This is a genomic window from Pseudomonas sp. MSSRFD41, assembly GCF_014230245.1.
Classification (GTDB): Bacteria; Pseudomonadota; Gammaproteobacteria; order Pseudomonadales; family Pseudomonadaceae; genus Aquipseudomonas; species Aquipseudomonas piscis.
In genome coordinates this window covers 1-55,281 of the sequence record NZ_JACKZK010000026.1, presented here as the reverse complement: position 1 = coordinate 55,281, position 55,281 = coordinate 1, and the positions used below count along the sequence as shown (strand labels likewise).

General features: G+C 64.2%; 54 protein-coding genes and 2 pseudogenes (1 of these 56 only partly in view). 34 read left to right on the top strand and 22 right to left on the bottom strand.

Features of this window, described 5'->3' with window-relative positions; all coding sequences use genetic code 11:
- From H7A76_RS27245 to H7A76_RS27220, 6 genes are all read left to right on the top strand, one after another.
- On the top strand, window positions 1–813 hold the 3' portion of the coding sequence (locus H7A76_RS27245) for a DUF72 domain-containing protein (protein WP_185701386.1). The gene continues 120 nt to the left of window position 1, outside the view; the window shows 813 of its 933 coding nt (coding positions 121–933); its start codon lies off the left edge, out of view; its stop codon occupies window positions 811–813.
- Between the two features lie 5 nt (window positions 814–818).
- Window positions 819–1,586 (top strand): endonuclease/exonuclease/phosphatase family protein, encoded by a 768-nt coding sequence (locus H7A76_RS27240; RefSeq protein ID WP_409519211.1) that lies wholly within the window; start codon window positions 819–821, stop codon window positions 1,584–1,586.
- Entirely contained in the window at window positions 1,583–2,791 is a 1,209-nt protein-coding gene (gene clsB / locus H7A76_RS27235; protein ID WP_185701384.1) for a cardiolipin synthase ClsB, read from the top strand. The genes H7A76_RS27240 and clsB overlap by 4 nt, the downstream gene beginning before the upstream one ends.
- Window positions 2,788–3,741 carry a lysylphosphatidylglycerol synthase domain-containing protein gene (locus tag H7A76_RS27230; RefSeq protein ID WP_185701383.1) on the top strand — a complete coding sequence of 318 codons (954 nt, stop codon included), beginning with the start codon at window positions 2,788–2,790 and terminating at the stop codon, window positions 3,739–3,741. Before clsB ends, H7A76_RS27230 begins: the two co-directional genes overlap by 4 nt.
- A gap of 280 nt (window positions 3,742–4,021) precedes the next feature.
- The gene (locus tag H7A76_RS27225; protein WP_185701382.1) at window positions 4,022–4,279 is read left to right on the top strand and encodes a DUF6555 family protein; all 258 of its coding nucleotides are present in this window, start codon (window positions 4,022–4,024) and stop codon (window positions 4,277–4,279) included.
- Window positions 4,276–4,542, top strand: a complete 267-nt coding sequence (locus tag H7A76_RS27220) for a hypothetical protein (RefSeq protein WP_185701381.1) — start codon at window positions 4,276–4,278, stop codon at window positions 4,540–4,542. Before H7A76_RS27225 ends, H7A76_RS27220 begins: the two co-directional genes overlap by 4 nt.
- Here the strand turns inward: H7A76_RS27220 and H7A76_RS27215 are convergent.
- From H7A76_RS27215 to H7A76_RS27205, 3 genes are read right to left on the bottom strand one after another with little or no spacing between them, the layout of a single operon-like run.
- On the bottom strand, window positions 4,526–5,281 hold the full coding sequence (locus H7A76_RS27215) for a S9 family peptidase (RefSeq protein ID WP_185701380.1): 756 nt from the start codon (window positions 5,279–5,281) through the stop codon (window positions 4,526–4,528). The two genes, H7A76_RS27220 and H7A76_RS27215, sit on opposite strands and share 17 nt — an antisense overlap.
- Window positions 5,271–6,368, bottom strand: a complete 1,098-nt coding sequence (locus H7A76_RS27210) for a DUF3182 family protein (protein WP_185701379.1) — start codon at window positions 6,366–6,368, stop codon at window positions 5,271–5,273. Before H7A76_RS27210 ends, H7A76_RS27215 begins: the two co-directional genes overlap by 11 nt.
- Before the next feature lie 26 nt (window positions 6,369–6,394).
- Window positions 6,395–6,571: a hypothetical protein gene (locus H7A76_RS27205; protein WP_185701428.1), complete on the bottom strand. Its 177-nt coding sequence runs from the start codon at window positions 6,569–6,571 to the stop codon at window positions 6,395–6,397.
- 341 nt (window positions 6,572–6,912) lie between these two features.
- Here H7A76_RS27205 and H7A76_RS27200 point away from each other — a divergent pair.
- Window positions 6,913–7,080: pseudogene (locus H7A76_RS27200) on the top strand (general stress protein); the annotation flags it as partial.
- Between the two features lie 45 nt (window positions 7,081–7,125).
- On the opposite strand, the gene H7A76_RS27195 reads toward H7A76_RS27200, so the two are convergent.
- The 4 genes from H7A76_RS27195 to H7A76_RS27180 all read right to left on the bottom strand — a co-directional run bounded on the left by H7A76_RS27195 (window position 7,126) and on the right by H7A76_RS27180 (window position 12,911).
- The gene (locus tag H7A76_RS27195; protein WP_185701378.1) at window positions 7,126–8,238 is read right to left on the bottom strand and encodes a sensor histidine kinase; all 1,113 of its coding nucleotides are present in this window, start codon (window positions 8,236–8,238) and stop codon (window positions 7,126–7,128) included.
- A 183-nt stretch (window positions 8,239–8,421) separates the two neighbouring features.
- Entirely contained in the window at window positions 8,422–10,899 is a 2,478-nt protein-coding gene (ligD, locus tag H7A76_RS27190; protein ID WP_185701377.1) for a DNA ligase D, read from the bottom strand.
- Window positions 10,900–11,042: 143 nt separating this feature from the next.
- Window positions 11,043–11,879, bottom strand: a complete 837-nt coding sequence (locus H7A76_RS27185) for a Ku protein (RefSeq protein ID WP_185701376.1) — start codon at window positions 11,877–11,879, stop codon at window positions 11,043–11,045.
- A gap of 117 nt (window positions 11,880–11,996) precedes the next feature.
- Window positions 11,997–12,911 (bottom strand): DMT family transporter, encoded by a 915-nt coding sequence (locus H7A76_RS27180; protein ID WP_185701375.1) that lies wholly within the window; start codon window positions 12,909–12,911, stop codon window positions 11,997–11,999.
- A 102-nt stretch (window positions 12,912–13,013) separates the two neighbouring features.
- On the opposite strand from H7A76_RS27180, the gene H7A76_RS27175 reads away from it, so the two are divergent.
- A complete protein-coding gene (locus tag H7A76_RS27175; protein WP_185701374.1) occupies window positions 13,014–13,922 on the top strand; it encodes a LysR substrate-binding domain-containing protein in 909 nt (302 codons plus the stop codon).
- Between the two features lie 80 nt (window positions 13,923–14,002).
- Here the strand turns inward: H7A76_RS27175 and H7A76_RS27170 are convergent, their stop codons facing one another.
- Window positions 14,003–14,806 carry a phytanoyl-CoA dioxygenase family protein gene (locus H7A76_RS27170; RefSeq protein ID WP_185701373.1) on the bottom strand — a complete coding sequence of 268 codons (804 nt, stop codon included), beginning with the start codon at window positions 14,804–14,806 and terminating at the stop codon, window positions 14,003–14,005.
- Window positions 14,807–15,059: 253 nt separating this feature from the next.
- On the opposite strand from H7A76_RS27170, the gene H7A76_RS27165 reads away from it, so the two are divergent.
- Window positions 15,060–16,475 carry an amino acid permease gene (locus H7A76_RS27165; RefSeq protein ID WP_185701372.1) on the top strand — a complete coding sequence of 472 codons (1,416 nt, stop codon included), beginning with the start codon at window positions 15,060–15,062 and terminating at the stop codon, window positions 16,473–16,475.
- Here the strand turns inward: H7A76_RS27165 and H7A76_RS27160 are convergent.
- Window positions 16,472–17,368, bottom strand: a complete 897-nt coding sequence (locus H7A76_RS27160) for a LysR substrate-binding domain-containing protein (protein ID WP_185701371.1) — start codon at window positions 17,366–17,368, stop codon at window positions 16,472–16,474. The two genes, H7A76_RS27165 and H7A76_RS27160, sit on opposite strands and share 4 nt — an antisense overlap.
- Before the next feature lie 277 nt (window positions 17,369–17,645).
- Between H7A76_RS27160 and dkgB the strand changes: the two genes are divergently transcribed.
- From dkgB to H7A76_RS27135, 5 genes are all read left to right on the top strand, one after another.
- Window positions 17,646–18,449 carry a 2,5-didehydrogluconate reductase DkgB gene (gene dkgB / locus H7A76_RS27155; RefSeq protein WP_185701370.1) on the top strand — a complete coding sequence of 268 codons (804 nt, stop codon included), beginning with the start codon at window positions 17,646–17,648 and terminating at the stop codon, window positions 18,447–18,449.
- 4 nt (window positions 18,450–18,453) lie between these two features.
- Window positions 18,454–19,419, top strand: coding sequence for a TIGR03571 family LLM class oxidoreductase (locus H7A76_RS27150; RefSeq protein ID WP_185701369.1), 966 nt, complete (start codon window positions 18,454–18,456; stop codon window positions 19,417–19,419).
- Window positions 19,416–19,760, top strand: coding sequence for a MoaF-related domain-containing protein (locus H7A76_RS27145; protein ID WP_185701368.1), 345 nt, complete (start codon window positions 19,416–19,418; stop codon window positions 19,758–19,760). The genes H7A76_RS27150 and H7A76_RS27145 overlap by 4 nt, the downstream gene beginning before the upstream one ends.
- Window positions 19,757–20,926, top strand: a complete 1,170-nt coding sequence (locus H7A76_RS27140) for an MFS transporter (protein ID WP_185701367.1) — start codon at window positions 19,757–19,759, stop codon at window positions 20,924–20,926. The genes H7A76_RS27145 and H7A76_RS27140 overlap by 4 nt, the downstream gene beginning before the upstream one ends.
- Window positions 20,927–21,123: 197 nt before the next feature.
- Window positions 21,124–22,011 (top strand): AraC family transcriptional regulator, encoded by an 888-nt coding sequence (locus tag H7A76_RS27135; RefSeq protein WP_185701366.1) that lies wholly within the window; start codon window positions 21,124–21,126, stop codon window positions 22,009–22,011.
- 104 nt (window positions 22,012–22,115) lie between these two features.
- On the opposite strand, the gene H7A76_RS27130 is transcribed toward H7A76_RS27135, so the two are convergent.
- Entirely contained in the window at window positions 22,116–25,289 is a 3,174-nt protein-coding gene (locus tag H7A76_RS27130) for an efflux RND transporter permease subunit (RefSeq protein ID WP_185701365.1), read from the bottom strand.
- Window positions 25,290–25,300: 11 nt separating this feature from the next.
- Window positions 25,301–26,446: an efflux RND transporter periplasmic adaptor subunit gene (locus H7A76_RS27125; RefSeq protein ID WP_260498096.1), complete on the bottom strand. Its 1,146-nt coding sequence runs from the start codon at window positions 26,444–26,446 to the stop codon at window positions 25,301–25,303.
- A 549-nt stretch (window positions 26,447–26,995) separates the two neighbouring features.
- On the opposite strand from H7A76_RS27125, the gene H7A76_RS27120 reads away from it, so the two are divergent.
- The 4 genes from H7A76_RS27120 (at window position 26,996) to H7A76_RS27105 (ending at window position 29,013) form a co-directional block, all read left to right on the top strand.
- Window positions 26,996–27,598: a TetR/AcrR family transcriptional regulator gene (locus tag H7A76_RS27120; protein ID WP_185701363.1), complete on the top strand. Its 603-nt coding sequence runs from the start codon at window positions 26,996–26,998 to the stop codon at window positions 27,596–27,598.
- Between the two features lie 109 nt (window positions 27,599–27,707).
- Window positions 27,708–28,370: a DUF3313 family protein gene (locus tag H7A76_RS27115; RefSeq protein WP_185701362.1), complete on the top strand. Its 663-nt coding sequence runs from the start codon at window positions 27,708–27,710 to the stop codon at window positions 28,368–28,370.
- Window positions 28,371–28,429: 59 nt separating this feature from the next.
- Complete coding sequence (locus H7A76_RS27110) at window positions 28,430–28,708, top strand: transporter suffix domain-containing protein (protein WP_185701361.1); 279 nt, start codon at window positions 28,430–28,432, stop codon at window positions 28,706–28,708.
- On the top strand, window positions 28,705–29,013 hold the full coding sequence (locus tag H7A76_RS27105; RefSeq protein WP_185701360.1) for a hypothetical protein: 309 nt from the start codon (window positions 28,705–28,707) through the stop codon (window positions 29,011–29,013). Before H7A76_RS27110 ends, H7A76_RS27105 begins: the two co-directional genes overlap by 4 nt.
- 39 nt (window positions 29,014–29,052) lie before the next feature.
- Here the strand turns inward: H7A76_RS27105 and H7A76_RS27100 are convergent, their stop codons facing one another.
- A complete protein-coding gene (locus tag H7A76_RS27100) occupies window positions 29,053–29,394 on the bottom strand; it encodes a hypothetical protein (RefSeq protein ID WP_185701359.1) in 342 nt (113 codons plus the stop codon).
- Window positions 29,395–29,632: 238 nt separating this feature from the next.
- Between H7A76_RS27100 and H7A76_RS27095 the strand changes: the two genes are divergently transcribed.
- Window positions 29,633–29,881: a hypothetical protein gene (locus tag H7A76_RS27095; protein ID WP_185701358.1), complete on the top strand. Its 249-nt coding sequence runs from the start codon at window positions 29,633–29,635 to the stop codon at window positions 29,879–29,881.
- 66 nt (window positions 29,882–29,947) lie between these two features.
- On the opposite strand, the gene H7A76_RS27090 is transcribed toward H7A76_RS27095, so the two are convergent.
- Together H7A76_RS27090 and H7A76_RS27085 are read right to left on the bottom strand one after the other, a co-directional pair.
- On the bottom strand, window positions 29,948–30,382 hold the full coding sequence (locus H7A76_RS27090; RefSeq protein ID WP_185701357.1) for a nuclear transport factor 2 family protein: 435 nt from the start codon (window positions 30,380–30,382) through the stop codon (window positions 29,948–29,950).
- A 32-nt stretch (window positions 30,383–30,414) separates the two neighbouring features.
- Entirely contained in the window at window positions 30,415–30,576 is a 162-nt protein-coding gene (locus H7A76_RS27085) for a hypothetical protein (RefSeq protein ID WP_185701356.1), read from the bottom strand.
- A 167-nt stretch (window positions 30,577–30,743) separates the two neighbouring features.
- Here H7A76_RS27085 and H7A76_RS27080 point away from each other — a divergent pair, with 167 nt between their 5' ends.
- Together H7A76_RS27080 and H7A76_RS27075 are read left to right on the top strand one after the other, a co-directional pair.
- Window positions 30,744–31,367: a TetR/AcrR family transcriptional regulator gene (locus H7A76_RS27080; RefSeq protein ID WP_185701355.1), complete on the top strand. Its 624-nt coding sequence runs from the start codon at window positions 30,744–30,746 to the stop codon at window positions 31,365–31,367.
- Window positions 31,368–31,495: 128 nt separating this feature from the next.
- The gene (locus H7A76_RS27075; protein WP_185701354.1) at window positions 31,496–32,059 is read left to right on the top strand and encodes a TetR/AcrR family transcriptional regulator; all 564 of its coding nucleotides are present in this window, start codon (window positions 31,496–31,498) and stop codon (window positions 32,057–32,059) included.
- A gap of 343 nt (window positions 32,060–32,402) precedes the next feature.
- Here H7A76_RS27075 and H7A76_RS27070 read toward each other — a convergent pair whose 3' ends face one another.
- On the bottom strand, window positions 32,403–33,725 hold the full coding sequence (locus H7A76_RS27070; protein ID WP_185701353.1) for an MFS transporter: 1,323 nt from the start codon (window positions 33,723–33,725) through the stop codon (window positions 32,403–32,405).
- A gap of 26 nt (window positions 33,726–33,751) precedes the next feature.
- A complete protein-coding gene (locus H7A76_RS27065; protein WP_185701352.1) occupies window positions 33,752–34,927 on the bottom strand; it encodes a M20 aminoacylase family protein in 1,176 nt (391 codons plus the stop codon).
- Window positions 34,928–35,070: 143 nt separating this feature from the next.
- On the opposite strand from H7A76_RS27065, the gene H7A76_RS27060 reads away from it, so the two are divergent.
- From H7A76_RS27060 to H7A76_RS27050, 3 genes are all read left to right on the top strand, one after another.
- Complete coding sequence (locus H7A76_RS27060; protein ID WP_185701351.1) at window positions 35,071–36,021, top strand: LysR family transcriptional regulator; 951 nt, start codon at window positions 35,071–35,073, stop codon at window positions 36,019–36,021.
- 87 nt (window positions 36,022–36,108) lie between these two features.
- Window positions 36,109–36,489, top strand: a complete 381-nt coding sequence (locus H7A76_RS27055; protein WP_185701350.1) for a RidA family protein — start codon at window positions 36,109–36,111, stop codon at window positions 36,487–36,489.
- A 114-nt stretch (window positions 36,490–36,603) separates the two neighbouring features.
- The gene (locus H7A76_RS27050) at window positions 36,604–38,604 is read left to right on the top strand and encodes a peptidase U32 family protein (RefSeq protein ID WP_185701349.1); all 2,001 of its coding nucleotides are present in this window, start codon (window positions 36,604–36,606) and stop codon (window positions 38,602–38,604) included.
- 208 nt (window positions 38,605–38,812) lie between these two features.
- Here H7A76_RS27050 and H7A76_RS27045 read toward each other — a convergent pair whose 3' ends face one another.
- On the bottom strand, window positions 38,813–39,028 hold the full coding sequence (locus tag H7A76_RS27045; protein WP_185701348.1) for a PLD nuclease N-terminal domain-containing protein: 216 nt from the start codon (window positions 39,026–39,028) through the stop codon (window positions 38,813–38,815).
- 322 nt (window positions 39,029–39,350) lie between these two features.
- On the opposite strand from H7A76_RS27045, the gene H7A76_RS27040 reads away from it, so the two are divergent.
- From H7A76_RS27040 to H7A76_RS27030, 3 genes are all read left to right on the top strand, one after another.
- Window positions 39,351–40,046, top strand: coding sequence for a peptidoglycan DD-metalloendopeptidase family protein (locus tag H7A76_RS27040; protein ID WP_185701347.1), 696 nt, complete (start codon window positions 39,351–39,353; stop codon window positions 40,044–40,046).
- Between the two features lie 82 nt (window positions 40,047–40,128).
- Complete coding sequence (locus H7A76_RS27035) at window positions 40,129–40,599, top strand: YbaK/EbsC family protein (RefSeq protein WP_185701346.1); 471 nt, start codon at window positions 40,129–40,131, stop codon at window positions 40,597–40,599.
- A gap of 223 nt (window positions 40,600–40,822) precedes the next feature.
- The gene (locus H7A76_RS27030) at window positions 40,823–41,212 is read left to right on the top strand and encodes a hypothetical protein (protein ID WP_260498092.1); all 390 of its coding nucleotides are present in this window, start codon (window positions 40,823–40,825) and stop codon (window positions 41,210–41,212) included.
- Here the strand turns inward: H7A76_RS27030 and H7A76_RS27025 are convergent.
- Window positions 41,166–42,152, bottom strand: a complete 987-nt coding sequence (locus H7A76_RS27025; RefSeq protein WP_185701345.1) for a helix-turn-helix domain-containing protein — start codon at window positions 42,150–42,152, stop codon at window positions 41,166–41,168. The genes H7A76_RS27030 and H7A76_RS27025 overlap by 47 nt on opposite strands.
- Window positions 42,153–42,315: 163 nt before the next feature.
- Here H7A76_RS27025 and H7A76_RS27020 point away from each other — a divergent pair, with 163 nt between their 5' ends.
- Genes H7A76_RS27020 through H7A76_RS27010 form a run of 3 tightly spaced genes read left to right on the top strand, consistent with a single transcriptional unit; the run spans window position 42,316 to window position 46,121 of the window.
- Window positions 42,316–43,674, top strand: a complete 1,359-nt coding sequence (locus H7A76_RS27020; protein ID WP_185701344.1) for a glutamine synthetase family protein — start codon at window positions 42,316–42,318, stop codon at window positions 43,672–43,674.
- A gap of 48 nt (window positions 43,675–43,722) precedes the next feature.
- Complete coding sequence (locus H7A76_RS27015) at window positions 43,723–44,811, top strand: polyamine ABC transporter substrate-binding protein (protein ID WP_185701343.1); 1,089 nt, start codon at window positions 43,723–43,725, stop codon at window positions 44,809–44,811.
- Window positions 44,808–46,121 (top strand): FAD-binding oxidoreductase, encoded by a 1,314-nt coding sequence (locus H7A76_RS27010; protein WP_185701342.1) that lies wholly within the window; start codon window positions 44,808–44,810, stop codon window positions 46,119–46,121. Before H7A76_RS27015 ends, H7A76_RS27010 begins: the two co-directional genes overlap by 4 nt.
- Before the next feature lie 13 nt (window positions 46,122–46,134).
- Here H7A76_RS27010 and H7A76_RS27005 read toward each other — a convergent pair whose 3' ends face one another.
- Window positions 46,135–47,082, bottom strand: coding sequence for an alpha/beta fold hydrolase (locus H7A76_RS27005; protein ID WP_185701341.1), 948 nt, complete (start codon window positions 47,080–47,082; stop codon window positions 46,135–46,137).
- Window positions 47,083–47,283: 201 nt separating this feature from the next.
- Window positions 47,284–48,033 (bottom strand): TetR/AcrR family transcriptional regulator, encoded by a 750-nt coding sequence (locus H7A76_RS27000; RefSeq protein ID WP_185701340.1) that lies wholly within the window; start codon window positions 48,031–48,033, stop codon window positions 47,284–47,286.
- Window positions 48,034–48,412: 379 nt separating this feature from the next.
- Between H7A76_RS27000 and H7A76_RS26995 the strand changes: the two genes are divergently transcribed.
- Genes H7A76_RS26995 through H7A76_RS26980 form a run of 4 tightly spaced genes read left to right on the top strand, consistent with a single transcriptional unit; the run spans window position 48,413 to window position 53,057 of the window.
- Window positions 48,413–49,090, top strand: coding sequence for an ABC transporter ATP-binding protein (locus H7A76_RS26995; protein WP_185701423.1), 678 nt, complete (start codon window positions 48,413–48,415; stop codon window positions 49,088–49,090).
- Window positions 49,087–50,286, top strand: coding sequence for an ABC transporter permease (locus H7A76_RS26990; RefSeq protein ID WP_185701339.1), 1,200 nt, complete (start codon window positions 49,087–49,089; stop codon window positions 50,284–50,286). The genes H7A76_RS26995 and H7A76_RS26990 overlap by 4 nt, the downstream gene beginning before the upstream one ends.
- Complete coding sequence (locus H7A76_RS26985) at window positions 50,279–51,772, top strand: TolC family protein (RefSeq protein ID WP_185701338.1); 1,494 nt, start codon at window positions 50,279–50,281, stop codon at window positions 51,770–51,772. Before H7A76_RS26990 ends, H7A76_RS26985 begins: the two co-directional genes overlap by 8 nt.
- The gene (locus H7A76_RS26980) at window positions 51,762–53,057 is read left to right on the top strand and encodes an efflux RND transporter periplasmic adaptor subunit (protein ID WP_185701337.1); all 1,296 of its coding nucleotides are present in this window, start codon (window positions 51,762–51,764) and stop codon (window positions 53,055–53,057) included. Before H7A76_RS26985 ends, H7A76_RS26980 begins: the two co-directional genes overlap by 11 nt.
- A gap of 231 nt (window positions 53,058–53,288) precedes the next feature.
- Here H7A76_RS26980 and H7A76_RS26975 read toward each other — a convergent pair whose 3' ends face one another.
- Both H7A76_RS26975 and H7A76_RS26970 read right to left on the bottom strand, forming a co-directional pair.
- Entirely contained in the window at window positions 53,289–54,992 is a 1,704-nt protein-coding gene (locus H7A76_RS26975) for an AMP-binding protein (RefSeq protein ID WP_185701336.1), read from the bottom strand.
- Window positions 54,993–55,011: 19 nt separating this feature from the next.
- Window positions 55,012–55,281 (bottom strand): annotated as a pseudogene (locus H7A76_RS26970) (acetyl-CoA C-acyltransferase); the annotation flags it as partial.

Genomic DNA, 55,281 nt, shown 5'->3' with positions numbered 1-55,281 from the left:
AGCATCGAGATCAATGGCTCGTTCTACGCCCTGCAGACGCCCGAGCGCTATGCCGGCTGGGCCGCACAGGTGCCCGAGGAGTTCGTCTTCAGTGTCAAGGCGCCGCGCTTCATCACCCATGTCCGGCGCCTGCGGGGCATCCACGAGCCACTGGCGAACTTCTTCGCCTCGGGGCTGTTCCAGCTGGGCCGCAAGCTGGGGCCGATCCTCTGGCAGTTCCCGCCGAGCTTCCAGTTCGATCCGGCCCTGTTCGAGCAATTCCTCGCCCAACTGCCGCACCAAGGCCGTATGGCCCGGCAACTGGCCCGGGACTGCAACGAACGCCTGCGGCGCGAGGGCTACCTGGACATTCCCGCCGACGCAGCGCTGCGCCATTGCGTGGAGATCCGCAACGCCAGCTTCCTGGATCCGGCCTTCGTGGCGCTGCTGCGCCGGCATAACGTCGCCTTGGTGGTGGCCGACACCGCCGGCAAGTGGCCCTGGGTCGAGGAGTTGTGCGCCGACTTCGTCTATGTGCGCCTGCACGGCGACCAACAGCTCTACGCCAGCGGCTATAGCGACCAGGCCCTGGAACGCTGGGGCCAGCGCATCGAACTCTGGCGCCGGGGCCGGCAACCGGCCGATGCCCGGCGTATTCCCGGATTCCAGGACCTGGAGCGCGACCGAGGCGGCGCGCGGGACGTCTATTGCTACTTCGACAACGATATCAAGGTCCGCGCGCCCTACGACGCTCGCCAATTGCTGGAGCGCCTCGGCCTGGCCGATACCCTGGCCGTGCAGCCCGGGCACCTGCCCGAGGGCGACTGGCAATGAACGGCATGCTCCTGCCAAGGCCCGACGAAGCACCGGCAGTGGCTTCGCTCAAGGTCCTGACGGTGAACATCCACAAGGGCTTCACCTTTCTCAACCGACGCTTCATGCTGCCCGAACTGCGCGACGCGGTGCGCGCCACCGGCACCGACCTGGTGTTCCTGCAAGAGGTACTGGGCGACCACAGTCACCACGCCAAGCGCTTCGACAAATGGCCCCGCCAACCCCACCACGAATTCCTCGCCGACAGCATGTGGCACGAGTTCGCCTACGGGCGCAACGCGGTGTACCCCGAGGGCGAGCACGGCAACGCCCTGTTGTCGAAATACCCGATCTTGAGCCACCGCAACCTGGACGTTTCGCAACAGGGCGACGAACAGCGCGGGCTGTTGCATTCGGTGCTGGCCGTGCCGGGGCGCGAGGTGCACGCGATCTGCGTACACCTGGGCCTGCGCGAAGCTCATCGGCAGTTGCAACTGGGCCTGCTGTGCGAACTGGTAGCGGGCCTGCCGCCACGGGCCACGGTGATAGTCGCCGGCGACTTCAACGACTGGCGCCTGCGGGCCGATGCACTCTTGGCCGAACAGGGATTGCACGAAGCCTTCGTTCGCCATCGCGGGCGTGCGGCCCGCAGTTTTCCCGCACGCTGGCCCCTGCTGCGCCTGGACCGCATTTATGTACGCAACGGCCGCACCTGCGACCCCCGGGTGCTCTCCACCCGACCCTGGTCGCACCTGTCGGATCACGCGCCGCTGGCAGTGCAGGTCTGGCTATGAGCCCCGGCTGGCGCGCTGGCAACCGCATCGAGTTGCTGATCAACGGCGAGCAATTCTACCCCCGGGTACTGGCGGCCATCGCCGATGCCCGCCAAGAGGTGCTGCTGGAGACCTTCATCCTGTTCGAGGACAAGGTCGGCTGCGCGCTGCAGCAAGCCCTGATCGAAGCGGCCCGGCGCATTTCCCGGGTGGAGATCACCGTCGACGGTTATGGCAGCGCCGACCTGGGCGCGGACTTCGTCGCACAGATGGTCGACGCCGGGGTGCGGGTCCACCTGTTCGATCCGCATCCCCGCTTGTTCGGCTTGCGTACCCACCTGTTCCGCCGCCTGCATCGCAAGGTGCTGGTGATCGATGGCCAACGGGCGTTCATCGGCGGCTTGAACTTTTCTGCCGATCATCTGCGTGACTTCGGTCCGATGGCCAAGCAGGACTATGCCGTGGACGTACACGGGCCGGTGGTCGCCGATATCCGCGCCGCGGCCCTGGCCACCCTGGCCCAGGTCACTCCCGCCGGCCCCTCGCTGCCTGCGATGCCTCCTTGCGGCCCGACAAGCATCCGCCTGGCGATCCGCGACAACCAGCGACACCGCGACGATATCGAGACCCAGTACCTGCAGGCGATCCGCGCTGCCCGCCAGCGCCTGGTCCTGGCCAATGCCTATTTCTTTCCTGGCTACCGCTTGATCCGCGAGCTGCGCAATGCCGCACGCCGTGGCGTGCAGGTCAGCCTGATCCTCCAGGGCCAGCCAGACCTGCCCTGGGCTCGGGGGTTCTCACGGTTGCTGTACAACTATTTGATGCGCGATGGCGTGGCCATCCATGAATACGTCCGCCGACCACTGCACGGCAAGGTGGCCCTGGCCGACCACGACTGGGCCACGGTGGGCTCCAGCAACCTCGATCCCTTGAGCCTGTCGCTGAACCTGGAAGCCAACCTGATCATCCGCGACGTCGATTTCAACCAGCGCCTGCATCGCCACCTGGAGCGGCTGATGACTCGCGATTGTCGCCAGGTCACCCAGCAGCGCTTGCTGCGCGGCCACTGGTGGCGCGGGCCGGTGATTTTCCTGTACTTCCACTTGCTACGGCATTTCCCGGCCATCGCCGGCTGGCTGCCGGCCCACCGGCCGCGACTCGAATCGATACCGGGCCCGCCTGGACGTCGGTGCCAGCAGCCCCTGGAGCGGGAGCACAGTTCATGAACGGCGGGCGCCATGGCTGGCTGGTACGCGCCCGGCGCCTGCTCAACCTGCTGTTCCTGGTGCTGGTGCCGGTACTGCTCTGGCGACTGGCCAGGAACCTGCAATGGCACGAGGTCAGCCAGGCCGTTGGCGCCTATAGCGCCACTACCCTGCTGCTGGCGCTGGGGGCCACAGTCCTGAGCTTCGCCTTGTACAGCAGCTACGACCTGCTCGCCGGACACTACGTACGCCACTCGTTACCGGCCCGCCAGGTGCTGGCGCTAGGGTTCGTGGTCTACGCCTTCAACCTCAACCTCAGCGCCTGGGTCGGTGCTATCGCCCTGCGCTACCGACTGTATTCGCGCCTGGGCCTGGAGGTGGGCACGATCACGCGGATCCTGAGCTTCAGCCTGGCCACCAACTGGCTGGGCTACCTGCTGCTGGCCGGCGTGCTGTTCGCCCTGGGACTGGTGCGCTTGCCGGACCACTGGACCCTGGGCAGCAGCGGCCTGCGCATGGTGGGTGGCGCGCTGCTGGCGGTGGCCGCCGCCTACCTGCTGGCGTGCCGCTTCGCCAAGCGCCGAACCTGGCGCTGGCGCAACCAGTGCCTGGAACTGCCCGGCACGACCATGTCGCTCATCCAGGCCGCGTTGTCATCGCTCAATTGGATGCTGCCGGCGCTGGTGGTGTTCCTGCTGTTGCCCGTCGGCGCCAGCTATCCCCAGGTGCTGGGGATCATGCTGATCAGCAGCATCGCCGGAATCATCACCCACATCCCGGCCGGCCTGGGTGTACTGGAAGCGGTATTCATCACCCTGCTCCAGCATCAACTGGGCAAGGGAGCGGTCCTGGCGGCCCTGCTGGGCTACCGGGCAATCTACCTGCTGCTGCCACTGGCCCTGGCAAGCATGGTCTACCTGGTGCTGGAACGACGGGCCAAGGCCCTGCGTCAGCAACGCCAGCGCGCCTGAGTTGTCCAGGCACAGATATGAGCAACTATCAAGCGGGCCGCATCAATAAAACCACGACCAGGCAAGTTGTAACTTGCATGGCCATGCAACGCCTGCTCGTAGTGAGCAACTAGTTACCCAGCGCCATTAAAACGCCATAGTCGCTAAAAATTGAAAATAGTTTTTTGATAAAACATACGGCTCTGGCCGTTTGTACTAATTTGAATTGTCGAACAATCGATTTTACTTTGAATTCTTTACCCTGCATGGATATCGACTAGTTGTGTACAAGGAGATATTCATGAATCAGGAAACCATCTACAAAATCCACTATCTGCTACATGGCCAGCCAAGATTCTTCGTTATCAGGGCCAAGACCATGGATAACGCCAAGGCTTGGCACTGGGCCAGTTGTGATGCGGGCGTCGGGATCATTCCGAAGTCCGATCGCGACCCGGTAAAGAAGGTCTCCAGGCCAATGGCGGAAAAGTACGGGATAACCGACGTCAAGTGGTTCCATTCGGCCCCGCTTCGTTGGTCTGAGCAGGGACAGAAATGAAACGCCAAGCCACCAAGAAACCAAGCGCCCGGGACTGGGACGCGGAAATAGCTGAAAACACCCGACTGTTCTACGAGGCCGACCGGCTGGACGACCTGGCCTACCAGATCATCGGCCGAGGTGCCTGTGACAAGCAGGTCTGGGCCCGCTACTCCCAGGCCAAGAGCCGGGCGGACGGCAAGCGCCGTGAAGCCTTGGCCCAGTGGCTGAGCATCAGACGGGCCATGCAGCGCTGCGGAACCGCCCTCAGACCCTGGGGCTGATGCTCAGGCGTTCGCCGACCACCATTTCCGTGACCCAATCCACCAGGATCGTGGTGTAGGCCTCCTGTGAGGCCTCGCTGGAAAGCGCGTGGTCGGCATCGTCGATGATGCGATGGGTCAGCGAGTGACTGCGCTGGAAAGCCGCCCGATAACTCATGATGGTGGCATGGGGCACATGTTCGTCGTGCTCGGACTCGACCAGCAGCACGTCTCCCTGAAACCCGGCACAAGCCTTGAGTGCCCGGTTACCCTGTATATCGATGGGGCTGGCCCGATAGCGCTTGAGATCCTCGCGATCCAGGGCCCGCTTGGGCACCAGCCAGTCACGATCGCGATAGATGGCCGGAACCCGGAGCGCCAGCCAGCGTACTCGGCGCAGCTGGCTGAGAAGGGTGGCCAGGTAGCCGCCGTAGCTGGTACCGACCACCGCCACGGCCATCGGATCGACCGTCGGATGCGCCACCAGGTGGTCGTAGGCGGCGAGCACGTCCTGCAAGCCGTCTTCGCGCGATACCTGGGCCTGGCGCTGGTTGGCCGCACCGTGGCCACGCAGGTCGAAAGTCAGGCACAGGCAGCCCAGGCCGGCGATGCCCCGGGCCCGGTTGAGGTCGCGTTCCTGGCTCCCGCCCCAGCCGTGGACGAACAACACGCCGGGCACCCGGACCTTGGGGCTGAGCAGATTGCCCGCCAGTCGTTCCGCTTGGACATCGATCAGGACCTGTTCGCTGTTAACCGCCATGGGCCTGCACCTGCGCATACTTGAGTAGAAAGCCACCCGCCTCGTCAGGCCCGCGATACAACAGCACGGCGCCTGGAGGCAGCAATTGTTCCTGGCACGTCTCGCAGGTCTCGGCCCGCAGCCAATCCACCTGCGGCTGCTGGCGAAACACCTGCAGGGCCGCCAGTTCCGCTCCCGTGGCCCCGCCCACGCGCCACGACTGCTCCAGCACTCCGAGCCGGAACCGGCCATCGTGGCCCAGCCCGCCTATCACGTCGTAGTTGCGCCGCGAAGCGAAGAACCCCGGCAGGCAGGCCGTGGCCGCCGCGTCGTAGGCCCGTGCATGCTCCACCGCCTGGCGCACCTCGGGCTCCAGGTCATGCTGTAGCAACTGGGCATACCCCCCACGCGCCAACCACAGCTGGGAACCGGCGTACACCGGCTCGCCGCGCTGGTTGGGCTGCTGGGACTGGCGCCCGTGATAGCTGATCAGCAAGCCGTCGATCAAGACCTGGCCCACGCTATAGGTGCGGGTCTGGTGCAGGTTCTCCTCCAGTACCAGGCCCGCACGGCAGGTATCGGGGTCCAGTTGCCCCAGCCAATGCTCCAGGTCCTGGGCAGTGCGCAGCACCACCTGTCCCGTTCCGCCGCTGGCCTGGACCTGCTTGACCCGCAATTGGGCCGGGCCCAGGTACTGGCGGGCGATACGCCGGGCATCGGCGATATCGAACACTGTCAGTCCCGGCAGCACCACCTGGCGCACTTGACGGCAGAATTGCGGGTTCCAACCGACTGGGCGATAACCGGTGCGCCGGGGCAGCGGATGGGAAATGGCCTTGCTGGCCATGAACGCCTGCTGCACATGGCCTCCCAGCAGGTCCTGGACCCCGGTGATGCCCAATTCACGCCGCTGCTCGCCGATCAGAGTGCGCGTAGGTACCAGGTACATGCCAGTGCGCGGCATGGGGTCTTGCCAGGCACCGTCGAACGGCCAGCCAAGGATCTCGGCCAGCCAGCGGGCCAGGTTGAGGTTGGTCTGGCGCTCATGCAACGCAGCACCAGCGTGGCAGTGGGCCACGACCCTTCGGCTGATGGACCGCTCAGGCATCGTTCTGGCTCCCCCTTCGGGCGCTGCTATGGCTGGCCGCCGGCGTCGCGGTTTCCGTTGTCCCGGGATTCGGGCTCGCTCATCTGGACCGAGGCCTTGGAATGGTCCTTGTCCTGGTCCCCGCTATTTTCGAAGCAGCCCTGCAGGGCCAGCAGACAAGCGAGCAAGAGGGTTATCCGGGAGACGTTGATTAAGTTATTCATGGCACACCTGCGACAAAAAGGCTGGTAGTAAATCAGTAGAAAAACCTGTCTGGCACAAGTTCAAGATTCAATGTTCCGATAATGACCGAATATCGAATCACCCATATGGACAGCGTATGCATCCATATGGGTGTTTACTTATGCACGCCAGTTACTCAAATACCGCTTATTTATAAAAACCCATCAAGAAAAATAACTAGCCAATGGCCAGCCAATACCATTCATCGCCACAGCGGGGATATTTTTCGACCTTGGGAATTTTCCCGAACTCCCAGTTAATGCTCACTATGCAGTGAGCGCCGATATTTCATCACCAAGAGGAAATCATCATGACGACTAAAGGCAATAACAACCCGGGCAACTTCGCCAACGATCGCGAAAAAGCATCCGAAGCCGGGAAAAAAGGCGGTCACGCTTCCGGCGGCAATTTTGCCAATGACCGTGAAAAGGCCTCCGAGGCCGGCAAGAAGGGTGGTCAGCACAGTGGCGGTGGGCATGGCCGCAGCTGATACCTGAGGTGACTGCGCAAGGGCTGCGGCCCTTGCGCCCTTCATTCAGTCCAGCGTTGCCGGGATCCTGACCCGGAACGTCGTTCCTTGCTCTCGAGTAGATCGCACCTCGATGTGCCCATCGTGCCCCGCCACGATCTGCGCGGCGATGAACAGGCCCAGGCCCAGCCCTGAAGAAACACCGCGCTCGTAACCACTGCCACCGGCGTTGAACAGCAGCGGCAGCGCCTCGGCGGCGATGGGCTCGCCCTGATTGTGCACCTCAACGCAGATCGCAGACGCATCACGCTCCAAGCGCACCTCGATGGGCTGGCAGCTATCGCCGTGCTGCACGGCATTGCCCAGCAGGTTGGCCAAGACCTGGCCCATGCGCCCGGGATCGAACAATCCGTTGAGCGGCTGGCATTGCTCGAACCGGATGCACACCTCGGGATAGCAAGCGCGCACCTCATCGATGATCTGGGCACAGAGCGCCGTCAACTCGATGCGCTCCTTGCGGATCCGAATACCCTCCCCCAGGTTGCTCCGCGCCAGGTCCAGCAGGTCGTCGACGATCCGGTTGGCCCGGCGCACGCTGGCGCCGATCTGCAGCGCCAGGTGCTGCTGGCGGCCTTCGGCCACCGATCGCGCCAGCAGGTCGGCGCCCATCAGCACCGCTCCCAAGGGGGTTCGCAAGTCATGGCCGAGAATGCCCAGGAACAGCTTGCGGGTCTGCTCCAGGGCCGCCTCGAAGGAAGCGATGGACTGGGTGAGCGCCTGGTCGACGGCCTCGTTGAAACGCAGCATGTCGTCGGTACGGGTGGCTTTGGCTTCCAACTCGTCGCACAGCCACAAGCGCAACACGCTGGCCCGCAAGGCCCGGTACTCGGCAACCATCTGGTTCAAGGTGAAGCCCGCCGACCAGCGCGCCTGGGCGTGATTCTGCGCTGCCGTATCAGCCTGGACGACCGGGCCACGGCCCTGGGACTTCTCGAACTGCTGCGCATCGTTCTGCGGGGTGAGCATGTCGTGGGCGATGCCCCTGAGAATATCCGCCGCCTGGTTTCTCAGGCCGCGGGCATCCTGGGTCGGATAAGGGGTTTCGATGGATCTGGCGAACCTCTCCCATTCCAGCAAGATCGATTCCATGTGGATGAGAATGAAATTGGCGAGTCGCATGGAGGCTCCTTGCTGGATCCCGTGGCCATCCTGGTCCGCTGCAACTGTCCCGGCGGTGTCCTCGATGACCACGGGTGACGATGTGGATCGATACTGGCTGGCCCCTTCAGGTCGCACCAGCGCCGTAAAAGCATAGAAGCAATGACCACCCTCGGTGTATACGGTTCCAGGATCCCGGCGGACTCAAGCTGGCGGCTCGTCCATTCCAAGCTTTCGCCGCATCGCCAGGGTGATCGATTGGCGGGTGGCGGCATAGCCGGCCCAGGGGTCGGTGGTTTCATCCAGGCGTCGCGCCAGGTCGGCCAGGGTCCACTGCCCCGCTCCACGCAGCTGCTGCAATTCGTCACGGTGCACCGGCACCGAGACCGGCAGGCCTTCCCGGGCCCGCAGGGAATAGGCGCAGACCGTGGTCGCTCCCCGCCCGTTGCGCAGGTAATCGATGAAGATCCTGCCCACCCGGTTGCGCGGCCCGGACACCGCCGACAAGCGCTCGGGAAACAACCCCGCCAGGTGCTGGACCATTGCCTGGCTGAAGGCCTTGACCTCGTCCCAACCGGCCCGCCGCGCTAACGGCACCAGCAGATGCAGGCCCTTGCCCCCGCTGGTCTTGATAAAGGCTCGCAAGTCCAGCTCGTCAAGCAGCGCCAGGGTCAGCTGGCAGGCCTCGACCATGCTCTTCCAGGGCAACGTCGGGTCCGGATCGAGGTCGAGCACCAGGCGATCAGGCCGGTCGAAGTCCTTGCTGGTGGCGTTCCAGGTATGCAGTTCCAGGGTGTTCATCTGCACCGCGCCCAGCAGCGCTGGCAGCCCCTCGATGACCATGGCCGCCTGGCCTGCCTGGGCCTTGGTAAAGGTCCGCAAGCCGGGAATCGCCAGTTGCGCGGCGTGCTTCTGGAAGAACAGCTCTCCCGCCAGGCCTTGGGGAGCACGCACCAGCGCCACCGGGCGCTGCTGCAGGTGGGGCAGGATCCACTGCGCCACCCGGGCATAGTATTCGGCCACCTTAAGCTTGGTGGCACCGCTTACGGTATCGACCACACGCTCGCCATGGGTCATGCGCAAGCCATCGGCTGCTGGGCTGGCCGCTGGGGCTGGTGCCGCTCGCTCCAGGACCACGCCAGTGGCCGGCTTGTCATCGCGCAGGCCATGGAAGACACCGTGGCGTACCACCCCTTCACGGGTCATCTGGCTATAAGAGACTTGCGCCAGCAAGCGCGGCTGCACCCAGTGCACGGTGGCCGCAGGCACCCCCGCGGGCGCTTTATCCAACACCGGCCGGGATGTTTCCAACGGTCGCAACCGCTGGAGCAAGTGCTGGAGGGAAGCGCTGCTGAAGCCGGTGCCGACCTTGCCGGCGTAACGCAAGCCGCCCCGGTCCGGGTCGTGCAGCCCCAGCAACAGCGCGCCCAGGGCACTGCGGCTGCCCTTGGGATCGGTGTAGCCGAGGATCACGAATTCCTGGCGTTGCTGGCACTTGAGCTTGATCCAGTCGCCGCTGCGCCGACTGACATAGGGGCTGTCGGGGCGCTTGCCGATCAGGCCCTCCAGGTGCATCTGGCAGGCGCCGGCCAACAGCTGCTGCACAGGCTGGTCGAAAGTCTCGGAATAGCGCAGCGCCGCCGCGCGGTTGTTGGCCAGCAGTGCCTTGAGCGCAGCGCGGCGCTCGTGCAGCGGTCGCTGGCGCAGGTCCACGCCATTGAGAAAGGGCACATCGAACAGGTAGTAGAGGATGTCCTGGTCGGCCCCGGCATCGAAGGCGTTCTGCAAGGCCTGGAAGTCGGCCACACCGTCGGCATCCAACACCACCATCTCGCCGTCCAGCCATGCCGATTCCAGTCCCAGCTCGGCCAGGGCCCGGGCCTGGTTGGGCATCCTGGCCGTCCAGTCCAGGCCGCTGCGGGTCAGCAGTTGCACTTGCGTTCCTTCGATACGGGCCAGCATGCGGTAGCCGTCGAACTTGATTTCATAGAGCCAGTCGCCCGCCGGCGGCGTGTCCACCAAAGTGGCCAACTGCGGCTTGAGCGAGCCCGGTAACTCCTGGTACGTGGAGCGTGCCCTGCTCCCAGACCTGGGCCGGGAAGTGGACGCCGATGCCTGGCGCGGCGCCAGGGTGCGCGCGCTGAGCACGCTGTGCGGCTGCGCCTGGAGGATGTCGTACTCCGCTTCGGCACGGGCCTGGTCATCGGCGGACTTGACCAGCAGCCATTGTTCCTTCTTGCCTGCCAGGCGGGTACGAAACAGGTTCCACCAGCCTCCGAGCTTCTCGCCTTGCAAGCGAAAGCGCAGCTTGCCCCGGGCATAACCCTCGTGGGGGTCGCCCTCGGGAAACCAGCTGCCGCGGTCCCAGACAATCACCTCGCCCGCGCCATAGTGGCCTTCGGGGATATGCCCTTCGAAGCTGGCGTAGTCCAGGGGATGGTCCTCGACATGCACGGCCAGGCGGCGCACCCCGGGGTCCAGCGAAGGTCCCTTGGGAATGGCCCAGCTTTTCAGGGTGCCGTCCAGTTCCAGGCGAAAGTCGTAGTGCAGGTGGCTGGCATCGTGTTTTTGCACGCAGAACTGCAGGGCCTGCGCCGGCCTGCCACGGGGCCGACGGCCCACTGGCTCGGGGGTGGCCTGGAAGTCACGTTTATTGCGGTATTGCGATAGCGGTCTGGCCATGGCGCTGCTCCACGTGTGGCGTGCCCGATGGCCGACAAGGCCAGGGACCTGTAACGGTGGAGACGGTGCCCTGGGAGAAGTTCAAGGCACTTGCCGGCCAGGCCTACCGACGGTTGTCTGCTGCCTGGCCAGACCTGCCTGGACTAGGACGCCCGCCGTCGGGTGCGCTTGACCGGCCTGTCCGGCTTGGCCTTGCCACCACCGAGGCTGCGCTTGAGCAGTTCGGTAAGGTCGAGGATATCGGCACTCTTGTCCTGCGCCGCCTGCCCCATGGGCACTGTGGCGATCCGGCCCTTGCGGGCCTTCTCCTGCACCAGGGCCATGATGCTGTCCGTGAAATCATCGTGATATAGCCCAGGCTCCCAGTGGCCGCTCAAGTCCTCCACCAGCCGCTTGGCCATCTGCAGCTCGCGCTTGTCGAGCTTGGGCCGGGTCACGCTGCTGTCCAACTCCAGCCCCGCAAGACTGCGTACTTCGTCGGGCCAACGCAGGGTGATCAACACCAGTGCATCCTCCAGCGCCCGCACCAGGGCCAGGTGTTGCCGGGTATGCAGCACCACCCGGGCCAGCGCGACCTTGTCCGTGGCCTTCAGGGTTTCGCGCAGCAAGGCATAGACCTTGCCGCCGCGCCGGTCGGGACTCAGGTAATAGGGCGTGTCGAATTGCTGCTGGGGAATCTCCGCGGCAGCGATGAAGGAGAAGATATCGATGGTTTGGGTGGCCGCGGGCCGGGCCTGGCGGATCTCGTCTTCGCCGAGCACCACGTAGCGCCCCTTCTGGTACTCGATACCCTTGACGATCTGCTGCGGCTGCAGTTCCTCGCCGCTGACCTTGTTGATCCGCCGATAGCCCACCGGCTCCAGGCTGCGCTTGTCCAGCCAGTCGAAATCCAGCCCACGGCTGGCGACCACGCTATTGAGGGACACCGGGATATGCACCAGCCCGAAGCTGATGGCGCCCTTCCAGATCGCTCGGGCCATGACGACCTCCTGCAAGGCAGTGACGGGAACATCCGCAGGACAACCTGCCCTGCGCATCTGGAAGATTCGACCGCAGGGGCAATACCCCGTTCCTAAGGATTCTCTGCGCGCCCTGCGCTAAGCGGGGCGCTTGAACAGGACGAATCCGGACATCAGGATCATGACAAGCCCGGTGACGATCCGGGCATTCAAGGACTCTTCGAACACCAGGACTCCCCAGAGAATGGCGAAGACCAGGTAGGTGTAGTCGAACGCGCCGATGATGCTGGGCTCGCCGATCTGGTAGGCCCTGGCGATACCGGTGCTGACCAGCACCATCAGCACCGCGAGCAAGACCATCAACGTCCAGTCGGCCAACTGCATGTACGACCAGTCGCCCAAGAGGAAACGCAATTGCCCCTGCTGCGGCTCCAGGGGCCCGGCCATGGCGATCAACAGGCTGCCGAGCAGGCCGCTGGCCAACAGCACCAGGTTCATCAACATGGCCAGCACCATGGCGTCCTCGTCCGCGCACTTGCCCTTGGTCACCACCGCTGCCAGGGCGTAGAGAATGGCCGCGAGGATCGGCAGCAAGGCATAGGAACTGAAGTCGTCCGCCGTAGGATTGAGGGTGACCAGCACCCCGGCGAACCCCAGGACGATGGAGAACCACTTGCGCGGGGTAATCCGCTCTTTCAGATAGATGGAGGAGAACAATGTGATGAACAGCGGTGTCGTATAGATGGCCAGCGCCGCCATGGTCAGGGTAATGAACGGCAAGGCGGCATAAAAAGCGATCCACATCAGGGCCAGCAGGAGCCCCCTGAGCGTCGCCCAGCCTGGGGACTGCGGCCATAGGCTGTCCTTGCCGTTGCGTAGCAGCACCAGCGCGGCCAGCATCACCACCGCCAGCAAGGAGCGGATGACATTGAGCTGCCATAACGAAATCTGCGCGCTTGCAGCCTTGATGATGGCATCCGAAACGGACAACAAGAAAACCGAACCGACCACTATGATGATGCTCTGACGGTTCTCCACGGACGAAACGTTCATGCTTGCGCTCCTGCTGTCTCCCTTCTGGATGTGCCGACAGATTCTGCTCACGCATCCAGCGCGGTTAAAGCGACTTGTGGTTAAGCAGGAGGAACCAAAGTTATGGACAATTTCAAACGCTCGCTCCCGCCCCTCTCCAGCCTCGTGCCCTTCGAGGCGGCCGCGCGCCTGCAGAGCTTCTCCAAGGCCTCGCAAGAGCTGAACCTGACGCAGGCAGCCATCAGCAAGCAGATCCGTGCCCTGGAGGAATACCTGGACGTCACCCTGTTCACCCGCAGAAATCGCGCGGTATTCCTGACCGCGACAGGCAGGGAATTTCGCGATGTAGTCAGATCCTCCCTGCTGGGGCTAGCCACCAAGACCGAGGAACTGCGCAAGAAACGGGACGCCCGGGAAGTCGCGCTGACGGTCCAGCTTTGCGAGGCCTTCTACTGGCTGACCCCCAAGCTGGCGCTGTTCCACCAGCGATTCCCCGAGATCGATACTCGCCTGAATGCCTCCACCGCCCCCATCACCGAGGTCACCGAGAAGTTCGATATCGCCATCCAATCCACCGGGCGCCCCTCGGGCGGCCATTCCCGGCTGTTCACCATCAGCGACGAGATCTTTCCGGTCTGCAGCCCGGGCTACTGGCAGCAGTTGCCTGCCGCGGCCCGGACCCTGGAGCACTTGGCCGAACTGCCACTGCTGCATCATTGGGTGGTTCCCCAGGACTGGATGACCTGGGCCCAGTGGCTGGCCCGCTACCGACTCGCGCTTCTGGACGAGACCCGGGGCAAGTTCTTCGACAGCTACCCGGTGATGATGCAGGCCTGTGTCGAAGGCTTCGGCTTCGCCCTGGGCTGGCGCCGCACCACCGAGAAAATGATCGATAACGGCGAGCTGATCCGCCCGTTCCAACAGTCGATCAAGATCGAGGAGGCGCTGGCGGTCTACCAGTGGCAGAACAGCCCTCTGCGCGCGCGCAGCCGCAGCTTGCTGCAATGGCTGCGCCCTGTCTGCCAGGACTAGTGGCGACACTGGCGGCCAACCCCACAGGCATGGAGATTAGCTAGGCGCTGCGCCATGCAGGCGCTGCGCTGGCCTTGCGATCACCCACGCCGCCAGACCACCGGGAACCAGTCTTCGCGCATGCGATCACCGTCGTTCAGGTCGATGCCGGGAAAGGGCGGCGAGGTACGCCCCGGGCGCTGGATGTAACGTACGTCGTCGCCCATGAACCGGGTGGAGAACGCCCGTCGACGGCCGCTCCCGGTGTTGCCGGCGGCGCCATGCACGGTGCGGAAGTCGAAGACGATGGCGTCCCCCGGTTGCAGCTCCGGGGAGAGTATCGGGTACTGGCCGTTGTCCACGTCCGGCATGTCCATGAACAGGCTCTCGCCGGTGTGGTCGTCGGTGGCGCCGTAGAAGTCCTGGTTGCTGGCCCAGCTCTTGGGCCGTACCGGCTTGGGCCAGCGATGCGAGCCCAGGACCACGCTCAGGGTGTTGCTGCGGGTCACCGGGTCCAGGGGAATCCAGTAGCTGGCCGTCTGCAAGCCGTCGACGCAGTAGTAAGGCAGGTCCTGGTGCCAGGGCGTGGGCTTGGAGGTGCCGGGCTCCTTGACCAGGATGTGGTCATGGAAGACCTGCACTTGTTGCGATGCCATCAACTGCCCGGCGATGGCCGCCGCCGGCGAGTTCAGCACGAAGTCCTGGAAGGCCGGGATACGCTGCCAGTTGCAGTAGTCCTCGAAGAAGCGCCCACCTTCGCCACTGCCGACGTTCTCGATGGCGAAGGCGCTGGGTTCGGCCAGGTTCTGCTCGAAACCTTCGCGCAAGCGCTCGATCCAGTCGCCAAAGACTCCACGCAGGACAATGGCGCCATCGCGCTGAAACTCTTCGATCTGCCGGTTCATCACATCAGCCTCTATTTGTTGTTTTAATGAAGCCCAGTATCGAGGCCCTGAACTTTTCCCGTAAACGACAGATTACTTATTCATCAATATAGGCACTTTATATAACCAACCGGTTGCCAGCCCCGGCGTTTGCCCAGTTAATAGCCCTGCCTGCCTCCCCCTCATCCATTGCCGGAACAGGAATACCGGCCCCTCGCGTTTCATCATCGGCAGTTGACACCCGAATAATAAGAACAATCAGGAGTGACTTGAGATGAACGATAAACAGCCCTCCATGCGGCGGGGCCTGAGCACCCGTCATATTCGTTTCATGGCCCTGGGTTCGGCCATCGGCACCGGGTTGTTCTACGGTTCCGCCGCGGCGATCCAATTGGCCGGTCCTTCGGTCCTGCTGGCCTACCTGATCGGTGGCGCGGCCATCTACATCATGATGCGCGCCCTGGGCGAAATGGCCGTGCGCGAACCGGTGTCGGGGTCCTTCGGGCACTACACCAGCCAGTACCTGGGACGCTTTCCCGGCTTTCTCACCGGCTGGAGCTATGCCTTCTCGATGCTGGTGGTGTGCCTGGCCGATGTCACCGCGTTCGGTATCTACATGGGTTTCTGGTTTCCCGATACGCCCCGCTGGATCTGGGTCCTGGGCATCGTGTGCGGCATCGCCGCGCTGAACCTGTGCAGCGTCAAGGTCTTCGGGGAAATGGAATTCTGGCTGTCGCTGCTCAAGGTCACCGCCATTGTCTCGATGATTGTCGGTGGCATCGCGATCCTGCTGCTGGGCATCCAGCCCGGCGGTTCGGCCCAGGTCCAGTCCGGCTTCAGCAACCTGTGGAGCCATGGCGGGTTCTTCGCCAATGGCATCGGCGGACTGGTCGCCTCGTTCACCGTGGTGATGTTCGCCTTTGGCGGCGTCGAGATGATCGGCGTCACCGCCGGCGAGGCCAGGGAACCGCAGCGGGCGATACCCAAGGCCGTCAACTCGGTACCGCTGCGGATCCTGCTGTTCTACGTGCTGACCCTATTCGTGCTGATGGCGATCTACCCATGGTCCAAGGTGGGTAGCGAAGGCAGTCCGTTCGTGCAGATCTTCAGTGCCCTGGGTATCGAGTCGGCGGCGGCCTTGCTGAACATCGTGGTGATCTCGGCGGCGATCTCGGCCATCAACAGCGATATCTTCGCCGCCGGACGCATGATGTACGGCATGGCCGAGAACGGCCAGGCGCCGACGAGCTTCGCCAGGTTGTCGCGTTTCGGGGTGCCCTGGATGACGGTCGCGATCATGTGCGTAGCCTTGCTGATCGGGGTCCTGCTCAACTACCTGGCACCTGAGAATCTGTTCCTGATCCTGGTGGCGGTGGTGACCTTCTCCATCGTCTGGGTCTGGCTGATGATCCTGCTGTCGCAAGTCATGATGCGCCGGCGCATGACGCCCGAGCAGGTCGCCGCCCTGGTCTTCCCGGTGCCACTCTGGCCGGTCGGGCCGGCCCTGGGCATCGCCTTCATGCTGTTCATCTTCGGCGTCCTGGCCTGGTTCCCCGATACCCGCACTTCGTTGTTCGTCGGGCTGGGCTGGCTGGTGCTGCTGTCCATCGGCTACTGGCTATGCATCGCCCGGGGCGGCAAGCAGCCGGGCGCCGCGAGCAAGCCGGTCCCGGCCGACCCCTCGCCCTAGCAGGCAAACTGCTGGCTGGCCCATTCCTGGAAGGCCTGGGCCACCGGCGACGGGCGCATGGCGCTGGACTGAGCCAGCACCACCGGCTGCGGACTGACGGCCTCCAGCAACGGCCGACAGGCCAGGGGCTGGCCGTCATAGCTGCGATCGCCCACCGGCCGCGTGCAGGACAGCGCCACGCCATACCCATGGGCCACCAGGCCGCGCTGCATCTCGAAGGTCTGGGTCAGTTGCAATGACGCCGGCTGCAGGTCGTGTGCCCAGAACAACGACAGGAAGTACTCGCGGGTACGGGCGATGTCCTCCAGGATCAGGCACTCGGCGGCCAGGTCCACCAGAGAAACCTGCTCCTGGGCGGCCAGGGGGTGACCCACTGGCAGCAGGGCGTAGGGCATCAGGCGCTCCAGCTCCCGGGCCTGGATGTTAGGGCTCAGGCCCATTCCATAGGTCAGGGCCAGCTCCGCCTGCCCTTCCAGCAAGCGTCGATTGACGCCCGCCAGGTCGCTCTCGAACAGGGTGATCGAGACGTCAGGGTGACGCTGGCGAAAGCCCGCCAGCAGGCGTGGGGTGAAATACGGTCCCAGGTCCTGGAAGCACACCAGGCTCAGGTTGCCGCGCAGCCCGGCCTGGTGATCCTCGACGCCGACCATGGCCCCCGCCCGGCCCAGGATGTCCCGTGCCTGTTCCAGGCGCTTGCGGCCCGCCGGAGTCAACTCCATGCCCCGGCTGACCTGGCGATGAAAGAGCTTTTCGCCAAGTGCCGTCTCCAGTTGCGCGATCGCCAGGGACACCGAGGGCTGGGAGATGTGCATGGCCCTGGCAGCGGCGCTGACGCTGCCCTGCTCCGCGGCCGCGACAAAGTATTCGAGCTGGCGAAAGGTGAACCCGATCATCGGCCTGGCTTCCTGATTATTGTTTGCAGCGATGATACAGCGGCCCCGGCATCTATCGGCAACGCGCCCTCCTCCCCGATCCATCCATGTCGAAAGTACACAGCGCTGGCGTTGATTCGTGACTTCAAGTCAAAGGACTTTGGTGCGCCGACGGCTTAATCCGCCACCGGGCGGTGGCCATACTACGCCGCATCCAAGCGATCGCTGAGCCGCGGGCCATAAGCTGCGGCAGCCAACGCACCGATCATCGTACGCAACAATCACTAGGAGCAAATCCATGAGTATTCCATCCTTTGGCCTCGGTACTTTCCGCCTGACCGGCCAGGCGGTCATCGATTCGGTGAAGTCGGCGTTGGCCCTGGGCTATCGCGCGATCGACACCGCGCAGATCTACGGTAACGAAGCCGATGTCGGCCAGGCGATCGCCGAAAGCGGCGTAGCCCGCGGCGAACTGTTCATCACCACCAAGATCTGGGTCGACAACTACGCCGCCGACAAGCTGGTTGCCAGCCTGCGCGACAGCCTGGGCAAGCTGCGCACCGACTATGTCGACCTGCTGCTGATCCATTGGCCGGCCCCGGGCAACGGCGTCGAGCTGGCCGAATACATGGAAGCCTTGCTGGAGGCCAAGAAACTGGGCCTGACCCGCCAGATCGGTGTTTCCAACTTCAACATCGAACTGACCAGGCAAGCCATCGCCGTGGTCGGCAAAGAGCAGATCGCCACCAACCAGATCGAGCTCAGCCCCTACCTGCAAGGCGGTAAGCTCACTGCGTTCCTCAAGGAACAAGGGATCAGCGTCACCTCCTACATGACCCTGGCCTACGGCAAGGTACTCAAGGACCCGGTATTGGCCGAGATCGCCGCCAAGCACCAGGCCACCGTGGCCCAAGTCGCCCTGGCCTGGGCGCTGCAACTGGGCTATGCGGTGATCCCGTCGTCCACCAAGCCAGAGAACCTGGCCAGCAACCTGCTCGCCCGCAGCCTGCGCCTGGACGAGCAAGACATGGCGCGTATCGCCACCCTTGAACGCAATGGCCGCGAAGTCAGCCCTGACGGCCTGGCGCCAATCTGGGACTGATGCCATGACCACGCCCCTCGAACGCCTGACCGCCGGTGGTTTCAGCATCGGCCTGGAAGCACCGCTGGACCATGACTGGACCCCATCCGGCGACCAGGCCCGGCGCCAAGCTGGCCGCCTGCCCGGCGAGCCCGACCTCAAGCAGCATGCCTACCTGGCGCAACTGGCCGACCGCCTGGGTTTTCGCGCCCTGTGGATCCGCGATGTGCCGCTGTATGACCCGGCGTTCGGCGATGCCGCCCAAGTGTTCGAGGTGTTCTCCTACCTCGGCTACCTGGCCGGGGTCACCCGCGACATCCTGCTGGGTACCGCTGCCGTGGTCTTGCCGATTCGCGAGCCGTTGCTGACCCTGAAGTCGGCCAACAGCCTGCAACGCCTGAGCGGCAATCGCCTGCTGCTGGGCGTGGCCAGCGGTGACCGGCCGGTGGAGTACCCACTGTTCGGGCGGGATTTCGAGGGGCGCGGCCATACCTTCCGCGAGCAGGTCGCCCTGCTCAAGGACGGCGCCAACGGCCACCTGCCCGAGGGCATGGCCGTGCTGCCAGCCAGTACCTCGCCCCTGCCCTTGCTGGTGGCGGGCCTGGCCCAGCAAAGCCCGGCCTGGATCGGCAGCCACATGGATGGCTGCCTGGCCTACCCCGGCCCCCCCGAGGACCACCAGCGACGCGTTGCCGCCTGGCGCTCGGTGGCGGGCAACAAGCCCTACAGCAGTTTCATCCACCTGGACCTGGCCGAACGTGCCGACGAACCCCTGCGCCGCTGGCGCTTCGGTTTCCATGGTGGCCGCAACGCGCTGATCGCCGAACTCAATGCCCTGCGCGCAGCCGGCGTCGACCATGTCGGCCTGCACCTGCGACGCAACGTACGACCACTGGATGAAACCCTGCGGGAGATCGCCGAGTACGTACTGCCACCATTCCATGCCACTGCTGCGACTGCATCCCACCCACAACCGGAGGCCATTTCATGAGCAGTTCCACCCTGGTGCCGGCCTTCGCCGGTCGTAGCTACCAGGTCGCCTACGACGGCCTGGTAGCCCATAACATCTATGCAAGCGATGGCCTGAGCATTCGCTACGCCATCGTCTCCGGCCCCTACGCCGGAGCCAGCGGCGAAGCCGCCTGCCAATGGCGACAAATCGCCGACGGCGTCTACGTGATCTCCTGGCAAGAAGCCGACGGCGCCACCGTGGTACATGTCGACGACTTCGCCCGTGGCCATTCCCAGGCCTTCTTCACCGCCAGCGACCTGAGTTTCTATCGCATGCAGGGCTCCTTGACCGCCCTCGCCAGCCAGGAGTGCGCACAATGAAACCCGGACGCGTTCTCTTCGCCCTGGCCATCGGCGCCTTCGGTATCGGCACCACCGAATTCACCCCCATGGGCCTGTTGCCAGTGATCGCCGAAGGCGTCGGCGCGAGCATTCCCAGCGCCGGCATGCTGGTCACCGCCTATGCCATCGGCGTGATGGTCGGCGCGCCGATCATGACCCTGTTGTTCAGCCGCTTCGGCAAGCGCGCGGCACTGATGATGCTGATGGGCATCTTCACCCTCGGCAACCTGCTCTCGGCCCTGGCGCCGGACTACTACACCCTGCTCGCCTCGCGCCTGGTCACCAGCCTCAACCATGGCGCCTTCTTCGGCCTCGGTGCGGTGGTGGCGGCCAGCGTGGTGCCCAAGGACAAGCAAGCCAGCGCCGTGGCCACCATGTTCATGGGCCTGACCATCGCCAACATCGGCGGTGTGCCGGCGGCCACCTGGCTCGGCCAGCAGGTCGGCTGGCGCATGGCTTTCGCCGGTACCGCGGTGCTGGGCCTGCTGGCCATCGCCGCACTATGGTACGCCCTGCCCAAGGGCGAGCGTGGCAGCGTGCCTCATGTCCGCCGTGAACTGGCGGTGATTGCCCGGCCCAACGTGCTGTTGGCCATGGCCACCACGGTGCTGGGCGCTGGCGCCATGTTCACTCTCTACACCTATGTCGCCCCGGTCCTGGCACAGTTGACCGGTGCCTCGGACAGCTTCGTCACTCTGGGCCTGGTGCTGATCGGGGTCGGCTTCACCCTGGGCAACAGCCTCGGCGGGCGCCTGGCCGATTGGTCGCTGGATGGCTCGGCACGGCTCTTCCTCGGCGTGCTGGCGGTGATCATGGTGTCGATGCCGCTGGTACTGGGCAATCATGTCACCGCCGCCCTGGCGCTGCTGGTCTGGGGCATGTTCACCTTCGCCGTGGTGCCGCCGCTGCAGATGCGGGTGATGATCGCCGCGGCCGAAGCGCCCGGCCTGGCCTCGTCGATCAACGTCGGCGCCTTCAACCTGGGCAATGCGGTGGGTGCCGCGCTCGGCGGTGCCGTCATCAGCCAGGGCCTGGGCTACGCCGCGGTCCCGGTGGCCGGCGGCCTGCTGGCGGCGGCGGGGCTGTTGCTGGTGTGGCTGGGCGGACGGCGCCAGGCCAGCGATGCCGCCGCCGACCTGGCCTGACGCCTGAGCCAGGAATCCCCGTTGAGCGCCGGGGATGCGATCCGGCTTGAGGCAAGAGTTCCCCCTTTCCTTGAGCCGGCCCAGGGACGGATTGCGCCAATTCTCCGAGAATTGTGCCTTATCCTGCAAACGAGCACAGGAATGGATCTCGCTACGGATAAGATTCGCAGATCACCTCTACCGATCAGTGATCAGCCATGAATACCAGCGCGCTCAAGGAAATCACCCAGCTCGTCGCTCGCCATGCCGTCGGCGAAGGAGTCCACTGCACGGCCAACCACAGCCTGGAAGTGGCCCGCCATAGCACGTGCCAGACGGCGCTGCGCTGCCCGCAGTCGCCGTCCTTTGGCATGGTGGTACAAGGCCGCATGAGCATCCAGTTGGGAGAAACGATCCGCCACTTCGCCCAAGGCGACTACCTGTTCGTGTCATTCGACGTTCCCGTGGCCTTCCACGTCGTCGAGGCCAGCGAAGACCAGCCCTGCCTCAGTCTTGGCATGGCGATCACCCCCGAGCGCCTGCACGAGGTGCTCGCCCGGATGGACATTCCGCCCCATCCTTCGACCACCCACGAGGCGTGCAGCGTGGTAGTCGATCGGCTGAACCCCGGACTGCTCGACGCGACACTGCGCCTGCTGCGTCTGCTGGATGCTCCTGGCGATATCCAGTCGCTGGCGCCCCTGATCGAGCAAGAAATCATCTATCGACTGTTATCCAGCCCCTATGGCCGCCGCCTGCTGCAACTGGCGGTGGTGGACAGTTCGACCAATGGCATCACCCGGGCGATCGACTGGCTGCGCAAACACTACATGCAACCCTTGCGCATACCGGAACTGGCCGGCCAAGTGGGGATGAGCGAGTCCTCGCTGCATCATCACTTCAAGGCCATCACCGGTCTCACCCCCATGCCGTATCAAAAGCAGTTCCGCCTGCACGAGGCACGTCGGCTGATCCAGATCGAACGCCATAACATCGGTAATGCGGGGTTCGCGGTCGGCTACCAGAGCCGCTCGCAGTTCACCCGCGAATACAGCCGGTTCTACGGCGTATCGCCATTGCAGCACCTGAGGGACAGCGAGGCTTGACCGGCACTTGCCTGCGATACGGCCCTAGCTCCGACGTGACGGCCAGGGCATTGCAAACCTCCAGGGCCGGTTGCGCGTACGCCGCGGCAACCGGCCTTGACAAGCTACAGGCCGTGGTCGGCTTGCCCCATGCTGCTCTGGCCATGCTGGACCAGTTTGCGCCCGGACAGCTTGCGCAGGCCGACATAGAACACCGGCGTCAGGAACAGGCCGAACAGCGTCACGCCGATCATCCCGGCAAGCACCGTCACCCCCGTGATGGAACGCACCTCCGCACCGGCACCCTGGGAGAACACCAAAGGAATGGTCCCGGCGATGAAGGCGATCGAGGTCATCACGATCGGGCGCAGGCGCAAGCGGCACGCCTCCAGGGCGGCCTCGACTATCCCCTGCCCCTGGAACTCCAGTTCCCGGGCGAACTCGACGATCAGGATCGCGTTCTTGCAGGCCAGCCCCATCAGCACCACCAGCCCCACCTGCACGAAGGTATTGTTGTCGCCGCCGAACAACTTCACTCCGAACAATGCCGAGAGCACGCACATCGGCACGATCAGTATGACCGCAAGCGGCAGCGTCCAGGATTCATACAGCGCAGCGAGTACCAGGAAAGCCAGGAGGATCGCCACCGGGAAGACCACTAGCGCAGCCTTGCCCTGGGTGGACTCCTGGAAGCTCATATCGCTCCATTCGAACTCGAAGCCGTTGGGCAATACCTGTTTGGCGACTTCGGCGATCTTGTCCATCGCCTGTGCCGAAGACAGTAGCGCCGGATCGGCTTCACCCGAGAAGTCCGCGGCCGGATAGCCGTTGTAGCGCAATACCGGATCAGGACCGTAGGTCTGGCTGAGCTTGATCATCGAGGCGATCGGTACCATCTCGCCCCGTTCGTTGCGTGCCTGCAGGTTGCCGATATCCTCGACACGCTTGCGGAAGTCGCCTTCGGCCTGGGCATATACCCGCCAGGTACGGCCAAACAGGTTGAAATCGTTGACATAGGCGGAGCCCAGATACACCTGCAGCGTCTGGAACAGGTCCGCCAGAGCCACGCCCTGGGCCTTGGCCTTGATGCGATCGACCTCGACATCCAGTTGCGGCACGTTGGACTGGTAGCCCGAGAACGGAAACCCCATGCCCGCCTCCTTCATCAACGCCCCCTGCAACGCGCCGGTGGCTTGCTGCAAGGCACCATAGCCGGCTCCGGCGCGGTCCTGGACGAACAAGGAATAACCGGCCCCGGAACCCAGGCCGAGGATCGGCGGAGGGTTTATCACGAAAGCCATGCCCTCCTGCATGCCATTCATCCTGGCCTGGATATCACCCATGATTTGCTTGGCGCTGCGCTGGCGCTCGTTGAAGGGCTTGAGAATCACGTAGGCCACCGCATAGTTCGGGGTGTTGGTCTGCTGGATCGGATTGAAACCAGCGAACGTCAGCACATGGGCAACGCCTTCGGTGGCCAGGGCACTCTTGCCCAGTTCGTTGACGACCGCATCCGCGCGACTGATGGAGCTGCCCTCGGGGAGCTTCACCACGCCCATCAGGAACAGCTTGTCCTGGGTCGGGATGAAACCCCGGGGCACCTTATCGAACAACAGGCCCGTAGCCGCCAGCAGTACGCCATAGACCACGAACGCAGCGCCGCGCCGCTTGAGGATGCGCGACACCGCTCCTTGGTAGTTGTGCGAGCTGGCCTCGAAAAACCGGTTGAATGGCGCGAACAACCAGCCGAAGGTACGGTCGATCCCCCTGGAGAGCGCATCCTTGGGTGCATCGTGGCCACGCAGGAGCATGGCCGCGAGTGCAGGCGACAGCGTCAGCGAATTGATCGCCGAGATCACCGTGGAAATGGCGATGGTCACGGCGAATTGCTTGTAGAAGGTACCGGTGACGCCGCTGAGAAAGGCCATGGGCACGAATACCGCGCACAGCACCAGGGCGATCGCGACTATCGGCCTGGACACCTCCTTCATCGCCTGATGCGCGGCGGCCAAGGGCGTGAGGCCCCCACCGATATTGCGCTCGACGTTCTCGACCACCACGATGGCATCGTCCACCACGATGCCGATCGCCAGCACCAGGCCGAACAAGGTCAAGGTGTTGATCGAAAAGCCCAGCACATGCAACACCGCGAACGTGCCGATCACCGACACCGGCACCGCTATCAGCGGAATGATCGAGGCGCGCCAGGTCTGCAGGAACAGGATCACCACCAACACCACCAGTACGATCGCCTCGGCCAGTGTCTTGACCACCGCGTCGATGGCTTCGCGCACGAAAATGGTCGCATCGTAGTCCGACCGGTAGTCCATGCCGGGAGGAAAGCTTTTCTTCAGCTCGTTCATCTTGGCGATCACGTCGCTGCGCACCTCCAGCAAGTTGGCGCCTGGAGCCTGGAATACACCGATGATCGGAGCTTCCTGGCCTTCGAGCCGGGTACGCAACGTGTAGTCGCTGGCCCCCAATTCGATACGCGCGACATCGGACAGGCGCACCACTTCACCGTTCGGACCAGTCTTGAGCACAATGGCACCGAACTCGGCGGACGTGCGCAGGCGGCCCTGGGCATTGATCGCGATCAGAAAATCGCTGCCGCCCCGGACGGGCTCGGCACCGAGCTGGCCAGCCGAAACCTGCAGGTTCTGATCCTGTATCGCACGTACCACATCGCCCGCGGTCAGGCCACGCGAGGCGACCTTGCCCGGATCGAGCCAGACACGCATCGCATAATCGCCGCTACCGAAGAAACGCACCTGGCCGACGCCCGGGATACGGGAAAGCTGGTCCTTGATCTTGATGTTGGCGTAGTTGCGCAAGTACAGACCGTCGTAGCGTCCGTCCGGGGAGACCGGGGTGATCATCAAGGCGAAGCTCGGTGACTGCTTCTGCGTCGTCACGCCCAGCGCGACCACCGCCGCAGGCAAGCGCGACTGAGCCTGGGCCACGCGGTTCTGTACATCCACCTGGGCCTTGTTGGGATCGGTGCCGGGTTCGAAGGTGATCGTCATCATCATGACGCCATCGGAGCCGGCCACCGACTTCATGTACATCATGCCCTCGACGCCATTGATCTGCTCTTCCAACGGTGCCGCGACGGTCTCGGCGATCACCTTGGGGTTGGCGCCGGGATAGGTAGCGGTGACGACGACTGTCGGCGGTACTACCTCGGGGTATTCACTGACCGGCAACAGGGGTATGGCGATCAGGCCCACCAGGGAAATGACCACCGATAGCACCGCAGCGAAGATCGGGCGCTCGATGAAGAATCTGGAGAAATTCATTGGCAGCCTTCTCACTTCGTCGTGATCGAACTGGCTGCGCCCATGGTCACCGTGCTGGCGTCCACCGGCGCACCGGGGAACAGGATCTTCTGCAAGCCGGCGACGATGACCTTGTCCTCTGGCGCGAGCCCGTCCTGCACGATGCGCAGGTCGTCTGCGAAACCGCCAAGCGTGACGTCTTTGCGCAATGCCTCGTTCTTCGCCCCCACCACATAGACGTACTTGCGATCCTGATCGGTGAGGATGGCCTTGTCATCGATCAGCATGGCGTTGAATTCGCCGCTTCCCTGGAGCCGTACCCGGGCATACAAGCCTGGAAACAACAAGCGCTGCTGATTGGCGAGCACCGCGCGCAACGTGATGGTGCCAGTGGCGGAATCCACCTGGTTGTTGACGAAATCAACCACCCCGGCATGGGGAAAACTGCTGTCGCTGGCCAGGCCAATGCGCACCGGATTGGCCGAGGCGCTTCGCTGGCCACTGCGGGCCAGCGCCATGTAGCGCAGGTAGCTCTGTTCGTCCGGCTGGAAGTAGACATAGAGCGGGTCCTGGGAGATCACGCTGGTCAATACGCTCTGGTCGGCCTGGACCAGGTTGCCGACGGTCAGCATGGCCCGGCCGACTCGCCCGGCGATAGGTGAACGGACCTCGGTGAAGCCCAGGTCGAGCTGGGCGCTGGCCAGCGCCGCTTCTGCTGCACGCACATCGGCGGCGCCTTGGGCCGCGGCGGCGCGGCGGGTATCGAATACCTCGCGCGAAATCGCATTGACCGCCACCAGCACCTGCGCCCGCTGTTCTTGTACCCGCGCCAGCTCTGCGGTTGCTCGCGCTCGGGCGAGTTGCGCCAGGGCGTTGTCATAGGAGGCCTTGTACGGCCGCGGGTCGATCCCATACAGCAGGTCGCCGGGCTTGACCTCGTCACCCTCCTTGAAGGCGATGCGCTCTATGTAGCCGCTGACCCGCGCCCGTACCTCGACCGCATCGGTGGCGGCTATGCGCCCACTGAACTCGTCCCACTGGCGCACCGGCTTGACCACCACCTGGGCCGCGCTGACCTGGGCCGCCGGAGGGGCTCCCGCTTGGCCGCCGTCGTCGCTGCATGCCGTCAGCGCCACGGCGATCGAGGCGATGACGACCAGGGAAGTCCCCGGTCCCAATGAAGTCCAATATCGCTTTAGGTCAGGCACAACCATCTCCTTTGAGTGATTTCGGAGCGCGCCAGGCCCTGCGCCGGCATCAGTAGATGCAACGTTGCTGCGAGACACGGGCGGGGTCGAAATCGAAAGAGGGAATGAAATAAAAGTTGCGCAGGACGCAACTTGCACAATTGGAAAGCCTGGCTGCTGGCTTCAGCTGGCCTGCTTTGGCTTTCGGCATGTGCACGATGCCATTGGGGTCTTTGCGAGGGTTACATCGATTCCACGAAAGCCGTGCCTGATCCTGCAAGCGGATGCAGGAACGCCCCTACTGCCTGGCTTGACCGCAGGCGTATAGACGCCCTGCGAGGATGGGCCCAGGACGAGTCCGGACACGGCTGCCCGGATTCGCTTGCGGGCCGCTCAGGGCCCGGGCGTCCTGGCAGGCGCGGCTCCCAGCCCGGAGATGTAGTCGGCCAGGGCCTGACATGGCCGATCACCGACCATTGACGGCGCGAATGGGCTGCCAACATAATGCGACTATTCAGTCCGATTATTAAGCACTTTCCCATGGCCCGTACCCGCAACGAACAACTGCATGAACAGCGCCGCGAACAGATCCTGTTGGCGGCCGCTCGTGTCTTCAAGGAAAAGGGCTTCCATGGCGCTCGCACCGAGGACATCTGCCAGCGGGCGGGCATGAGTGCCGGGGCGGTGTTCCGTTATTTCCGTGACAAGCGCGAGATCATCGATGCGATCGTCGAGATCGAGACCGAGCGCTACGCCAGCCAGATCCGGCAGTTGCTCAGCAAGGAAGGCCTGCATGCGCTGGCCAGGATCAGTGCCGAGGAACTGCTGGCCGAACTGCATTCGGGAGAACTGGACCTCAGCCTGGACAGCTGGCTGGAAGTGACCCGTGGCAACCAGCACAGCCGGATGATCGATATGGATCAGCGGATGCGTAACGAACTGGGCGAACTCCTGGCCAGCGGTCAGCGTGAAGGCTGGATTCGCCCCGAGCTGTCACCCCAGGGCGCAGCGGGCCTGGTGTTTTCCCTGTTCAGCGGCCTGTGGCTGGAACTGAGCCTGGGCCTGGCCATCGATGCCAATCAGGCTGCAACAGCCATGGGCGACTTCGTCCGGACCTATTTGTTGACTCCTCAATCCCAATGACACCCAGGATCGCCACACTATGTTGAACCCTCGCAAGCGCCTCTCCCCCGCCCGTGCCCGGGGAGGCCAGGACACTGTCGAAAAACGCCCCTCGCCGATGGGCTTTTTTTTGCCAAATAACGAGACGAAGTACTCCGTTTATTTATCACCAGCCCAGCTCAAGATCCACCATTGGCTGCTGATCGCACTGGCCGTCCTCCTGCTCAGCGCCTGCACGACTCCCCAAGTCACGCGCTCGGGCCAGGCCAGGAGCTACCAGGGCCTGCAGAAGATCGGTGAACACGGCATGGGTATCATTCCCCAGGCCGCTCGCGGCGGACACTATGCCCAGGTCCTGGTGGCACCGCTGCAAGTAGCATCGGCAGTCGCCCTGCAGGTCACTCCCGAGGTAGCGCTGGACGTCGAACGCACCCTGCGCCAATCCCTGGAAGCCGAGTTGAGCCGTAGCTTCATGCTCACACCGCGCAACTCCAGCGCCGACACCCTGATAGTCAAGGCCCGCATCACCCGGGTCGCTGAAGCCTCGCCGCTCATCAATGCCATGACCACCCCGCTGCTGGGCCCGGTGAAGAACGGTGGACTGTCCGTGGAGTTCGAGGCGATCGATGGCCGCAGCGGGCAACAACAGGCCTTACTGCTATTGGCCGACGATGCCGGGTTCACGGACCTCCTCGACAGCTACCAACGCGCCGCCCATGCCCAGGCCCTGGCGCGAAAGTTCGCCGCTGAAGCGGCAGGCTTTTTCTCTCCACTCGGGCGTGCTGCCCGCTAAGACGAATCGGTGCAAGGAGCGGCGCTGGTTCGCCGCGGCCTGGCAACAAGAGGTTGGACATGAAAGAAAAAACCACGGGGTTGCGCAAGAAACTTGGCTTGTCGCTGTTGGCGCTGGTGTTGCTTTACTGGATCGCACTGCCTATCTTGCCGTTCCTCGAAATACCCCATAAGGCCCTGGTCATTCCCACCCTGGCGCTGTTCGGCGAGCTGCTGACCCTGGCGGTCATGGTCATCCTCGGCAAGGAATACTGGGGACAGCTCAAGCATGGGGCCCGGCAATTGTTGCGCCGCCCCGGAAAACAACCGCCAACCACGGACGACAAGCAAACACCATGAACCAGTCCCCTGCCCTCGACGCCCGCATGGTTTGCCAACGCCTGCGCGAAGCCGCCCTGGGCACCCATCGGCTACAGGTGCTGGGCCGGCAATGCGAGACTGATCCGCTCAGGGTGGATATCGAGGGTTGGCGCCTGGTGCTGGAACTGGACGGCGGGCGCTTGCTGCACTGCCAGAGCTGCCAGGCCCCCGGAGGGCGGCAATGGCAGCTCGAGACCCGGCAACGCTTCGGTACCGACCCGGTCAGCCTGCTCAGCACCTGGGAACTGGCCCGGATCGAACACCTGCTCGAAACGGCGGGGTGAATCCGCCCCGGGCATACCGGGGCGACTCATTTCAGCCGGTTACAGGCAATCCTGGGCGGCCCGGGAAAAGTTCGAGGGCGTAAAGCTCGACGCCAGCAAATGGCGCTCGTACAGGAATACCTTGCCGCCATTGGGCGCCTTGTACGCCTCCAGCACGTTATTGGCCGCCACTTTGCTGGGCACTACGATCCGGTAGCTGCGCTGGGTCTGGGAAACCGTGGGGGCCAACGCCTGCTCACGCAACTTGGGTACTACACAATCAGCATATTGGGCAGGAGTCTTGTTCGTCTGCATGACCAGGGTCGGGTCGTTCGGGGCCGTGGCGCAGGCGCTCAGCAGCAGGGAACCTAGGGTCAAGGCGACAACGGGGGCAACACGCATCGGTGAAATCCTGGAAAAGTCTGGTTCGTTGCGCAGCGGTTCAGCGTCACGGCGCTGCCGCTGCGTTCATCAATGGACTCCAGACGCCGGGGGGTGGCGTCTGTGACGGCGGCGATTTTCCCTGATTGGCGGGCGCAGCAGAATAGGTGTTTCTTGATTGTCACTATTACTTGAACCGATAGTTACGCCACATGCAGACTGCCTGACAGCCCGAATACAACTAGAAAAGGAAATCCCCGTGCGAACTTTTGACCTGATTCGTGATGCCGTCCTGCCGGAATTCCGTGAGCGAGTGGCCGATTATCTCGTCGACTACGAAACCGCCCTGGGCGATAGCGCTACCGACCCGCAAGCGCGACGCGCCGTTGCCTACCAGTTGCGTGGCTACCTGCGCGGCTTGAACACCACCCGGGTCCTGGGCATGGCCGACTGGGAAGAACTCGACCGGCGAGTGGTGGCGTCCTGGCTGAGCCAGCCGCCAGCCTGAAGTCCCTTGCCCCGCCAGACGCGTTCGGCGGCAGCCCGTCACAGGCCGCCGCCGGGTGCGCAAACCCTAGGCTCCGGACTTGCTGGCGGCCAGGTAGGCCCCCAGGCGCCGCCCCATCTCCTCGCCCAAGGCCTGCAAACCGCTCATGGGCCGAACCATGACCTCGAACTCGACGATCTTGCCGTGCTCATCGAAGCGGATCATGTCGATCCCCTTGAGCTGCCGGTCGCCGACCCGTGCGCTGAACTCCAGCACCACGCTCAAGCCGTCGGCCGTGGCCAATTGCCGGTGGTAGGCAAAATCCTCGAAGACTTGCAGCACCGTGCGCAAGATGCTCGCCACCACGGGAGCCCCGGGATAGGCAGTGTGGGCCATGGGCGAGCGGAACAGCACATTGGCTTCGAGGATCTCGGGCAGGCCGCCGAGATCCTCGCGCTCGACCATGGCGTGCCAGCGCTTCAGGGAAGCGTCGGCCTGGGGATGCAGTTTCAATTCGAACATCGGATTCTCCTATCCAGCTTCAAGGGTACGGCTCAGGAAGCCTCGGCCCCGGTCGGTCCGGGAGCGAGGGCATTGCAGACGCCCACCGACGCGGCAACGCGTTGGCGCAGCGAGGTCGCGGGCAGCTCGGCCCAGATCCGGTAGGCCGGCGCCCCGGGATGAAAATCGTCAGCGGCCAGCAGGCTGGCATCCATACGGCCCCTGGACCAGCAGCAGCCTGGACAGGTTCTCGATCATGAATCATGCATCCGATGGCGGCCGTAGCACGCAGGCTACGGCGCGATCTTAACAGCGTCAAGATTCTTCATCATGCTAAGATTCGCCGCGCTCCAGCCCTGCGTCCGACCTTTTCGAGCCCTGTATGACCAAGAATTCCCCGCGCTCCCGCGACTCCTACCACGTGGGCAACCTGGCGCCACAGCTGCTGGACGCCGCCCGGACATTGCTCGAGGAAGTCGGCCCGACCCGGTTGTCGCTGCGGGCGGTGTCCGAGCGGGTCGGCGTCAGCTCCACCGCCGTCTATCATCACTACGCCAACCGCACGCAACTGATCGGCAGCCTGGCGGCCCAGGGGTTTCGCGAACTGGCGGCGGTGCTGGTACACAAGGACCGCGATAGCGGCGGCGGGCAACGATTGCGCAGCGCCTGCCTGAGCTATTTCAGCTTCGCCCGGGGCAATCCCGCGCTATACCAGCTGATGTTCGGCCCGGAGTTCGCCGGCGGCGACATGCCGCCGGAGCTCGGCAGCGCCCGCGAGCAGGCCTTCGGTGAACTGCGGCGGATCATCGCCGGCCTGCTGGAGCAGGACGTGCAGAGCGCCGAGGTACGCCGTGCCGCCCTTGCCGGTTGGTCCTACACCCATGGTCTGGCCTCCCTGGTGATCCATGGGGTGCTGGACTTTCCCGAGGGCACCAGCGACGAGCGCTTCGTCGACAGCACCCTGCAAGGCCTGCAACAGCTGTTTCGCGCCAGCAGCCCGGGCTGAGCCCCAGGCGATCAGGGGCAAAATCCCCCTGGAGCGATATTTTCCCGGCCGAAGCGGTCATTTCCGTTGAAGCCAACGACTATTTCTGCACAATGCGTGCAACTGAAAACTGAACTAGAGGCCCACTGATGCTCTTGACCCCTCAAGACGAACGACTCATCAAGGCGCTGGCGCAGGCCATCGTCGACCGTCCGCGGGCGACCCTCAAGGAGCTGGCGGAACTCGCCGGAGTGAGCAAGGCCACCCTGCACCGCTTCTGCGGCACGCGCGACAAGCTGCTGCAGATGATGGAAGACCATGGGCAAGGCGTGCTCAAGCGCATCATCGACGGCACCGACCTGCAACATGACGAACCCGTGGCGGCCCTGCGCGCGTTGGTCAGCGAACACCTGGCCCATCGCGAGATGCTGGTGTTCCTGCTGTTCCAGTACCGTCCCGACACCATGCTCAACGATGGCGAGGACGAACGCTGGCAGTTCTATACCGATGCCCTGGATGCGTTCTTCCTGCGAGGCCAACAGCTGGGGGTGTTTCGTATCGACATCACCGCCCAGGTGTTCACCGAGCTGTTCCTGACCCTGATCTTCGGCATCGTCGATGCCGAGCGCCGTGGCCGCGCGGCCAGCGCCAACTCGGCCAATGTGGTGGAGCAGATGTTCCTCCACGGCGCCATCGCCACCAAGCCAGCCTGAGCCCCCGCCCCTCGCTCCGCTGCCTGGTTGGAGCATAAAAAAGCCCCGCGGCCCTAGGGCCAACGGGGCAAAACTGGCTGGTTGCGGCCAACCAAAGGAGCTGGACCGGCAAATCCATCCGTACCATGGCCCCTGGCAGAGCGACGCGGCCATGGCACTTCGTGCTGTTGGAGCCCGAGGGACGGTGTCAGCGCCTTCCCTGCACACACGGATTGCCGATGAAACGCCCGGAGCGGTTCCGGACTGGAGCGAAGATACTTTCATGGCGCCAGTGAGTCAATATTGACTCACATGAATCATAAAAATACCCGCCGCGCCTGTCCCCTGAATACCACCTCGCTGCTCAGTCCAGCTCCTTGCCAGCCGTTTCAGGCGCCAGCTTCAACCCCGCCAGGCACAGCATGATCGCCGCGAACATGTACCAGGCCGGAGCATTGGGGCTGCCCGTAAGGCTCACCAGGCCAGTGGCGAACAGCTGGGTAAAGCCGCCGAATACCGCCACTCCGAGGCAATAGCAGATGGACATGCCGCTGGCCCGTATGCGCGCCGGGAACAGCTCCGGCAGCAGCGCCATGTTGGGCACTATGGTGTAGGTCAACGGGATACTGAGCAGCGTCACCAGCGCCAGCAGCACACCGATATGCGGGTGCTGGTTGATCAGCAGGAACGCCGGGTAGATCGCCAGCAGCAGGATAGGCAATGGCCAGAAGATCGACTTGCGCCGGCCAATGCGATCGCTCAGGCGACCGGCATGGGCCGACAGCAGCAAGGGCGGCAGGCAAGCGAAGATAGCGGCCCAGGTGGCGATTCCCAGGGGCATGTGCAACACACTGATGGCATGGTTAGCCAGGTAGAACTGGATGGTGTAGATCGGCACCGTGGCTCCGATCACCAGCAGTACTCCCGCCGCCAGTTGCCGGGGATGACCCAGCAGCAGCTTGAAGGAATGGGCGGCGGTCTCGCCGTGGCGCTCCCGTTGACGGTGCACCGGGGTCTCCGGCAAACGGTGGCGGATGTATTCGCTTATCGGAATGGCCAGGATGCCGATGGCGAACACCAGCCTCCAGCCCCAGCTGTCCATGGCCTCGGCGCTCAGCAGGTTGCTCAGGCTCATCACCAGTACACCGCCAAAGACGATGCCCAGGCTCTGGCTGAAGGTTTGCCAACTGCAGTAGTAGCCCCGTGAATGCTTGTCCGCATACTCCATCAGCAAGGTGGTGGAACTGCCGATCTGCCCACCCACGGCGAAGCCCTGGATCAGCCGCGCGATGATGATCAGCGCCGGCCCGAACAGGCCGGCCTGGGCATAGGTCGGTGCCACGGTGAACAACAGCGAGCCCGTGGCCATCAACCACAGCGTCAGGCGCAACGCCGCCTTGCGTCCGGCGTGGTCGGCATACAGGCCGATGACCAGGCCACCCAGCGGGCGCATGACGAAGCCGGTGCCGAACACGGCCAGCGACAGCATCAATGGGATCAGCGAATCATCGCCGAAGGGAAAGAACAGCCGCGCCATCAGGGTCGCCAGCATGCTGTAGACCAGGAAGTCGTAGAACTCCAGGGCGTTGCCCAGGCAGATGGCGGCAATCGCTCGAGGGTTCCTCACCAAGGGTGGAGCATGGCCGGTATCGGTGATGGGGTTGATGGTTGTTTTTGTTGTTGTCATCGATGGTTCCTCTCAGGGTGTTCGGTTCAGGTCAGGAAACGCTGGGCCAGGCGCACCCAGAAACTGGCCCCCAAGGGCAAGGCCTGATCGTTGAAGTCGTATCCGGGGTGGTGTACCTCGCAACTGCCGGCGCCATCGCCGTTGCCGATCAGCAGATAGCAGCCGGGCACGCGCTCCAGCCAGAAGGCGAAATCGTCGCTGGCGCAGATCGGCCGCATGTCCGGCACCAGGCCCTCCTCGCCCAGCCAGTCGCGGATCACCTGGGCGGCCAGTGCGCTGGCGCCCGGGTCGTTGACCAGCACCGGATAACCCTCGCCGAAGATCACCTCGGCCCTGGCGCCGAAACCGCTGGCATGCAGCTCGGCCAGGCTCTTGATCCGCTGCCTGAGCATCTGCCGGACCGCAGGTTGCAGGGCCCTGACGCTCAAGCGCAGTTCCGCGCGTTGCGGTATGACGTTGGCCGCGTCGCCAGCCAGGAAGGCCCCGACGGTGACGATGGCGGTCTCGCTGGGCGGCGCGTTGCGCGAGACCAGGCTCTGCAGGGCCATGACCAGCGAGGCGCCGATCACTACCGGATCCTGGGTCTTGTCCGGCATCGCACCGTGGCCGCCGGCCCCGTGGATCAGGATCACGATGTTATCGGTGCTGGCCATGCATGGCCCGGCCAGCACCCCGAACTTGCCCAGGGGCATGCCCGGCGAATTATGCAGGGCGAAGATGGCGTCGCAGGGAAATCGCTCGAAAACCTGCTCTTGCAGCATGTGCCTGGCCCCGGAACCGCCATGGCCCTCCTCGGCAGGCTGGAAGAACAGCTGCAGGGTGCCGCGCCATGAGCGGTTGCGGGCCAGCTCCCAGGCCGCGGCCAGGAGCATCGCGATGTGCCCGTCATGCCCGCAGGCGTGCATCTTGCCGGGGATGCGGCTGCGCCAGGGGCGCTCGCCCTGCTCCTGGATCGGCAGCGCATCGAGTTCGGCACGCAGCCCCAGGCGTGGGCCCTGGCCATTGCGCAGGGTGGCCACAACCGCGGTGCCGGCCATGGCCGGGTGGATCTGGTAGCCCCACTCTTGCAGGCACTGGGCCACGCGCTCGCGGGTGAGGAACTCTTCGTGGCCCAGCTCTGGCAGGGCATGGATCGCCCGGCGCAACTCGACCATGGCCGGGGCGATTTCGGCGATGCCGGGGGTTATCCAGCGTTCATGCATGAGGAATGTCCTGAGTGACAAGGAAAGCCTGCAATGGCGATTGGACCGGTCTGGGCCCAGTGGCTAACCTAGCGCCGGAAAAAGCCCGGCATAAGCCGCAAATACGTTGTCGTGACAACCTTTGGTATTCAGGGGAAAGCGCCGTGAAGCTACATCAACTGCAAGCCTTGCTGGCCGTTGCCGAAGGCGGCGGGATTCGCGCCGCCGCGCGTATCCTGGGGTTGTCCCAGGCGGCGGTGACCCGAGCCTTGCGCGAACTGGAGGAAGAACAAGGCCTGGCCTTGCTGGTGCGCCATACCGGGGGCGCCAGGCTGACGCCGGCAGGCAAGGTCCTGCTGCCCCACGCGAGCCAGATCGCCAGCCAATTGCAGCGCGCCCAGCACGAACTGGCGCAGTTGCGCGGCGCAACCCCCACGCGACTGTGCGTAGGCGTCACCCCTTGGCTGGGCCAGACCTTGCTCGCGCCGACGCTGCGGGCATTCCGCCTGGCGCTGCCATCGGTCCAACTGGAGATCTATGAAGGTCTGCAGGCCGTGAGCCTGCCTTTACTGCGCAGCGGCTTGATGCACCTGGCCCTGGGCCCGGCCAACACCCTGCCGGCCCAGGAGTTCGTCCACCAGCCCCTGGTTCGCTACCGCATGCAGGTCCTGGCTTCCCGTGAGCATCCGCGCGGCGCGGCGCGCTCCCTGGGCGAGTTGCTGGAGGACGACTGGGTGATGAACTTCGGTCCCTCCGGCCCGGCTCCGCTGGTCCAGCAGTTGTTCGAGCGCCACGGCTGGCGCATCGCCGCCGGGCGTATCGTCGGCGCCCAGTCCAGTGCCATGCTCAGCAGCCTGATCGTGGACGCCGGCATGCTTGGGTATTCGCCGGAGCCCATGCTGCTGTGCGATCCGCTGCGCGGCCGGACCCAGGCCCTGGACCTGGTCGAACCCCTGGAGGAAGCGCAAGTCAGCGTGATCCACCTGCGCGACCAGCCCCTGGACACCGCGGCGCTGTGCTTCGTCCAGTGCCTGCAGGACAACCTGAAGGCCTGCGGCCGCTCCCGCAGCCCCGAGCAGCGCCAGCTGGCGGGGATGCTCGAGCTGCTCTTCTGATTCCCTTGGCTGCGTACGCCTCGACTGGTAAATGCCGCCATTGATGGCATCATGCGAGACCCGTTTTCCCAAGGACCAGAAAAGCCCATGGCCAACCACGATATTTCCTTCCTGCCCGACCCGGACACCGACTCCATTTCTTCCGACGTTGCCGGCTTCGGCGGCCTGCTGGTCTCCACCCAGATCCCGACCCATGCCGACGGCAGCCTGGAACTGGGCGACATCACCCGGCAAAGCGAATGCACCCTGCAGGCGCTGAAGGTGGCGCTGGAGCGCGCCGGCAGCTCCATGGACCGGGTCCTGCACCTGACCATCTACCTCACCGACATGGCCGACCGCGCCGCCTTCAACGAGGTCTACCAGCGCTTCTTCACCAAGCCCTGGCCAGTACGCGCTGCCGTCGGCGTGGCTGCGCTGGCGGTTCCCGGCATGCGTGTGGAAGTCACCGCGATGGCCGCCAAGGCCTGACGCCCCAGCGGCTGCGCCCGGTGCGCAGCCGCCACCGGGCAGTACACGGGTGCCGGGCAAGCGTTTCGCCGCTACAATGCGCGCCTTGCCCCTGATAAGCCTGATTAGAAAAACATGTCCTTGCCCAAACACCACCTCGAACTGCTCAGCCCTGCCCGCGATGTCGGCATCGCTCGCGAAGCCATCCTGCATGGCGCCGACGCGGTGTACATCGGTGGCCCGAGTTTCGGCGCCCGCCACAACGCCAGCAACGAGGTGAGCGATATCGCCCAGCTGGTGGAGTTCGCCCACCGTTATCATGCACGGGTGTTCACCACCCTCAACACCATCCTCCATGACAACGAGCTGGAACCGGCGCGCAAGCTGATCCACCAGTTATACGATGCGGGTGTCGACGCGCTGATCGTCCAGGACCTGGGGGTGATGGAACTGGACATCCCGCCCATCGAGCTGCACGCCAGCACCCAGACCGATATCCGCACCCTGGCCCGGGCCAAGTTCCTCGACCAGGCAGGCTTCTCCCAGCTGGTACTGGCCCGCGAACTGAACCTCAAGGAAATCAGCGCCATCGCCGCCGAGACCGACGCGGCCATCGAATTCTTCATCCACGGTGCCCTGTGCGTGGCCTTTTCCGGCCAGTGCAACATCTCCCACGCCCAGACCGGGCGCAGCGCCAACCGTGGCGATTGCTCCCAGGCCTGCCGCCTGCCCTACACGCTGAAGGACGAGCACGGCGGGGTGATCGCCTACGAGAAACATTTGCTGTCGATGAAAGACAACAACCAGAGCGCCAATATCCGCGCCCTGGTCGAGGCCGGGGTGCGCTCGTTCAAGATCGAGGGACGCTACAAGGATGTAGGTTATGTGAAGAACATCACCGCCTACTACCGCCAGCGCCTGGATGACGTGCTGGAGGACCGCCCGGACCTGGCCCGCGCTTCCAGCGGCCGCACCGCGCACTTCTTCGTTCCCGATCCGGACAAGACGTTCCACCGTGGCAGCACCGACTACTTCGTCAGCGAGCGCAAGATCGACATCGGCGCCTTCGATTCACCGACCTTCACCGGCCTTCCGGTGGGCGTGGTGGAAAAGGTCGGCAAGCGCGATCTGCAAGTGGTGACCTTCGAGCCGCTGTCCAACGGCGACGGCCTCAACCTGCTGGTCAAGCGCGAGGTGGTGGGTTTCCGCGCCAACATCGCCGAAGCCCGCGGCGAATTCGAGGAAGATGGGGAAAAACGCTATCGCTATCGCGTCGAGCCCAACGAGATGCCCGAGGGCCTGCACCGCCTGCGCCCCAACCATCCGCTGAGCCGCAACCTGGACCACAACTGGCAGCAGGCCCTGACCCGCACCTCCGCCGAACGCCGCATCGGCCTGGCCTGGCAGGCCCACCTGCGCGAAGAGCGCCTGGAGCTGAACGCCACCAGCGAAGAAGGCATCGGCATCAGCGTCGCCCTGGACGGCCCCTTCGGCGTAGCCAACAAGCCGGAGCAGGCCCTGGAGCAATTGCGTGACCTGCTGGGCCAACTGGGCACCACCTGCTACCACGCCACCGACGTCAAGCTGGACGCGCCCCAGGCCTACTTCATTCCCAACTCCCAGCTCAAGGCCCTGCGCCGGGAAGCCATCGAAGCCCTGGACGCCGCACGGATCGCCGCCCATCCACGGGGCTCGCGCAAAGCCGAAAGCAACCCGCCGCCGGTCTACCCCGAGTCGCACCTGTCGTTCCTGGCCAACGTCTACAACCAGAAGGCCCGGGACTTCTACCATCGCCATGGCGTGCAGTTGATCGACGCTGCCTTCGAGGCCCACGAAGAACACGGCGAAGTGCCGGTGATGATCACCAAGCATTGCCTGCGCTTCTCCTTCAACCTGTGCCCCAAGCAGGCCAAGGGCGTGACAGGAGTGCGCACCAAGGTGGCGCCGATGCAACTGGTGCACGGTGACGAGGTGCTGACCCTGAAGTTCGACTGCAAGCCTTGCGAAATGCACGTGGTGGGCAAGATCAAGGGCCATATCCTCGACCTGCCGCTGCCAGGCAGCACCGCAGACTCGGTGGTCGGCCATATCAGCCCTGAGGACCTGCTCAAGACCATCCCCCGCGCGCCCCACTGACAGCTGGGCGAGCGCGGCGCAATGCCGTCGCGCTCGCGGCTGCGGTCAGGGGCCGCATCTGCCGGTGGCATTCCCTGCTAAAGCGCTGTCGGCAGTCACAGGAAAGCTGGGGGCCACAGCGACTGCCAGTCCATGCCGCGGGCGATATCCGTCGCTCTCGAACTTCTCCGGCACCGCAAGCCACCCTGGCTGTGCCGACCAACGCGCCTCAGCCTCTGCCCGCTCCAGGATGCTCACCATGCGCTTGCCTTGGGCCCACGCACAACCAGAGCAGGAACCCCAGCAGCGGGACGAAGATGATCACCACCAGCCACGTCCCCTTGTTTTCGGAGCTGGCCGCGCTACGCAACAGGCTCTTGATGGCCCAGAGTTCGATCAGCAAGACGATGACGGCCAACACGATCCAGATGTATTCGATGTGCATGGATTTCCTCCCGGTCTGTACTTGCTTAGGAAGGAACCGCTAGCCGGGGTTCAGTTTGGTTGGTCCGTGGGGTATCCGGCACGTCGTCCATCGAGCGCCAGCAAGCCGGCGAACCTGGGCCGCCTGGCGGGAGGATGAGTGAAGCCGCGATAGCGACGCGGCTTTTTTTCCGGCAACGGGAGTTCAATGCCAGTTGCAGTGGTCTACTACGCGCCGAGCGTTCGGCAAACAGGTATAGTTGCCGGCTTCGCTGCCCAGCGATTCGATTCAGCGCTGGCCGCACGTTCCGGGCCCAGGCCCATCAAGACAGAATGGATAGCGTGTGTTCGCAAGATTCATATTCATTGCCCTGCTGCTGACCCTTTCGGCCTGCAGCTCCAACTCACCCAGCTCCGGGCCTCTGAAGGCCGGGGAGTACCGGGTCAAGCGCGGCGATACCCTGTATTCCATCGCCAGCCGCAACGGCACGAGCTGGAAGGAAGTGGCGCGACTCAACGGCCTGAAGGCGCCCTACACCGTGGAAGTCGGCCAAGTGCTGAAGGTGGGCGGCGGCGCCCCCAGGACGACCCGGGTGGCCAGCAGCAAGACGCGGACCTCCAGCAGCCGGAGCAAAGCCCCGCCGCCCCCGCCGCCGATGCCCAAGGTCACCCTCAAGGGCTGGACCTGGCCGCTGCGCGGCGTGCTGATCGGGCGCTTTTCGCCCACCGGCAAGCTCAACCAGGGCATTCGCATCGCCACCACCCAAGGCCAGCCGATCCACGCCAGCCTCGGCGGCAAGGTCGCGTTCGCCGGCTACATGCGCGGCTACGGCAACCTGATGATCCTCCAGCACGGCCCGTCCTACACCAGCACCTATGCCTACAACAGCAAGCTGGTGGTCAAGGAAGGCCAGATGGTGATCAAGGGCCAGAAGATCGCCGAGGCCGGCTCCCAGGACACCGATCGCGCCCAGCTGTACTTCGAGATTCGCGCCAACGGCGTGCCGGTGGACCCGCTGCGGTTGCTGCCACCGGGCTGATCGTTCAACCCATCGGTTCCGGCCCCCGGCCGTGGCGCTGGCGCCAGTTGCTCTTCGACTTCCCACCCCAGGAGAAATCCCCATGAGTATCAGTAAACGAGCTCAACAGTTCCAGGACCTGCTCCACCAGCGCGGACTCGACCTGACGGTACAAGAACTCCCGGACTCGACCCGCACCGCCGACGACGCGGCCAACGCCCTGGGCTGCGAAAAAGCCCAGATCGTCAAATCCCTGGTGTTTCGGAGCGCGCTCGACACTCCTGTGCTGGTCCTCGCCAGCGGCCCCAACCGGGTCAATGAGCAAGCCATTTCCCGCTTGCTCGGCGACAAGATCACCAAGGCCGACGCCGATTTCGTCAAGCAAGTGACCGGTTTCGCCATCGGGGGTGTGCCACCGCTCGGCCACCGGCAGGAGCTCGAGCTGTTGGTCGATGAAGACCTGCTGAACTTCGATGAAGTCTGGGCCGCCGCTGGCACCCCCAATGCCGTGTTCCGGATTACCGGCCCACTGACCGCCATCCTGCCCAGGCACCAGGTGATCTGCGTCAAGTAGCCGAGCAGCGAGGACACCCGCGATCTGCCCGACGCCTTAGCGTGTCGGGCCACGCCCCGGGAGAGGTTGGCGACTTGCTGATGCGTCGCCCCACGCAGGCCCCCATTCCAGCGACAGGTGCAGAATGCACGCTCCACTCAATTGCGCGCAGCCCCCACTGCCAGCCACTCCCCGGTTGCATCACGCGCCCCGCTCGTTTGCCCCTCTCATCAGGGGCGCGCTATTGGCCCTGGCGACGGTCGCACTCCATGGCTGCGTGGGCGCCTGGGTGGACATGCCTGAGGAACAGGTAACGAAGACAGCAGCCCACCAGCGACTGATCGAAAGCGCCAGGACACCGGTCATCACGCGCACGCAGAAGAATTCGCCCGAACGACAATGGTGTGGCGCCACCCTTCTGGTGGTGATCCTGCCGATCCCGCTCAAGTTGCCGGTGTGCGAGTCCTACAGCAATGCCATCGCCTACGGCAACGACATCAACGGCACTGAGGTTCCCTTGCTGCGCTCGAGCCGCAAGATCAGTTCGGACTTCCATGCCTGCGGCCCCTTCATGTTCCTCGGCCCTCTCATGCACGACTACCAGGGTAACGCGCTCTGCGGAACATTCCGTTGATCGCGCTTGCACCCTCCCGTGGGTCGAAGAGGGTGGCCCCCGGCGCACGCTTCAGGGTCTGGCTCGGCAACTCCCCGAACAAGGCCCGATAGCTGCTGGAGAAACGCCCCAGGTGCCAGAACGACCAGTGCATCGCCACCTCGGCCACCGTGGTATCCGTCGGGCCACGGCTGAGCAATTCGCGATGGGCGCTGTTGAGCCGGCGCAGGCGCAGCCAGTGGCTGGGAGCCATGCCGGTAAAGGCCTTGAAGGCACTCTGCAATTGGCGCAGGGACACCCCGGCGACTTGGGACAGGTCCAGCAGGTTGAGGGTTTCCTCGGGGACATCGGCGGCCCACTGCGCAACCCGCCGCATGATCGCCCGTTCCTCGGCCCGCCGCTGCAAACCGCCGGGGTCCAGGCGTACGCAAGCGTTGTCGAGAATGTACAGGCAGTCATCCAGCAACTGCTGGGCCAGGACCTCGCGGCTGGGTGGATCGAGGGTCTGTGACAGGCGGGTCAGCGTCGCGCTGAGCCAGCGACAGAACAACGGGTTCTGCTGGCAGGTCAAGGGTGCCATGAACAGGCCGTCCAGGCGCTCGACACCCAGGGCCTGGCCCTGGACGAACTCGGGACCGAACACCACCGCCACTTCCTGGTAGTTCTCGGGGGTGATCCAGATATTGCGGCTCTCGCCATTGAGCACGTACAGCGCGTTGTCGCTGCGATCGAAGCAGAACGCCAGGGCCCCTTCGGGGGCATTGAAGTTCTGCTCGACCCGGGTATTCATGCGCTCTTCGTAGATCTGCACGCCCTGCAGGTCCAGGTAGCGCACCAGGCCATTGAAATGCCCGGGGGACATCTGCCGGTACTGCTGGACCCAACCTGGCGTGGCCCGGACCTGGTCGAGCACATCGAAGCTCTTGAACGCCTGGACCTGAAGCGGATTGGACATCGTCATGGGAAGACCTTACGCACTCTTTTGGTGCGTTTTGCGTCTGTTTAAAGTGGATAGATGGAACCACAAGGCTTGCCCAAGATAGTCGCCAATGCGCCGCTGGGGAAGCCTTGCCGGGATACTCCCGCTCACCTGGGCGCAGATGAAAACAATCATCGAGGCCTTTATGAACGCCCCTTTCGATCAGCTTTCCTCATGGCTGAAAGAGCACAAGATCACCGAAGTAGAGTGCGTGGTCAGCGACCTGACCGGGATTGCCCGCGGCAAGATCGCCCCCACCAACAAGTTCCTGCATGAGCGAGGCATGCGCCTGCCGGAAAGTGTCCTGCTGCAAACGGTCACCGGGGATTTCGTCGACGACGACCTGTATTACGAGCTGCTGGACCCGGCGGACATCGACATGCTCTGCCGTCCCGATCCCTCGTCGATCTACCTGGTGCCCTGGGCCCTGGAACCCACCGCCATCGTCATCCACGACACCTTCGACAAGTTCGGCAACCCCATCGAGCTGTCGCCACGCAATGTGCTGAAGAAAGTCCTTCAGCTCTACACCGACAAGGGCTGGAAGCCGATCGTGGCTCCGGAAATGGAGTTCTACCTGACCCAGCGTTGCGAAGACCCGGACCTGCCGCTGCAAGCGCCCCTGGGACGCTCGGGACGTGCCGAGAGCGGCCGGCAGTCGTTCTCCATCGATGCCGCCAACGAATTCGACCCACTGTTCGAGGACGTCTACGACTGGTGCGAAGCCCAGGGCCTGGACCTCGATACGTTGATCCACGAAGACGGCCCGGCGCAGATGGAAATCAACTTCCGCCATGGCGACGCCCTGGACCTGGCGGACCAGATCACCGTGTTCAAGCGCACCCTGCGCGAGGCCGCACTCAAGCACAACGTCACCGCCACCTTCATGGCCAAGCCGATCACCGATGAGCCCGGCAGTGCCATGCACCTGCACCAGAGCGTGGTGGACATCGCCACCGGCAAGCCGGTGTTCACCAACGACGACGGCAGCATGAGCGAGCTGTTCCTGCAGCACATCGGCGGTTTGCAGAAGTACATCCCCAAGGTGCTGCCGATGTTCGCCCCCAACGTCAACTCGTTCCGCCGCTTCCTGCCGGATACCTCGGCCCCGGTGAACGTCGAATGGGGCGTGGAAAACCGCACCGCCGGCCTGCGCGTACCGACCTCCAGCCCGGATGCCACGCGGGTGGAGAACCGCTTGCCCGGCGCCGATGCCAACCCCTACCTGGCGATCGCCGCGAGCCTGCTGTGCGGTTACCTGGGCATGGTCGAGGGCATCGCCCCCAGCGCCGCGGTGGAAGGCCGCGCCTATGAACGGCGCAACCTGCGCCTGCCGATCACCCTCGAGGACGCCCTGGCGCACATGGAGGAATGCCCGGTCATCGAGCAGTACCTGGGGCGCAAGTTCGTGCGTGGCTATGTCGCGGTCAAGCGCGCCGAGAACGAGAACTTCAAGCGGGTGATCAGCTCCTGGGAACGTGAGTTCCTGCTGCTCAGCGTCTGACCCGGGCGATTTTTCGCACAACAAAAACATCCCACAGAGGTGTCGAACATGCGTCTATTCAAAGCAGTGATCCCGGTCGCCCTGGCGACCTTGTGCAGCACCGCCGCCCAGGCCGAGCCCAGTGTCAGCGTGTACAACTGGAGCGACTACATAGGCAAGACGACCCTGGCCGACTTCCAGGCCCAGACCGGGATCAAGGTGATCTACGACGTGTTCGACTCCAACGAAACCCTGGAAGGCAAGCTGTTGGCCGGGCGTACCGGCTACGACGTGGTGGTGCCCTCCAACCACTTCCTCACCCGCCAAGTGAAAGCCGGGGCCTTCCTCAAGCTGGACCGGGCGCAGCTGCCCAACTGGAAGAACCTGGATCCGAAGCTGATGACCCTGTTGCAGCAGAACGATCCCGGCAACCAGTACTCGGTGCCCTACCTGTGGGGCACCAATGGCATCGGCTACAACGTCGATAAGGTCAAGCAGGTGCTGGGCATCGACCGCATCGACTCCTGGGCGGTGCTGTTCGAGCCGCAGAACCTGAAGAAGCTGGCGCAATGCGGGGTCTCGCTGATGGATTCGCCCGATGAGGTCATGCCGGCGATGCTCAACTACCTGGGCCTGGACCCCAACAGCCAATCGGCGGCCGACTACCAAAAGGCCGAGGCCAAGCTGCTGAGCCTGCGCCCCTACATCACCTACTTCCACTCCTCCAAGTACGTCTCGGACCTGGCCAACGGCAATATCTGCGTGGCGTTCGCCTACTCCGGCGATGCCTTCCAGGCCGCCAACCGGGCCAAGGAAGCCCAGAATGGAGTGAACATCGCCTATGCCATTCCCAAGGAAGGCAGCAACCTGTGGTTCGACCTGATGGCCATCCCCGCGGACGCCACCAATACCAAGCAGGCCCATGCCTTCATCAACTACCTGCTGGACCCGCAAGTGATCGCCAAGGTCAGTGCCCAGGTCGGCTACGCCAACCCCACCCCGGCCTCCCAGCAGTACATGGACGCCCAATTGCTGAACGATCCCGAGGTCTATCCACCCAAGGAGGTGCTGGACAAGCTGTACATCGCCAGTACTCCTTCCCCGGCGATCATGCGCGTCATGACTCGTTCGTGGAGCAAAGTGAAGTCCAACAAATGAACCAGCCACTGTCCCTGGGCGGCGCCAACGGGCACGCCCCCTCCTACTACGCCGCCTCGGTCGGCGCCCTGCCCGGCTACCCGTCCCTGGAAGGCGACCTGCACGCCGATGTCTGCGTGGTCGGCGGCGGCTTCACCGGGGTCAATACCGCTATCGAGCTGGCCGAGCGCGGGCTGTCGGTGATCCTCCTGGAGGCCCGGCGCATCGGCTGGGGCGCCAGCGGGCGCAACGGCGGACAACTGATCCGTGGCATCGGCCATGAGATCGGCGGCTTTGCCCGTTACGTCGGCCAGGAAGGACTCAAATACCTGGAGCGTGCCGGCATCGACTCGGTGGAACTGGTGGGCCGGCGCATCGCCGAACACGGCATCGACTGCGACCTGCGCTGGGGCTTCTGCGAGCTGGCCAACACCCAGGCCCAGTACGCCGCGTTCCAGGCTGAGCAAGACCACCTGGTGAGCCTGGGCTACCGTCACCCGACTCGCGTGGTGGCCGCGCAAGACATGCAACAAGTAGTGGCTTCCCGGGTCTATGCCGGCGGGCTGGTGGACATGGGCTCCGGGCACCTGCACCCACTCAAGCTGGTGGTCGGCGAAGCCCGATTGGCCAGCAGCCTGGGGGTGCGGATCTTCGAGCACAGCCCGGTGCTGGAGCTGCGCCACGGCGATAGCGTGACGCTGCGCTGCGCCGCGGGCACGGTGCGCGCCGGAAGCCTGGTGCTGGCATGCAACGCTCATCTGGAGGACCTGGAGCCGCGCCTGAGCGGCAAGGTCTTGCCCGCGGGTAGCTACATCATCGCCAGCCAGCCGCTGCCCGAGGCCCTGGCCCGGCAACTGATCCCGGACAACCTGGCGCTGTGCGACCAGAAGGTCGGCCTCGACTACTACCGCCTCACTGCCGATCGCCGCCTGCTGTTCGGCGGCGCTTGCCATTATTCCGGTCGCGATCCAGCGGATATCGCCGGCTACATGCGGCCGAAGATGCTCAAGGTGTTCCCGCAACTGGCGGACATCGGTATCGACTTCCAATGGGGCGGGAAGATAGGCATCACCGCCAACCGCTTTCCCCAGGTCGGGCGGCTGCGCCAGTATCCCAATGTGTACTACGCCCAGGGTTATTCGGGCCATGGGCTGAACGTCACCCACTGGACGGCGCGCCTGCTGGCCGAGGCGATCCACGCCGGGCACAGCCAGGGCCTGGATGTGTTCAGCGCCGTGCCGCACATGACCTTCCCCGGTGGGCCGGCTCTGCGTGCCCCCTTGCTGGCCCTGGGCATGTTCTGGCATCGGATGCGCGAGGTGCTGGGCTGATAATCCAGGCGCCTCAGGCAAAACGTCGCTGCAGGAAGTCCAGCAGCAAGCGGTTGACCTGTTCGGGACATTCGCTTTGCAGCCAGTGCCCGCAGTCTTGCAGCAGGTGCTGCTCGAGGTCGGCGACCCGGTCTGGCATGCGCTTGAGGGTATGGGCTTCCAGGACCCCGACCGGGTCGCTGTCGCCCAGCAGGAACAAGGTGGGCTGGAGGACCCGGGCTTGCGCGAGGAACTCGCTGCGCTGCCAGTTGCGCTCGAAGTTGCGGTACCAGTTCAACGCCCCACGGAAACCGCGGCCGGCGAAGGTTTGCCGATAAACCTGGAAATCCTCTTCGGAGCACCAGGCGGGCAAGCGCTCGGGAATAGTCACACCGTCGAACAAGCGGGCTTCGGCCGGCTTGGGTTGCAGCAACGCTTCGATGTTGCCCATGAACAGGCGCAGGCTGGCATCGATGTCGGCATCCAGCTCAGCTTCGGCCAGCCCCGGTTCCTGGAAATACAGGATGTAGTTGAAATGCCCACCGTGCACCTGGCGCATGATGTCCGTGGCCGGACGCTTGGGCCTTCCGGCAAAAGGCACCGACATCGTCACCAGCGCCGCCACCCGCTGTGGTTCCAGCAGTGCCAGGTGCCAGGCCACCGGAGCGCCCCAATCGTGGCCGACCATGCACACCCGGTCATGGCCGAAGGCATCCATGGCCTGCTGGATGTCGGCGCACAGGGTCAGCAGGTCATAGTCTGCTATCGCCTGGGGAGCCGAGCTGCGACCGTAGCCACGCATCTCCGGGACGAAGACCTGGAACCCGGCCGCCGCCAAAGCCGGCACCTGGTGCCGCCAGGAATGCCAGCACTCGGGAAAGCCATGGAGCAGCCAAACGGGCCGGCCTTGCTCGGGGCCGGCGACCCGGACGCTGAGTTCGATGCCGTTGACGGCCAGAATGTGCTGTTGGAAGGAAGTCATGGCGAGGGCTCCTGGCAAGTGCCAGGAAAACCTAGCAGATGTCCTGCCAGGCATTGAGCATCATCGATCAGCCGAATGATGCGGGTAGCGGATCTGTGCGGCGAGGCGAATGGCCGGGGGCTGCCGCAGCGTGTAGCCGCGGGTACCAGCCGCGCATGGCCGCGCAGCGGGCATCGGCTCAGGTGGATCCGCGAGCTGCGGCTACAGGTGCCCGGCCAATGACTGGCTTTGCTGGCGAATCAATCGCTGGGTCGCCAGGACCTTTTCCAGGGCCTGCTCGGAATCCGGGTCCTGCATCGGCGCGCGGATCGCCGCCGATACCAAGCTGATCAGCTTGGCCATGACCTCGGCATCGGTGGCCGGGCGCCCCAGGCTCATGGCCTGCATCAGCAAGCGCAGTTCGGTACCGGCCATTACCCCGGAAATCGCCTTGAGGGCGAACTGCAAGCGTACCCCCAGCTCGTTGCGCGGCAGGTCCGGCAAGGCCAGGGCGAACGCCTTGAAAAAGCGCTCGAACACCGGCTGGTAGTGTTCCTTGAGGTATTCCTGGATGAAAGGCGAGGTATCGCTGTACACCCGGCCAAGGAAGCGAATGAACGAACGCCCCTCCACCCCGCCGCTTTCATCACTGCGCTCCATGCCCATGGCCGGGGCGAACAGCACCCCCAGCAGGGTTTCGCAGTCCAGGGGGCCGTCGGACTGCTCCTCGCACTTGGCCAGGAGTTCCAGGCGCTGGTCGTTGAGTGGGCCCAGGCGCTGCATGAGCAGGGCCTTCATCAGCGAGTCCTTGTCGCCGAAGTGATAGTTCACCGCCGCCAGGTTGACCTTGGCCCGTTCGGTGATCTGGCGCAGCAGCACGGCGTCGTAGCCGTACTTGATGAACAATGCCTCGGTCGCTTCCAGCAGTCGGGTCTTGGTGACATTGGGGGCACTGAGTTTCTTGGCGACCATGGAGGGCTAACCTTTGCTGGATGAAAAACTGACCGTTCGAACAGTGTTTTAAAAAAAAATTTGATTTTTTATACCCGCCAGCCTCCCTAAAAGCAAGCGCCCCAGGGACTCCCACAGCGCCCATAGGCCTTTTTGTGACCAGCGGGTTCCTGCCCCGAACCTGTCAAAAAAAGCGCTCGATTACCCGCCCTAGACGGCTGGCGCATGGGAATGAACGCAGTTACTATTCAAACAAGTTTTTTAAAATAATAAATAAAACCAGAGCTTGGCGCTGCTCCAAAAAACTGCCCCGAAGACTTCCCAGGTGTGGTTTTTTCCAGACAGGCCGTCGAGCCAGCCGGCGCAGTAAGCAATGACAGAGACGATAATCGAACAAGGTTTGATCTCCCTGCAGGGCATAGGCAAGAGCTATCGGCTGGCAGAACAACCTCTGCATATCCTCAAGAATGTTTCCCTGTCCATCGATGCCGGCGAAAGCTGCGCCATCCTCGGCGCCTCGGGCTCCGGCAAGAGCACCCTGCTGAATATCCTCGGCCTGCTGGACCTGCCCGACAGCGGCGACTACCGCTTCGCTGGCCACGATATCTTCCGCGCCAGCCCCGATCAGTTGGCGGCGATCCGCAACCGCCAGATCGGCTTCGTGTTCCAGAGCTTCAACCTGCTGCCGCGCCTCAGCGCCCTGGACAATGTGGCCCTGCCCCTGAGCTACCGCGGCGTAGCCCGGCGCGAATCCCTGGAGCGGGCCATGCACATGCTCGACCAGGTCGGGCTCGGCCAGCGTGCCGATCACCGCCCGGCGGACCTGTCCGGCGGCCAGCGGCAACGGGTGGCCATCGCCCGGGCGCTGGTGGGCGAACCCTCGGTAATCCTGGCCGACGAGCCCACCGGTAACCTCGACAGCCACACGGCCCGGGACATCATGGACCTGTTGCTGTCGCTGAACCGCGAGCGCCAGGTGACCCTGATCATCGTCACCCACGACCCGGGCATCGCCCAGCGCCTGGAACGGCAGATCCGGGTCAACAACGGCGTGGTGCAAGAGGTCTGCCCGGCATGAGCCTGATGCTCGAGCAAAGCGCCAGCCAGCTGCTGCACGAAGCCTTCGTCAGCCTGCGGACCCTGGGCAAGCGCTCGATCCTGGCTTTGCTGGGCATCGTCATCGGCAGCTCCTCGGTGGTGGCCCTGATCAACATCGGCCATAACGCGGCAGAGGACGCCGCGGCGATCTTCAAGGACATGGGCACCGATACCCTGGTGGCACGCTTTCCCGGCAATGGCGACACACGCACGCCGATGCCGGAGGTTCTCGATGCCCAAGCCCTGAAGCAGGCAGTTCCCAGCCTGCTCGAAGTCGCCCCCATAGCCCTGCTCAGCGGACCGGTGGTGTTCAATGGCCGCACCGCCAATGCAAGCCTGGTCGGAGCCACCACCGGGTTGGCTGCAGCCATGCGCCTGCACCTGCGCGAAGGGCGCTTCCTGTCAGATTTCGATCAGGGCGAGACCTATGCGGTGGTAGGCCACCAGATCGCCCAGATCCTGGGCCCCCCGGGACAGCCGCTGAGGCCGGGTGACCGGATACGAATCAACGACTACTTGTTCCTGGTCATCGGCATTCTCCAGAGCCAGCCCAACGCAGTACTGGTGCCGGTCCAGGCCAACGACTCGGTGTTCCTCCCCCTGTCCGGCATGCGACGCATCTTCGCTTCGCCGCAGATCAGCAACGTGGTGACCCGCGCCGCACCAGGCCAGGACATGGAGCAAGTGGCGGCGGCCATGGCCCAGGCATTGAAGACCATATTGCGCGGTAGAGACGTGGAGGTGCAGGTGCCGCAACAGATCATCGATGGCATGACCCGACAAAGCCGGACCTTCGGTTACCTGCTGATGGCCCTGGGTGGCATTTCCCTGGTGGGAGGCGGCGTCGGGGTGATGAACGTGATGCTGATGAATGTCTCCGAGCGGCGCCGGGAGATCGGTATCCGCATGGCACTGGGCGCACGCCAGCGAGACATCCGTAACCTGTTCCTGTTGGAAGCCGTGACCCTGACCGCAGTCGGTGCGCTGTCCGGGGCGGTGCTCGGGGTCACATCGGCGTTCATCTACGCCAAGATGTCCGGCTGGCATTTTTCCCTGGCTGCCGCCTCGCTACCGCTGGGTATTGGCAGCACCCTGCTGGTGGGCCTGTTCTTCGGCCTGTATCCGGCGGTCTCGGCCTCCAAGCTGCAACCGGTGGAGGCGCTGCGCGATGAATGATTGGCGTCTCTGGACCCTGGCCTACCTGTGCCTGTGCCTGACGAGTCCCTGGGGCCAGGCCAGGGAGCTGGTCGCGCCACCTTCGGTGCCCACCATGCGCGGCAGTTACGAACGCAGCGCACTGCTCAGCCAGCAACTGACCGACCTGACCCTGGGAGATGCCGTCTACCTGGGATTGCGTAACAACCGCAGCATCCGCAGTACCTATCTGCAACGTGTGGCACAGAAGTTCGACTTGCGGGTAGCCGAGGACACCTTCAACCCCAAGCTGCTGATCACCGGCTCCTACCGTAGTTCCAGGAGCACCAGCGACGCGGAACAAAGGGCCAGGGTGACCCCCACCACCAGCCTGCTCAGCGAATATGGCACCAGGCTGAGCATGGCCTGGACCCAGGACCTGAGCAGGGCCGACAATGCGGGGCGCTATCGCAGCGACGGCCTGGACCTATCGATAATCCAGCCGCTGCTGCGGGGCGCCGGATGGGACGTGACCACCGCCCCGTTGCGACTGGCACGGCTCACCGAGCAAGGCAACCGCCTGAACCTCAAGGCAACGGTCGCCCAGACCATCAGCACGATCATCACCACCTACCGGGAGCTGCTGCGTTCCCAGGAACAACTGGCGATTGCCCAGGATGCCCTGAAACGTGCGACCACCCTGCTGGAAGTCAACCGGGCACTGATCACGGCCGGGCGCATGGCCGAATTCGAGATCGTGCAGACCGAAGCCGATATCGCCAGCCAGGAGCTGGGAGTCGAGGAAGCACGCAACCAGGTGGATCTCAACCGCCTGGCCTTGCTGCGCCTGCTGGCGCTGGACCTGTCATCGCGGATTCGCGCCAGCGAAGCCTTGCAGGCATCGAAGATCAGCATCGACCAACGTGAAGCCTTGCGCCTGGCCCAGGCTCAGCAACCCGAATACCTTGCCACCCTGTTGGGCAGCCAGCAGGCCGAATTGGGTCTGGTGATGGCCAAGGACCAGGCACGCTGGGATGTCAACCTGGTCGCGGGAGCCAACCAGACTCGCAACCGGTTCGACACCGACACTCGCAATGGCTCGGAACGCAATTGGAATGGCTACACCGGTGTCGAGATCAGTATTCCCATCGGCGACCTGAGTACCCGCCAGGCCGAAGTCCGGGCACAGGTCAATGTGGAGAACCAGGAGATCCTCCTGGCCGATGCGCGCCAGGTACTCGAGCGCGACGTCAACAACGTGGTGCGCGACCTGGGCACCCGCTGGCGCCAATACGAGATTGCCCAGCGAGCCAGTGAGCTGTCGAAACGCAAGCTGGAAATCGAACGGGACAAGCTCAGCGCCGGTCGTTCCAGCAACTTCCAGGTACTGAGCTTCGAGAGCGACCTGCGCAATGCCGAGAATGCCCGGTTAAACGCACTGATCGCCTACCTCAATGCCCAGACGCAACTTGACCTCACCTTGGGCATGACTTTGGAAAGCTGGGAGATTGCGCTCAATGACTTCTGACAAGCCACAGGCTGGCAAGCGTCGTCGCCACGCCCTACAGGCGCTCGCGCTGGCCGTGGGCATCGCCATCGGCGCAGCGATCCTGATCGATTACCGATCACCGGCAGCCGACCAAACTGGCACTGGCCGCTGGATCGCGATCCAAGGTGCCCAGCTCACCCACCAGATCGGCCTGGTGGGCAAGATCGAGCCGCAGAAGACCATCGTCCTGACGGCGCCTTTCGAAGGGAATGTGCAAGCGAACCTGGTAGAACAGGGCCAGCGCGTGGAGGCTGGGCAGGTGCTGTTGCAGATGGACCCGACGCTGGTGGAAATCCAGCTGCGTGACGCGCTTGCCGTACAGCTCAAGGCTCGTCGTACGGTCCAGGAACTGCGAGACTGGAACAACGGCAGCACGGTCGCCCGGGCACGACGAACCCTGCGTAATTCGCAGATGTCCCTGGCCAATAGCGAGCGCAAGCTGCGTGAAAACCAGGACCTGTTCAAGCGCGGCATCATCCCGCGCAATGAACTGAACGACCAGGAACAACAGGCACAGATTCAGCGCATGGACCTGGCGGCCGCCCAGGGTGAGTTGCAGCAGGCGCTCAATCAGGGATCGGGTGAATACCGGCAGATTGCCGAGATGGAGTTGACCAATGCCACGGTCAAGTATGAAAGCCTGCGCAAGCTCCTGGAGGCCAAGGAAGTGGTCGCGCCCTTCGCCGGAATAGTCGTTCCACCTCCCGGCGGCAGCTCAGGCAGCACTCCGGTAACCACCAGCACAGGACCGGTACAGGCTGGCGCGCACCTGGGCCAGGGCCAGGTATTGTTCGGCCTGGCCAACATCGAACAGCTGAAGATCGTCAGCAAGGTTTCGGAACTGGATATCAACCAGCTGCACCAGGGCCAGCGCGTGGAGATCCTCGGCGATGGCTTCGATGGTGAACGCCTGGAAGGCGTGGTGGATATCGTCAGCAGCCTGGCCATCCCCAACGATTCGCCCGGGTCCAGCGCTCAGTTCCCGGTGACCCTGTCGATTCCCAAGCTGGCCCCGGAGCAACTGCAACGGGTGCGCCTGGGCATGAGTGCCCGGCTGACCATCATCACCTACAGCAACGACCAGGCGATCGTGGTGCCCCCCGCGGCGATCCAGCGCAGCGCCGAAGGCATGAGCGTGGAGTACCGCCCCGCAGCCGACCAGCCGGCCCGGCGAGTGCCCGTGACCACAGGCCAATCCACAGCCGAGGGCGTGGAAGTGTTCGGCCTGCAAGCCGGCCAGGTACGCCTGCCCGAGGGCCAATGAACACCCAGGAATGACATGGCTTGCCAGCCTTGTGGAAACAGCGGGCATAAAAAACGCCCCGCAGGGCAATGCCGATCGGTTAAGGCAATCAGGCGCGAAGCTTGCCCGCGATGGCGTTCAGGGCGCTGCGTTTATCCAGCCAATACGCGCTACCGCTAACGACCATCGCGAGCAAGCTTCGCTCCTACAGGGGAACACATGCCCCCCGCGGGATGTCCGTTGCGCTCAGGTTCAGCGCAGGGCCCGGCGCAGGACCTTGCCGACGGTGGTCTTGGGTAGCTCTTCGGTGCGGAACTCGACGTAACGCGGCACCTTGTAGCCAGTGAGGTACTCGCGGCAATGGGCGAGCAATTGCTCCTGGGTCAGGTTCGGGTCCTTGCGTACCACGAAGATCTTCACCTTCTCCCCTGTCACGCCATCCTCGACGCCAATGGCCGCCACCTCCGCCACGCCAGGATGCAGGGCCACCACATCCTCGATCTCGTTGGGGTAGACGTTGAAGCCGGACACCAGGATCATGTCCTTCTTGCGGTCCACCAAGCGGATGAAGCCCCGTTCGTTCATCACCCCGATATCGCCTGTGGAGAGCCAGCCGTGGCGATCCAGGACCTTGGCGGTTTCCTCCGGCCGCTGCCAGTAGCCCTTCATCACCTGCGGGCCACGCACCTGCAACTCGCCCTCCTCGCCGATCTTCGCCAGTTGGCCGTCCTCGCGCAGAAAGCGCACCCAGGTGGAGGGCAACGGCACCCCGATGGTGCCGCTGAAGTCGCTTTCACGCATGCGGGAAATGTCGATCGGGCTGATGCTCACCACCGGCGAGCATTCGGTCAGGCCATAACCTTCGACGATCGGCACCCCGGTGACTTCCTTCCAGCGCTGGGCCACGGCGGTGTGAGTAGCCATGCCACCGGCGATCGTCAGCTTCAAGTCGGAGAAGTCGCGCCCACGGAACTCCTCGTTCTCCAGCAGGCCATTGAACAGGGTGTTGACCCCGACGATGCCGCTGAACTTCTCCTTGCGCAGGATCATCTGCACCCGCTTCACGTCACGGGGGTTGGCGATCAGGATGTTGCGCCCGCCCAGGCACATGAACATCAGGCAGTTCACCGTCAGCGACAGCACGTGGTACAGCGGCAGCAGGGTGACGTTGGTTTCCTGCTGGTTCTCGTCCAGCTGGTCACCGACCCAGGCCTTGGCCTGCATCAGGTTGGCCAGGATGTTGCGGTGGGTGAGCATGGCGCCCTTGGCATCGCCCGTGGTGCCGCCGGTGTACTGCAAGAAGGCGATGTCGTCCTGCGCAAGCTCCACCGGCCGGTACTCCAGCACGGCCGCCAGCTTCATCATCGCCGGGAAGCGAATGGAACCTGGCAGGTTGAACTTGGGAACCTGCTTCTGCACATGGCGCAGGATGAAATTCAGCGCCGCACCCTTGAAGGTGCCCACCAGGTCGCCGATGGAGGCCACCACGATGTTCTTCAGCTTGCTCCCGGGCATGGCCTGTTCCAGGGTATGGGCGAAGTTCTCGAAGATCACCACCGTCTCGGCGCCGCTGTCCTTGAGTAGGTGGCGCAGCTCATGGGCGGTGTACAGCGGGTTGACGTTGACCACCATGGCGCCGACCAGCAGCGTCCCGAACAGGCAGATCGGATATTGCAGGCAGTTGGGCATCATCAAGGCCACCCGGTCGCCCTTCTTCACGCCCTTGGACTGCAGCCAGGCGGCGAAAGCGAACACGCGCTTTTCCCACAGGTCATAGCCCATCTCGGTGCCGATGCTGACATAGGCCACCCGTTGTCGATACTTGTCCACGTGTTCGAGAAACACCTCGCGCAACGACGGGTAACGGTCGATGTCGGCTTCGATATCGCTGGGTACACCCGACATGTAAGCGTTGAGCCAGATACGCTCGGCAGGTTGCAGGCTTGCGACGCTCATGGGCAGTCTCCTTGTTATTTTATTTTTCGACGATGGCGGTTACACCCAACCCGCCTGCCGCACAGACGGAAATCAGTCCGCGGCCTCCACCGCGCTCGTGGATGGCCTTGGCCAGGGCTGCCAGCAGGCGCCCGCCGGTGGCGGCAAAAGGATGCCCGCACCCCAGGGAGCCGCCGTTGACGTTGAGTTTGGCCCGGTCGATGCTGCCCAGCGGCCCTTCGAGCCCGAGCTTGTCCCGGCAGTAGTCGGCATCCTCCCAGGCCTTGAGGGTGCACAGCACCTGGGCGGC

Coding starts and splice junctions, on each gene's coding strand:
- H7A76_RS27135 (WP_185701366.1), top strand. CDS start 21,124: ATGAATACCAGCGCGCTCAAGGAAATCACCCAGCTCGTCGCTCGCCAT.
- H7A76_RS27175 (WP_185701374.1), top strand. CDS start 13,014: ATGGACAATTTCAAACGCTCGCTCCCGCCCCTCTCCAGCCTCGTGCCC.
- H7A76_RS27145 (WP_185701368.1), top strand. CDS start 19,416: ATGAGCAGTTCCACCCTGGTGCCGGCCTTCGCCGGTCGTAGCTACCAG.
- H7A76_RS27090 (WP_185701357.1), bottom strand. CDS start 30,382: ATGTTCGAATTGAAACTGCATCCCCAGGCCGACGCTTCCCTGAAGCGC.
- H7A76_RS26985 (WP_185701338.1), top strand. CDS start 50,279: ATGAATGATTGGCGTCTCTGGACCCTGGCCTACCTGTGCCTGTGCCTG.
- H7A76_RS27210 (WP_185701379.1), bottom strand. CDS start 6,368: ATGCCTGAGCGGTCCATCAGCCGAAGGGTCGTGGCCCACTGCCACGCT.
- H7A76_RS27105 (WP_185701360.1), top strand. CDS start 28,705: ATGAACCAGTCCCCTGCCCTCGACGCCCGCATGGTTTGCCAACGCCTG.
- H7A76_RS27140 (WP_185701367.1), top strand. CDS start 19,757: ATGAAACCCGGACGCGTTCTCTTCGCCCTGGCCATCGGCGCCTTCGGT.
- H7A76_RS27020 (WP_185701344.1), top strand. CDS start 42,316: ATGAACGCCCCTTTCGATCAGCTTTCCTCATGGCTGAAAGAGCACAAG.
- H7A76_RS27165 (WP_185701372.1), top strand. CDS start 15,060: ATGAACGATAAACAGCCCTCCATGCGGCGGGGCCTGAGCACCCGTCAT.
- H7A76_RS27000 (WP_185701340.1), bottom strand. CDS start 48,033: ATGGTCGCCAAGAAACTCAGTGCCCCCAATGTCACCAAGACCCGACTG.
- H7A76_RS27065 (WP_185701352.1), bottom strand. CDS start 34,927: ATGCATGAACGCTGGATAACCCCCGGCATCGCCGAAATCGCCCCGGCC.
- clsB (WP_185701384.1), top strand. CDS start 1,583: ATGAGCCCCGGCTGGCGCGCTGGCAACCGCATCGAGTTGCTGATCAAC.
- H7A76_RS27055 (WP_185701350.1), top strand. CDS start 36,109: ATGGCCAACCACGATATTTCCTTCCTGCCCGACCCGGACACCGACTCC.
- H7A76_RS27230 (WP_185701383.1), top strand. CDS start 2,788: ATGAACGGCGGGCGCCATGGCTGGCTGGTACGCGCCCGGCGCCTGCTC.
- H7A76_RS27150 (WP_185701369.1), top strand. CDS start 18,454: ATGACCACGCCCCTCGAACGCCTGACCGCCGGTGGTTTCAGCATCGGC.
- H7A76_RS27195 (WP_185701378.1), bottom strand. CDS start 8,238: ATGCGACTCGCCAATTTCATTCTCATCCACATGGAATCGATCTTGCTG.
- H7A76_RS27205 (WP_185701428.1), bottom strand. CDS start 6,571: ATGAATAACTTAATCAACGTCTCCCGGATAACCCTCTTGCTCGCTTGT.
- H7A76_RS27220 (WP_185701381.1), top strand. CDS start 4,276: ATGAAACGCCAAGCCACCAAGAAACCAAGCGCCCGGGACTGGGACGCG.
- ligD (WP_185701377.1), bottom strand. CDS start 10,899: ATGGCCAGACCGCTATCGCAATACCGCAATAAACGTGACTTCCAGGCC.
- H7A76_RS27025 (WP_185701345.1), bottom strand. CDS start 42,152: ATGACGATGTCCAATCCGCTTCAGGTCCAGGCGTTCAAGAGCTTCGAT.
- H7A76_RS27005 (WP_185701341.1), bottom strand. CDS start 47,082: ATGACTTCCTTCCAACAGCACATTCTGGCCGTCAACGGCATCGAACTC.
- H7A76_RS27050 (WP_185701349.1), top strand. CDS start 36,604: ATGTCCTTGCCCAAACACCACCTCGAACTGCTCAGCCCTGCCCGCGAT.
- H7A76_RS27070 (WP_185701353.1), bottom strand. CDS start 33,725: ATGACAACAACAAAAACAACCATCAACCCCATCACCGATACCGGCCAT.
- H7A76_RS26975 (WP_185701336.1), bottom strand. CDS start 54,992: ATGAGCGTCGCAAGCCTGCAACCTGCCGAGCGTATCTGGCTCAACGCT.
- H7A76_RS27015 (WP_185701343.1), top strand. CDS start 43,723: ATGCGTCTATTCAAAGCAGTGATCCCGGTCGCCCTGGCGACCTTGTGC.
- H7A76_RS27010 (WP_185701342.1), top strand. CDS start 44,808: ATGAACCAGCCACTGTCCCTGGGCGGCGCCAACGGGCACGCCCCCTCC.
- H7A76_RS27240 (WP_409519211.1), top strand. CDS start 819: ATGCTCCTGCCAAGGCCCGACGAAGCACCGGCAGTGGCTTCGCTCAAG.
- H7A76_RS27075 (WP_185701354.1), top strand. CDS start 31,496: ATGCTCTTGACCCCTCAAGACGAACGACTCATCAAGGCGCTGGCGCAG.
- H7A76_RS27130 (WP_185701365.1), bottom strand. CDS start 25,289: ATGAATTTCTCCAGATTCTTCATCGAGCGCCCGATCTTCGCTGCGGTG.
- H7A76_RS27170 (WP_185701373.1), bottom strand. CDS start 14,806: ATGAACCGGCAGATCGAAGAGTTTCAGCGCGATGGCGCCATTGTCCTG.
- H7A76_RS27180 (WP_185701375.1), bottom strand. CDS start 12,911: ATGAACGTTTCGTCCGTGGAGAACCGTCAGAGCATCATCATAGTGGTC.
- H7A76_RS27225 (WP_185701382.1), top strand. CDS start 4,022: ATGAATCAGGAAACCATCTACAAAATCCACTATCTGCTACATGGCCAG.
- H7A76_RS27110 (WP_185701361.1), top strand. CDS start 28,430: ATGAAAGAAAAAACCACGGGGTTGCGCAAGAAACTTGGCTTGTCGCTG.
- H7A76_RS27215 (WP_185701380.1), bottom strand. CDS start 5,281: ATGGCGGTTAACAGCGAACAGGTCCTGATCGATGTCCAAGCGGAACGA.
- H7A76_RS27100 (WP_185701359.1), bottom strand. CDS start 29,394: ATGCGTGTTGCCCCCGTTGTCGCCTTGACCCTAGGTTCCCTGCTGCTG.
- H7A76_RS27185 (WP_185701376.1), bottom strand. CDS start 11,879: ATGGCCCGAGCGATCTGGAAGGGCGCCATCAGCTTCGGGCTGGTGCAT.
- H7A76_RS27045 (WP_185701348.1), bottom strand. CDS start 39,028: ATGCACATCGAATACATCTGGATCGTGTTGGCCGTCATCGTCTTGCTG.
- H7A76_RS27080 (WP_185701355.1), top strand. CDS start 30,744: ATGACCAAGAATTCCCCGCGCTCCCGCGACTCCTACCACGTGGGCAAC.
- H7A76_RS26990 (WP_185701339.1), top strand. CDS start 49,087: ATGAGCCTGATGCTCGAGCAAAGCGCCAGCCAGCTGCTGCACGAAGCC.
- H7A76_RS27160 (WP_185701371.1), bottom strand. CDS start 17,368: ATGATCGGGTTCACCTTTCGCCAGCTCGAATACTTTGTCGCGGCCGCG.
- H7A76_RS27035 (WP_185701346.1), top strand. CDS start 40,129: ATGAGTATCAGTAAACGAGCTCAACAGTTCCAGGACCTGCTCCACCAG.
- dkgB (WP_185701370.1), top strand. CDS start 17,646: ATGAGTATTCCATCCTTTGGCCTCGGTACTTTCCGCCTGACCGGCCAG.
- H7A76_RS27120 (WP_185701363.1), top strand. CDS start 26,996: ATGGCCCGTACCCGCAACGAACAACTGCATGAACAGCGCCGCGAACAG.
- H7A76_RS26980 (WP_185701337.1), top strand. CDS start 51,762: ATGACTTCTGACAAGCCACAGGCTGGCAAGCGTCGTCGCCACGCCCTA.
- H7A76_RS27085 (WP_185701356.1), bottom strand. CDS start 30,576: ATGGATGCCAGCCTGCTGGCCGCTGACGATTTTCATCCCGGGGCGCCG.